Below are 40877 nucleotides of genomic sequence, written 5' to 3' on the forward strand. Positions count from 1 at the left end.
ACCATGTTCAGCTGCAGGCGCGCGCAAGATAGTTCCTGCGTTATTCACTAAAATATCTATTTTAGGGAAATCAGCTTTGACTTCTTTAATAAAAGCGTACAACGCATCACGATCTGAAAAGTCACATTGATAACCTTTGAAGTTACGACCCAGTGCCTTCACTTCGTTTTCAACGTCTGAACCTTGAAGCGCCAAGCTAGCTGAAACCCCAATGATATCCGCGCCTGCTTCGGCAAGCCCTAGCGCGATCCCTTTACCTATGCCGCGCTTACAACCCGTTACTAAAGCAACTTTACCTTCTAAACTGAATTTTTCTAACATATTGATTTTCCTTTCTACCCTATTTTTATTGCTCAGCGTTACATTCAACAAGGGCTTTCATGCCCTGCGGGTTGCCGTCCATATTGGCGAATGCACTGCCAATATCTGCCAACGGGCTCACAGAACTGATGAAAGGTTTTAAGTCTATTTGACCACTGGCGATTAATTCAATTGCCCAATCAAAATCGGCGGCTTCATAAACGCGGGCACCTAATAGTTCAAGCTCTTTCCAGAAGAACTGAAATAAATCGATTGGTGGCGCAGTGGAATGAATAGCCACCATCACTATGCGGCCACGACGTCCAGCAATTTGGGTCATCGATTGAATGGCGGGTAACACGCCGGATACTTCAAATACCACATCAGCACCTTTGGTGCCTGTCCATTCGTCTACGTAGGCTGCTAAGTCGGTATCCATAGGATTAACAGATTTCACCCCAAGCTCATCGGCAAATGCGCGGCGACTGTCGTTCGGCTCGGACACTAAAACCTCAGCCCCAACACTTTTAGCTACCGCTGCAACCAATTGACCGATAGGGCCGCCACCGAGAATAACCGCTTTTTCACCGGCTTTTAAGCGAGAGCGGCGCACGTCATGACATGCCACAGAAAGAGGCTCAACTAATGCACCTTGTTTTAAATCCACACCTGCTGGTAATTTATGCAAGGTACGGGCTTTTACTGTCCAACTTGATTGAAAAGCGCCAGGGGTATCTATACCCATAAATTTAAGATTTTGACAAATGTGCGTTAAACCTGCTTCACAGGTAGGACATTCACCGCACCAGTCTAATGGGCGAACCACGACTTTTTCACCTACGGTAAAGCCTTCAACGCCTTCACCTATCTGCGCCACGACACCTGAAATTTCGTGGCCTATGGTTTGTGGAATGGACACACGCTGGTCCATCACGCCATGGTAAATATGCATGTCGGTGCCGCAAATGCCCACATAGCCAACATCTAGACGAACTTCACCCGCTTGCGGTGCAATAGCGTGACCTTTAACTACGTTAAATGATTTATTACCAATATATTGAGCAGCGAACATACGCGCCTCCTAGGAATGTTTAACTAAATAGGGAAGAAGTAACTCTGTCTTGAACTCGACGCCTACACCGGGTGTATTGGGTGCAACGGCTTTGCCATTTTCAAGTTTCAGAGGGTGAGTGGTATATCGGTCAATGGGAAACGAATGTACTTCCAAGTAACCTGCATTTGGCTGAGACGCCATAAGAGATACATGTAATTCGTGCATACCATGACTGCAAATAGGTAAATTGTTTGCGTAGCCCATCTGGGCAACAGTTAGCCAACCAGTGATACCGCCAATATTCGACGCATCAGGTTGTAAGAACCCAAGTTTGGCTTGGCTTATCGCTTGGTTGAATTCGTAAACAGTGTGCAGGTTTTCGCCCATGGCCAGCGGAATATTGATTTTGCTGGCGATGTGAGCAAAGCCGGCAAAATCATCAGGAATGGTCGGCTCTTCAAACCAGGTGATATCATATTGCTCTATCGCTTGGGCAAATTTAATCGCCTTATTAACGGTAAGTGAATAATTTGCATCCACCATAAAAATGGCGTCAGGACCAATCAGGTTGCGCACTGCCGCTACGCGGGCGACGTCTTCGCGATAATCTTCTTTACCCACTTTTATTTTCACTGCTTCAAAGCCGCTGTCAAGATAGCCTTGGATATTGACAAGTAGTTTTTCAGCCGAAAAATTAAGGTCAATGCCTCCTGCATAACAGTTTACGCGGTCACTGCAGCCCCCAGCTACTTTCCACAAGGGTTGATTAAGAACCTTGCAATGAATGTCCCATAGGGCGATATCGACTGCGGATATGGCGAAACTGACTAAACCGCCGCGACCAACATAGTGCAAGTGATATTGCATTTCTTCCCATAAATGGTTGATGCAGCTAGCATCTTTACCCATTAAGAAAGGCTTTAGTTCGTCATTAAGCAATGAGTATATAGCGCGTCCACCTTTACCACCTGTGTAGGTATAACCAACGCCTTGAGTACCATCGGTACAAGTAATGGTGCATAGGATCAGCTCAAAGTGGGTATGATCACCGTGCTTAGCATCGTTCAACACTTCGTCAAGGGGCACGTTAAATAACTCAACATTGACTGACTGAATCTGTGAACTGTTCATGGCAGGTGTGTCTAGTTTGGTAATGACACTCATGGAAATCCTGACTATGTAAATTGACCGTGAATTAATTGTACATTGTTAACAATTAATTGCAAACCTAAATGTCTCTGTTATACATTCGTCCATTGTTAACTAAAAATATTTATCATAAGACGACATTTTCGTTTACTATATAACTCATGTTAAACAGCGCTTTTTGGAAAGCTTAACTTATGAAATCTAATAAAATTCTTTCCGTCAGAGAGCAGATTGCTGATGTACTTCGTTCGGATATCATCTCTGGCGAGTTGGAGCCAAATGCCAAATTAAATGAGCAGAAGCTGGCTGAACGATTTGGCACTTCACGTGGTCCGATCAGAGATGTATTGATCAAATTAACTAAGGAAGGCTTACTTGTTAGCAAGGATAATGTAGGCTCATCAGTGAGCAGTCCACTGACTCCTGAGTTGCAAAAACTGAGTATTGAAATTCGTCGTAAGATTGAAGAGCATGCAGTGAAGCAATTGGAAAACAACATATCTGAAGCGGACTTGGCGCAAATGGACGCCATTATTGATAAGATGCAAGAGCATTTCGATAAAGAGGAATTCACTGAGTTAACCAAAACAGATATTGAGTTTCACAAGTATTTCGTTGGTTTAGCGGGCGGTGAAGACTTAACCAATTTATGGTACCCGGTGGTGCTCAGAATGCGCATGAATTATCAACGTATTCGTAACTCGCAAACCTTGGTTGACGAGCATCGCCATATTGTTGATGCACTACGTAAAAATGATTTGAAACTCGCTATTTCCAGTATTCGCAAGAATATAAAATAGTGAGGCTAGCCGCGTTACGTAAGTAAGATACGTGCTAAATTCTAAGCCGCTTTTTGAAGCGGCTTTTTAGATTCCTTACTTTTTGATTCGACGCTTTTAATCTCTCTCTTCCTCCGCCTTCTGCTATAACACGTGACAACTAAACATAGAACGTTCGCTTAGTATTAACTTTCTTCTGTTAACAATTGCGCTGTTAATCACTCGTATCACATTAAAAACGACTAAGTTGTTGTAAGGCTGATTCGGTTATTGCAATTTTATATCTACTAATTTCAGAAGGTTAGTAATAATAAGCAATTCTAAACGTATTTTTAAGTGTGTAATAAATGACTCTCGTTGGCATGTGCTCTTTTACGCAATGCTTAAAATCCCTCGATTTATTTGTAAAAATAATGTTGATTTAGATTGACTTATCAGCACAAACTTTATTATTGTTTGTGAATTGTTAACAATGCTGTTGATGACAATATTGGTTTGGTTATGTGGCAAAAACGACTAAAACTGATTCATTCTGAATTTACAATGTTTTTTGAGGTGCACGAAATGAGTAACACAAAATTTAAACTGAATGCCATATGCATGGCGATGTTAGTGTCATCCGCTAACGTTTATGCACAGCAGGAGTCCGCAGCAACTGATGACGCTGATCTCGAAGTCATCAATGTGACTGGTATTAGAAGTGCGCTAAGCAAATCAGCGTCGATCAAGCAAGAATCGTCAGGTGTAGTTGATGCCATTTCAGCAGAAGACATTGGTAAATTACCGGACACCAACTTAGCCGAGTCACTGCAGCGTATTAGTGGTGTTTCCATAGATCGCGCTAATAACGAAGGTAACAAGGTGACCGTTCGTGGTTTCGGGCCAGATTTTAACTTAGTGACTTTAAATGGTCGCCAAATGCCTAATTCTTCCGCGTTACAAGAGGCTGGAGTTTCACGAAGCTTTAACTTTCGAGAAATCGCCTCAGAAAGCGTGTCAGGGGTCTCAGTATTTAAAACCGGTAAAGCAAATGTGGCCTCGGGTGGTATAGGTGCAACAATCGATATTAGTACTGCCAAACCGTTTGATTATGACGGTTTTAAGGCGTTCGTCAGTGCTAAAGGAGTACATGACTCCAGTGTAGACACAGGTAGCAGCATCACCCCAGAAATCTCTGGCATGATTAGTCAAACCTTTGCTGATGGTAAGTTTGGTGTTTTGTTGTCGGCATCTCATTCAGAGCGTGACAGCGGCCGCGACCGTGTAGGTACTTCATCAGGGTGGGTTCGTAACCGCGCAAACCCAGATGGTGTAGACACCAGTGCTATCAACACAACCAATAACCCAACAGGGGCATATTGGGTACCGTGGACGCCCGAAATAGAACGCTTTGATACTGAGCGTGAGCGGCAAAACGCTCAATTAGTATTGCAGTTCGCGCCAAATGAAGATATTGAGGCGACCTTGGATTACACCATGTCACGCTTCGAAGAAACCAGTTTCACAAACAAGCAGGCATTTTGGTTTGATAACCCTGCAGGTGTTGCGGATGAAAATGGAACGTTAGTGAATATCACCAATGTGAACGACGAACTTAATTTTTGGGCGTGGGAGCGTTACGAGAAAAAAGAAAATGACTCGGTTGGTTTTAATCTGAAGTGGCAAGCAACGGAATCGCTTAATTTAACATTTGATGCCCATGACTCTACATCACATTCTAACCCTGATGGCCAAACAGCGGAAACATTGGCTAACTTAAAAAACCCATCTGGCTCTGTCGCCTCCATTGGGGCTAATTTCAGTGGGGATATTCCTTCCATTACAGTGGATGATTCAGGTTTACCAGGTGGCGCGTATAACCCTGACAACATAGTGTCAGATTTGTACCAGTTACGTGGTTACGAGATGGAAAATAATATAAAGCAGTATCAGGTAAACGGTAAGTGGGAAAACATCGAAGATGGCGCACTAGCAGCGATTAATTTCGGCGTTATGTACACTGATTATCAAGTAGATACTTATCTTTCTGAACGTTTCTCATTTGTTGATATTCCTCTTGATGATCTTGGCCTTACGTTTGAACCTTTAGGTGGTTTTGCCGACCAATTCTCTGGTGCAAATGAATTGTTTCCATACATTCCGAAGTTCAGTGCAAATACATTTGTCGATATTGTTAGGGACCAAGGTTTATTTCTTGCGCCTGACGTGACGACGAACGGGGTTAATGAAGAAACCACCGCATTGTACGTATCGTTCGATTTCAGAACCGAGTTCAACGATTTCCCCATCGATTTAAATGTAGGGGTACGCTACGAAGACACTGACGTAAGTGCTTATTCAGTTCAGCCAGGCATTATTGCCCTGAATTATCGCCACGCTGAGGAATTGCGCCCAGTGTTTGATACCACAGCAACGGCTCAAGAGCTGGATGGTAACTATACACGTATACTACCTAATCTTGATTTCAGTATGGAGCTGACGGGGGAATTAAAAACCCGCTTCTCTTACAGTCGCACCTTGGCCCGTGCTGGAATAAGTGCAATGTTCCCAGCTACCAATATTAACGCTAGACCAGAAGGACCTTTTAACGCATCACAAGGTAACCCTAATTTGCTGCCAATCACCTCAGATAACTTCGACTTCTCTATTGAATGGTATGACGATGATGGCAGTTATGCCTCTGTAGGCTACTTCAAAAAATTCGTGGAAAACTTCATCGGCGCCGGTGTTGAACAGCGCGCAATTAATGATGTGAATGGCAATCCATTGCGTGACCCAAGTATCAATCCACGTCCTGGTTGCCCTGACTCATCTGATACGCCAAACCCTGCTTGCTTAAGTCAAGCGTCTGACCCTATCGTGATATTCGATGTGGCGACACCAGATAACTTACAAAACCGTGAAGTCGATGGCTGGGAATTAAATGCGCAATATATGTTCTCCGACACCGGGTTTGGTGCCGTTGCCAACTATACCTTGGTGGACAGCGATGAGTCATTTGACCCATATGACTTTGATCAAACGATTGCATTAACGGGCTTAAGTGATTCAGGTAACTTAGTGGGCTTCTACGAAAATGAGAAGCTTCAAGTGCGGGTGGCTTATAACTGGCGCGATGACTTCTTATTGTCTCTTGGTACTGAGCCAACGTTTACCGAGGCCTATGGGCAATGGGATTTAAGTATAAACTACGAGATAAACGAAACGTTTACCGTTTATGTTGATGGCTTAAATCTGACAGATGAAACGGTTCGTCGTCACGGCCGCTTCCAAGAGCAACTGATTTCTGCTGAGCAATATGGCCCACGTTTCAGCTTTGGTATCAGTGGTAAATGGTAGGAGTGGCACCACAGAGCGTTCCGGTGAACATGCACGTGAATATTGAGCCGACGCTATAAGCATTGAATAGGGCCGCCTTTATGGGCGGCTTTTTTATCGATGAAAAGCATGGCTTTTATCATCTGCAAAGTGTTTTACTACCTTTTAGGTTAGGGCGTGTTGATCTTTTCTGCTTATTTTTGCAGCGGCCTGTGTGCTGTTTAGGCAAGGCGAGTGGTTGAAGGTCTAGTGGGCTAAATCAACACCATTCAACGCGATATAAACAGCACACAGGCGCTGCCCGAAAGGGTCGTCATGGAAGTATTTTACTCTTTGTCACAGACCTTTGACTTAGCCCTCTAAGCCCGCAGGACTGTTTCGCGATTAAAACGCTCCATTTAGACCGAAATTCATACAGCAAAGATCAACACGCCCTAGTAAGAGAATAAGCCCTCTGGAGAATCATATGGCACAAGCAATAAAATCGATTGTTATCGTAGGCGGGGGCACCGCAGGGTGGATAACCGCTGGCACAATAGCCGCCAAACTTCAAAGCGAACATGCTGATGGTTTTAATATTACCTTAGTGGAATCACCTGATGTGAAACCCATAGGTGTGGGCGAGGGAACTTGGCCTACTATGCGTCGCACGCTAAAGGCGATGGGAGTTAGAGAGACCGATTTTATTCGCCAGTGTAATGTATCGTTCAAGCAAGGGGCTAAATTTGCTAAGTGGGTCACAGGTGCTGAAGATGATTTTTATTATCACCCACTGGTGTTACCGCAAGACTTTGACAGCACTAATCTTGCCCGTCACTGGATGGAGCGCCCGTTCGAACAGTCTTTTTCGCAAGCGGTCAGCCCGCAAGAGGCGGTATGTGAAGTCGGGCTAGCACCAAAATCTATCGCGACCGCCGAATACACGTCCATTATCAATTATGCTTATCATTTAGATGCGGGGCGTTTTTCAGTCTTCTTGCAACAACACTGCACTGAAAAACTGAACGTGCGCCATGTTCTGGATAACGTAACAGCGATCAACGCCGCTGAAAATGGTGATATTGCCAGTGTGTCTACTACCACCAACGGCGATATCAGCGGCGATCTGTTTATTGATTGCACAGGCTTTAAGTCATTGCTGCTTGGAGAGCATTTCAAGGTCGGTTTTAAGTCCTGCAAAGATGTATTGTTTGTTGATCAAGCTTTGGCCATCCACGTGCCTTACGAGAGCGAAGATGCGCCTATTGCTTCGCATACCATATCAACCGGGCAGAGTGCTGGGTGGGTGTGGGATATTGGCTTACAAAATAGGCGCGGGGTGGGGCATGTTTATTCCAGCGCCCATACTACTGAGGAACAAGCGAGTGAAGAGCTGCTCAACTATATCGCCCAAACGGGTGGCCACGTCAATGAAGCTGATATTCGCAGAATTCCCTTAAATCCAGGCCACAGAGTAAAATTTTGGCACCAGAACTGCGTTGCCATTGGCTTATCCGCTGGGTTCCTTGAGCCCTTAGAAGCATCGTCTTTGTTACTAGTGGAGATATCAGCGTCAATGATCGCTGATCAATTCCCGGCGACGCGGGATGCGATGGAAATTGTTGCCCAGCGCTTCAACAGCACGTTCTTGTATCGATGGGACCGTATTATCGATTTCTTGAAGCTGCATTATATGCTGAGTAAGCGCAATGACTCAGCTTTTTGGATAGACAATCGTGACTCAGCAAGCATCCCTCAAAGCCTGCAAGACCAATTAACGCTATGGCAATATCAACCGCCTTGGCATAATGATTTTGAACATGCGATAGAGGTGTTCCCTGCTGCCAGCTATCAGTACGTCCTTTACGGCATGGGGTTTGATACGCAAGCCAGTGCGCTAGGCATGTCAGAAGTGTACAAACAAAAAGCCAGTAGTTTGCGCCAAAAAAACACGCAACAGATTCAGCAAATGCTGAAAACATTACCCAGTAACCGGGCGTTAATAAATAAAATTCATCAGTACGGGTTACAAAAAGTGTAAACTTTTTCAATCCGACATGACTCCCAGATAGTCAGCAAACAAGCATAACTAGGAGGCGGCAGTGGCCCAGCCAGTACTAATCGATTATAAACAGCATAGTAAAACCCTAATCAAAACGCAGAGGGGCGCAGAGTACGGCGAGAATGTGCACTTTATTCCAGTGATAGCCGATGAGGTGAGGGCGCTTGCCCTTGCGTATCCTATTTGTTTTTTGAAAGACAATAATACAGGGCAATTTGGTCTAAATGTGTTGACGGGATTCGAAGCGGGGGAAAACTTATTTTTGCAAAATAATGAATGGCGCACTCATTATGTGCCTATTCATTTAAGACGCCAGCCGTTCTTGGTGGGGGTGACAGAAAACGGCGCCAAGCCCACAAGCGATAATACCGTACTGACACTGGATATGGACAGCGCTAGGGTCAATACTGAGCAAGGTGAGCGTTTATTTGACGAGCAAGGTAACGCCAGTGCTTATCTGACCCAAATGGTTGATTTGCTAGGCCAACTCATGTCAGGAAACAACCGTACGGAGGTCTTCATCAATGCGTTGCTCGAGCAGGACTTAATCGAAGAGTTGCAACTGAGTATTACCCTTAAAGACGGTCAGCAAAAGCGCTTCGACGGTCTATACAATATTAATGAAGCGAAACTCGCTGAATTAAAGGGGCAAGCACTAGAAGATTTTAAAATGAAGGGCTATTTGCAAGCGAGTTATTTAATTGCTGCATCTACTGGGCATATTCAAACCTTGTTGAACTGGAAAAAACAAGCCTAGTAACCAATACAAAATGATGCGCTGAGTGGCGCGTGTAGCGCTTTTCAGCTATCGGTAGCTAAGTAGGTTTTTCGCTTTATTCCGCTACTAACCTCGACAGATAATTTTGTATTACTGCTCAAGATTAGCGTGTTGGTATTTGTACAAAATCGATTTCAGTGCGTCAAAATCGACAGGTTTAGTCAAATACTCGTTCATTCCTGATTCGAAACATTTTAAGCGTTCGCTATCTAGCACGTTCGCCGTGAGCGCGGCGATGGGAATGCTTTTAAATAACTCACCCGCTTCGCCAGCGCGAATGCGTTTAGTGGTTTCATAGCCATCAAGGTTTGGCATTTGGCAATCCATAAGAATGAGGTCGAAACGTGTTTTCTGGCAACGCTTCAAGGTAGAAATTGCCTCAAGGCCATCATTAGCAATGTACACTTGTACGGCTAGCCCATGTAATATAGCCAGCATAACCTCTTGATTGATAAAGTTATCTTCAACCAATAAGACTTGAGCGTTTGGAAATGTTAAAGCCGCGTTAGGTTCCTCTTGTTCAGTATTTGAAAATTGTGGGGAGGCGAGTTTGACACAGAATTCGAAGGTTGAACCTTTATCTAATTGACTATGTACTCTTATGTCTCCACCCATCAAGGCACAGAGCTGTTTTGAAATCGATAAACCCAGCCCTGTTCCACCAAACTTTCTGGTCGTTGATGTGTCAGCTTGAGTGAATGAATCAAAGAGATAAGGCAACGCCTCATCACTCACGCCTATGCCTGTGTCAGTCACAGCGCAGTGCAACTGCAAGTCGTCACCTGAGCAAGTCAAGCTAAAACGCACATGTATATGGCCAGCCTGGGTAAATTTTATAGCATTTGACAATAGATTATTCATAATTTGCCGTATGCGATAGGGATCACCAACCACTTTGGTGTGTTGTAATTCTTCTTTTATAAGCGACAGTTTCAGTCCTTTTTTGCTCGCTTGAAATTGTTGGTCGTGGACCAATTCTGAAAAAAATTGCTCAATATCAAATTCCACCAACTCAATGGTTAGCTCACCCACCTCAATTTTAGAAAAATCGAGAATGTCGTTAATGATCACCATTAGTGAGTCAGCACTGCGCTTTGCTGTTGCGATGTAATCTTGCTGCACTTTTTCAAGCTTTGTTTGCGAGACCAATTCAATCATGCCAATGACACCGTTCATCGGCGTACGAATTTCATGACTCATATTAGCCAAAAAAGCACTTTTAGCCTCCGTGGCGGCTTTCGCTTCTTTCTCGTGTTCAAGGGCGATATCTCGTTCGCGTTCAAGCTCTGTTTGTTTTCCCACCAAGTTCTTCCGAGCTAAATGAGCAAACCAACTGAGTAAGGTACTCATGGCCATCGCAAAGAAAAAATGTTGAATGAGAGCCATTTGTAGAACATTACTGATAACTATCCATCCAACCCAATTAAACATTACAGCACTACACCACAGAGCACGATGTGACAAAACGATACCAGACGCAATGATGGTGACGAATGTGTTGGTAGTTTGCTCAGGCGCTTGAGATAACCATAGATGCAAAAAGCTATTTGCACTGGCTAAAAATATAAGTAATAAAAGGGTAACTTCTTTGCGAGTCGGATCGATATAGTTTGCGCGAAAACCAACGGCTGTATTAATCGCGGCAGTTACTAGCGCTACTGGAATCAAAATCCACTTGAAAGATTCTTGCAATAAGAAGACATGCGCCACAGTCAAAACAACATAAAGAAATGCAAGGAAATAGGCAACTGGCCTTAGTAGACTAGCGTTGGAGTCAAATTGTTTGGCTTCAAGCCTTTCTTGGTTCAAATCGGTCGGTCACTTCATGCGAATAATAACGCTAATATTAGAGGAATCTTTACTTAATGTTGTCATATACTTAAGTAGAATAAAGGCATTTGGATAAGCAAATCCGGATTCCTCATTTTGCTGGTAACATAACAAGATTCCATCTCACGTTACTCACAAGGTTGCTCTATGAAAAAATATCTGAGGTCTGTACTCATGGCCGTTTTTTGTTTTTACGGCGTGTCTTTAACGGCTGCTGCGAATGACGATTACACCATCGACAGCGATAAAATTCTTGTCACTGTGGTGCTAAAACATCAGCAAGACAAAAGCTTGACCGAGCTACAACAGAAAATGGATGAAAATCGGTTCTGGCAGTCTTTCCCGCCTAAGGGTATTGAGATTGAGTCTTGGTACGTGATGATGGGGTTAGGACAGGTAATTACAGTTAACATTCACCCTAAAGATTTGCGCACCCTCAATCTTGCTATTGAGAAGTCAGCGTGGGGAATTTTCGATACGGATATCTACCCAACCTATGAATTCAAGGAGATAGCAGAATCGATAAAAGCGAAAAAAGCGCAGAACGATAGTAAGTAAGCTTTGCTTTAGAGGTGATTTATCTTTTCCGGCTTTCTCGTTGCTCTAAGTTTACTTATTTTACGAGCAGGTTAATCGATGATCAGCTTTACGCCTAAGAGACCTAATAATCCGCCTGCCAATCTGTCTATGTGTCGTTTGAATCGTAAGTAAGCATGTTGGGCTCTCTTCGTCGAGAGTAAAAGTACGACCAAAGAGTACCAAACAATATCGCCAGTGAACGCGAGTAAGCACAGGAGTACCTCGGAATATGCTGGGGTTTCTTTTGGCAAAAGAGCGGCAAAAATGCTACCAATAATGATGGCTGTTTTCGGGTTACTTAACTGGGTCGTTAACCCCAATAGCACCGCTTTTAAAAAGTTTGTTGTGTTTGCCTCCTCAGGTGCTATCAGCTTCATCGGTTCAGCAGCGCGTTTCCACATTTTATAAGCCAGATAAAGCAAGTACGCTCCTCCAAGCGCTCTTAAAGCTACATACATCGATGGCACTGCCTGTAAAATAGCGTACAAGCCGTATATCGCTAAAAGCGCGAAAATAGCGGCACCTATGGCGAGGCCTAACGTGACACCAAATCCTTGCATTTTCGATTTGCTGACCGCAGTTGTAGCCACCAATATAAAACTAGGACCAGGACTCATAGTACCGAGCATAAATACCATTCCTATGCCGATCAAAAAACTGTATTCACTCATAAATCGCTTCCCTTTTATCTCCCTAATAATATTCGACCTACTCTATAAGACCTTTTGCTTATGCGCTAGCCATCGGTATTTGATTTATTCTTCACTTCTGTACAATTTTGCTTTAAACGAAAGCGATTTTTATTTTCAGCAATTCACTCGCTTTTAGGAGATACATGAATACCAGAACACACGACGATGCGGGATCTGAACCTCATGAAACAACAGAGCAAATTCCTCCCATCGGTAGTTACGAAAATCTGCATAAACCCAGCTCCGAGTTCAACACTAGAGATGAATACCTCGAACATGAGTTGCAAATTATGCAGCCTAAGCGCTGGCGACCTAACTTACCTTTTAGGGATTATCGTTTCGAGATTGAAGACACTATTCCGGCGCTGGCCGGAACAATCGGCAAGGTGGTTATGGTCAGCGCTATTGCTGCTACCTTTGCAGGTACGTTAGGCTTAAGTGATGCTTTTGTGCTTGAGAATGTGCGCTACGAGCTGCTCATCGTCTCGGTTTTTATTGTGTTGTTCTCTGGGTTTATTTTACCGACCGCCAATCTTGCAGGTACCCACGGGCCGCTTATTCCTTTGATCCCCATTGTGGTGGCCGCAGGGGGTCATCCTATGGCGTTTGGTTTGTTAATCGGGGCGTTTGGTTTGATATTGGCATTTAGCAAGGGCGGTAGTTTACTCGCAAGGCTTACCAGCAAAGGTGTTTGCGGCGGGCTATTACTGTATTTAGGCTTCATAGGTACTATTTCCCAAGTGAAGAAACTGTTTGCTTGGGCAGAAAGCATTCAAATGACGCACATTGCCTTTATCGTTATTCTTGCAACCATTTTGTTGTATGCCTTATTAGAACACTTTAAAAAGCGCTGGCTGGCGGTGCCACTAAGTTGCCTTATCGGTGGAGTCGTTGCTTTCTCGCTTGGCGCACCGTTTGAATTCCACACTGCACCTGGTTTACCCAATATGAACCCCATGTACTGGTGGGGTGAAAATACAGGCTGGATGCTTGGCATGCCAACATTAGAGAGCTTTATGGTAGTACTGCCGTTCGCTATTCTGGCGGTAGCCATGTGGTCGCCAGACTTTTTGGGGCATCAGGTCTTTCAAAAGATTAGTTACCCGCAACGAACCGAAAAGGTCCAAATGAATATTGATGACACCATGTTAAGTGCATCAGTTAGACAGACATTTGGCTCTATTTTTGGTGGCGCTAATTTCACCTCGTCTTGGGGCACCTACATAGTGCCAGCTGCTATTGCTAAACGCCCTATACCTGCGGGCGCCATTTTAACCGCGCTGTTTTGTGTTATCGCTGGCGTGTGGGGATATCCAATGGATCTAGCTATATGGCAGCCTGTGCTTTGCGTGGCACTGATCGTGGGCGTTTTTATACCACTGCTTGAAGCCGGAATGGAAATGACCAGAGAAGGCAAAACCACGCAATCCGCTGCTATAGTGGTGTTTGCGTCATCATTGGTGAATCCCGCATTCGGTTGGTCACTCACTATGTTACTGGATAATTTAGGCCTAATTGGTTGCAAAGAGCGAAGCGCAGAGCTGACGCACATGAGCCGCTGGATCATTCCATTGGTGATGTTCGTTATATTGACCAGCGTCATGGCTATGGTGGGCATGCTCCCAGGAATACCTGCATTGTTATCCAGCTTTAGGCATTAAATCTTTGGTCTTTAAGCTAAGCATAACGAAAGGGAAAAAGGTGTTAATCACGCATGAATACGTTTTATTCATGCAGGTCTTGAGTAAAAGTGTGCGTAAAACGATGTTGAATTGTAATTATGTAATATTGGGCTGTTGGTTTAACGCTTGGGGTAGGGGATAATCAACTCTGATTTTTACGCTGTCTGGTTGAATTATGAGATTTGTTGTCCTGGTTCTTATTGCCCTGTTGGGCTTCGTATCTACTTTGTGTCATGGTAAGGACGTTCTAAGAAGCTCTGTATCCAAAGAGTTTATGAATGGTTTGCAAGTCAAATATCTTAAAAATATTGCTAAGCATATGAATATGGAAGTTGAGATTGTTCCAATGCCGTTTGCTAGAAGAATAAGGGAACTGCGAGAAGGTAACTTAGACGTGTTAGTCGGGCTTCAGCGGGTGGATGGTACGCAAGATGAAGTTGTTTATATCAATCCAAGTTATGAAACGTTGAGACATACATTTTTTGTTCGTAAAGACGATATAGGTCAGTTACTGAGTTTTACCGATTTAAAAAAATTAAACATTGGCGTGACTCGTAATGCAAAATATTTTGACAGATTTAACCAAGAAACAGACTTGATAATGGTTCCCGTATCGACGCTTTCGCAAAAGATAGAGCTGTTAAAGAAAGGTAGAATTGACACTTTCATTCATTTTCAAGAAAGTGCGTTACCATTTTTAAGCGATATGGGGCTGCAAGATGTCATCGTTCTAGCCCAGTATCAACCCATAGAGGTCAATAGTTATCACGTAACAATCAGTCAAAATTCACCATTTTTTAATAAAAAACACCTGTTTGAAACAGCTGTTAGAGATGCTCTTGCGAATAATGAATTTGCCACTATTCGCCGAGAACACTACTTATCTCGAGCTCGCCAAAATTAATTATTGGTACTGTTCCTCCCTGAGTTTCCTTCGCGTGCTTGGAGCATCACTCACCAATAAACGTGTACCTACCGCCACCTTGTTTGAGCTCAAAGGTAGTGCAATCAACGTTTTCCCCTTTAATGGCAAATAGCATTTTTATTCCTGCTGGCTCAAAACGAAAATCAGTGGTGGAATAAGGCGTTAGATTTAGCACCCCTGACCGGTGGCCTTTGCTATCAGAACTGCCCCATCGTTTTTGAGGGTAATGTTAAGCGGTATTTGGTTTGACGAAAACAGACCTTGGTATTGGTTTCATTCTCTTTCGGTTAAGGTAATCGCTGTTTAAACAAAGTCAGGAAAATCAAATGGCACATCCTAGTAGGTGCTTAAAATAGCAATGCTGAACCTTTATTGACATGTTCATACCGTTAGACGTCAAGGTAAAAGCAATCTCATCTTCACTTATGTAGCTTGTGTGTCCGTAAGCGTCTTTTTCACGACAGGGATATTGGAACAGTCCGCGACCATAACCCTGATTCAACTCTTTCATTTTCGCCAGCGAATTTGCTGAGGTAAGCTTGCCTATTATTAGACTCATTTGTTTGCCGCATATTTATACGAGTTAGCTTGATTCGCTGACATCTTAATTGGTCCACCGAAGCACCTTCTGTTCAGGCCCAATTTAGCGGTGATACGCTTATGCAATCGACTTTTTTAGGTATCATGCGCGGTCTTTTCAATGATAAATCCCAGTAATATATGCTGCTGTTTTAATAACTGACAGCGCTGTGCGGTGCAAAGTCGCTGTCTAAAGCTTCAATTAAACTCAGCATTTCAGTTTTGCTTTTAGGTTGGGCCATGTACTGCTCATACTCAGCGGTATCGGTGAAGTTATGAATATTATCATCACAGCTTCTTCACTTATCATCACAGCCACCTATGTTAGCAACAATGGGTGGCTGTAAAGTGGGTTAAATGCTCAATTCAACAGGCATGTTTTCCTGACGGCGCTGCACGTGGCGCAACCTAAGGCCCAGCAATATTGCCGCTGAGGTTAACCCGCATATGAAGCCAGTCCAGAAACCTGCTGCGGCCATGTGCGGGACTATCCAATCAGTGAGGGCTAATATGCAGCCTATCGTCATGCCGATTACCCAATAGGATATGAAACTAAGATAGAACATGGCTGCGGTGTCTTTGTAACCGCGTAAAGCAGTAGCTGATACCACTTGTATGGCATCTGAAAACTGAAATAGAGCTGCTAGTAACATAAGGCCTGCCGCCATGTTTATGACTTCAGCATTGTTACTATAAAGTTCCCCAATGTGAACCCGGGCTAAATAGGTCATAGTTGCTGTCAATGTGGCAGAAGTTAACCCCATTAAAAGCGCCGCGCGGGTAGCCATTTTGGCTTGTGACGGATTGTTTTCACCCAATAGATGACTCACTCGTATACTGGTCGCCATGCCTAAACTCAATGGGATCATAAACATCAGTGATGAGAAGTTAAGCGCCACCTGATGCGCTGCGACAATCGTTGAGCCAAAAGGTGCCAGTAATATTGCGACGACAGTAAAAAGCGTGACCTCAAATAAAATGGTCAAGGCAATGGGTAAACCTAATTTTAGGCTAGCCCACATGTCTTTAAAATTAGGGGCAAAAATTCGGGTGTAAAGCGCATATTGTTGTAACTTTTTAGAATTGAGGGTGTACACCCAAGTCGCAAACATCATGGCCAAAAACACCAAGCCAGTAGCAATGCCACAGCCTGCACCGCCAAAAGCGGGTAGGCCGAGTTTGCCGTATATAAATACGTAGTTGGCGGGGATGTTCACCAACAATCCGATAATCATAATGATCATACTCGGTTTGGTGATAGACAAGCCCTCACACACATTGCGTAACACTTGGTATAACGCAAATGCCGGCATGGAGTAGAGTACATATCGCACATAATCGATAGTAATCACTCGTAGGTCTGCTTCCATCTCAATTAACGAAAAGAAAAAATCCAGACAGGTGCTGAGTAGCAGTGCCAATAACGCAAAAAATAATGCTAACCACATCACTTGATAACTGGCATTAGCAACTTTATCTATTTGCCTTGCCCCATTGAAGCGGGAAATAATCGGCGGCAGTGCCAACGTTAGGCCCTGAATAAACACGAGCATAGGCATAGTAAAGCTAAAACCTATGGCCACAGCGGCCATGTCGGTAGCGGAAAAACGCCCCGCCATTATAGTGTCAGATACGCCCATTAACGTTTGGGTTACTTGGGCGATTAATAAGGGCCAAGCCAAATGGGCAAGGGCTTTGAATTCGATTTTTAGGGTCACTAGTAAGCCAATGAAGTAAAAGGTTGAATATGCACTGTGCTGCCTTGTTCTACGCTGCCGGCATCTTGTGCCAGCACGATGTAACAATTAGCGTGGGCGATGCTGCTCATTACGCCTGAGCCTTGTTTGCCGTTGGGGCTGACGAACAGTTGGCCGTCTTGATCTGTACGGTATATGCCTCGCTGATAATCAGCACGTCCAGGGACTTTGCGTATGTCGCAGTCTGCGGTGGCATTTAGTAGCATAGCCGCACTGGGAGTTTGTCCACTTAGGGTTTCAAGTACTGGCTTCACTAATTGCTCGAAGGTGACGTAAGATGAAACAGGATTGCCAGGAAGGCCGCAGAACCACGCTTTGCTTAACTTGCCAAACGCAAAGGGTTTGCCGGGTTTAATAGCCACTTTCCAAAAATTAACACTGCCTATACTTTGCAAAACGTCTTTAGCATAATCAGCATCACCGACGGACACGCCGCCACAAGAAAGAACGATGTCACAATGCGTGTCAGCCTCTTTAAACGTGCGCTGTAAGCTCTCACGTTTGTCTTCTACTATGCCAAAATCAATCACATGGGCGCCAAACTCCTCTAGCATCCCGCGCAGGGCATAGCGATTGCTCTCGTAAATTTGCCCACTTTTAAGCGTGTTGCCAGGGGATACCAACTCATCACCTGTAGCAATTAAGCCCACCTTAAGTTTACGGACCACCGGCGCAGCAGAGATCCCCACAGAGGCCAACAAAGATAAATGCGCGGGTGTTAAGCGCGTCCCAGCCTTCAGTACTGCCGCTCCGTGGCTAATATCTTCTCCTGCTCTTCGCACACTGTTACCTGCTTTAGGCGATTGCATAAATTGAATGTGTTGGGGGTCGACATCTGACACAGCGGTATTTTCTTGCATCACCACGGCATCAGTCCCGTTTGGAATAATAGCGCCGGTCATAATGCGCACGCATTGGCCTGTATTCACAGTGCCTTCATAAGGGATACCTGCGAAGGCTGTGCCGACTAATTCCAAGGTATCTTTTAGCTGCAAGTCCGCAGCTATCATGGCATAACCGTCCATGGCGGAGTTGTCGCTAGGGGGAACATTTACTTGAGAAATAACGTCTTCGGCTAAAATACGCCCTCGAGCCTGCATTAAGTCGCATTGTTCATGCTCAGTCACGGGTGAAATAACGCCGCGCATTGCATCTAGCGCCTGTGATAAAGGTAATAAACCTGGGGTGTCGCAACTGGTTATTATCATAAAAGACTACTTATTCGAGGAATTTCTTAGCCGACTAATATTACTGACAAGGGCAACGTAACGAAAGGCTAAACATGAAATAAAACTGCAAGTAGTTATGTTTATGAATTTACCGTTTTGTTGTTTGTATCTAGCTGAACTAGCCCGTTTTGGAGCAAACGCTACAGTGGGGGTTCTTAAGGATAGAAAACCGCTGGAATTGCGAGGATTTAGCATCGAACAGCTGCAATATACCACTTAGCAGTTCGCCAGCACCCGTGAGATATTTAATTGCTTCCAACGCTTGCATGCTGCCTACAACGCCAACTAACGGAGGTATTACGCCAGCTTCCATGCAGCTTAGTTGCTGCTCTGGAAAAATCTGGCTCAAGCATTGGTAGCAAGGGCTGTGGTTATCCATAAGGTACGTGCTGACTTGGCCTTCAAAGCGGATCGCTGCGCCGCTTATTAAAGGCACCTTATGAGCGAAACAAAGTCTATTAATTTGCTGGCGAGTGGCTAAATTGTCAGTACAATCCAGTACCACATTATGCTGGCTTATTTGCTGACTCAGCGTCTTATCATCAAGCCGTTCGTCAATGGTGTTGATAACGCACTGGCTGTTATTAGCCAATAAGCTTGCCTTCGCTGAATCGACTTTTTTAATGCCTACGTCTCGTTCATGATGCAATATCTGGCGATGTAAATTTGATAGCTCAACCTTGTCATCATCCACCAAGGTGATTTCGCCTATGCCTGAACTGACAACATATTGTGCGGCAGCGCAGCCCAAACCGCCTGCACCAATCATCAAAACCTTTGAACCCATGAGTGCTTCTTGGCCATCAAGGTCAATGCCTGGTAATAAAATTTGCCTCGCGTAACGCAAGGCGAGTCCTTTGGTTAATGTCGGGGGCGTAATAGAGGGCATACTTTCCTGATAAATAGGGTCCTAATAGATAGCGCCATGGTAAATATTGGCTGTTTTGTGCTTAGCTATAATTTTTCAACGCTGTAGCCCTGCGCTTTTAACTGCTTTAATACGCTGTCATCGCCCGCAAGGTGCATTGCACCGACCATAATAAATTCTACGTTCGACGTTTTTAGCATATCTTCTATATGTGGCATCCAGTTGGCGTTTCTGGTGACAATCAAATCCTGGTATATTTGTGCGTAGTCTTGTTTAAAAGGCACAATACTGATGTCTGCCATTTTCTGCATATCGCCTTCGCGCCAGCTGGTGCGCATGTCACCTATTAAGGCGGGCATTTTCTTAATGTCTCGCAAGGTGTATTCAATCAAGGCGTCGTTGTCGTCACCTCCCAAATTGGCGAGAAAACTCAATTGCTCATCTGGGGTTTCAAGCCATTGAATGGTTTTGCCAGCCTGAGTGCCTTTGTCAGAGTAAAATTGGTCAACGCCTTCACTTGTAAAGCCAAGGCTTTGTAGTTCGATAATACTCAGGGTAATACTGATAAGGCTCGGCTTCATTGCCGCCATTTGCGCGATCGGCATACCTCGCTGGGCTAAATGCGTTTCGAGCTTCTGGTAACTTTGTTGTGATAAGTCGTCTTTGAGTGAGCGACCATCCGTGTAAGTCATCATTCCTAACATTTTTTGCTGGAACTCAACGCTTTTCACTGCAGCCATATCTGTTTCAAACACTAGGGTTGAAGCGTGTTTATAGGCAGTTTCATATTCACTGGGTAAGGGGTAATCCTCTGGGGCCAAAATATGAATAGTACCGCCAATGTATAAGCTGTTGTCACCAGAGGTGACCTTCCATACTGAAGCGGCGTCCACCGTGGTGGTGAACAACGAGATGGCAGCAATTAGAGGCACAGAAACTGAGTAAAAAGCCGAGCGAAATAGTGACATGATCAATAGTCTTCCTTTACGAGATAAATAATCGGCTTCTTAGGACTCGTTAGGCTTAATGAGTTAAAAAAGCGTTTAGTGAGCACAGATAACCTAATCGTTAATCACTCAGTGTGCCGCTTTTAAGCCGACAAAGGAACAAAAAATCCCCTGTATAGAGTTGTTTGGGCAAACAATGTGCAATCAATCGATAGTTGACAGCGATTGGGGTTGCATAGCTAACTTAAAGCGTTGCGTGTTCTGCACACAATTTCTGCACACATTTTCTGTACACAATTAATAGGAGAGCCCTCCCATGGACTTTGCTCCATTTTAGATGTTTTGCACCAAGTTAGAGCGTCATAAAATGCAGTTTGCATATCGTGATTTATAACCATATGAATTATAAGGAATTAATATTTGGCAATGATCCTGCATTAATTCAACTGAACTCGTTCTAGAAAGCGAATACCATTCGCGATAAACACATTTATGTACCGTGCCGGCAATTAACGCCAAGCATCGAACAGGCAAAGAAGCCCACTAAGACTGTCAGCATTCAGTCGTGTGGGCTTTTTTTATGGGCAAAATTAGTTGAGTAAACACTTCGTTCAGGGGACCAACATGTCAGCAAATACAGTCAATATAGTCGTGGTAGGAAACGGAATGGTGGGCCACCATTTTGTTGAGCAAATCACTAATCACGGCAAAACCGACCCTTCTATTATCTATAAAGTCACTGTTTTATCAGCTGAGCCAAGACTCGCTTACGACCGGGTGCATTTGTCGGAATACTTCTCTGGTAAGACAGCGGACGATCTTGCCTTAACCACGCCAGCGCAATATGAAGCACTAGGTGTTGATTTTCACCTTGATGCCGCAGTGGTCGACATCGATAAGCTAGGTAAGTTTGTTAAAACCAAATCCGGTCAGGTTTTCGCTTACGACAAACTCATTATGGCCACTGGCTCATATCCGTTTGTGCCTCCAATAGAAGGTAACGATCAACCTCATTGTTTGGTGTACCGCACCATTGAAGACCTAGAAGACATTAGCGCTTCTGCCAAAGTGAGTAAAACCGGTGTGGTTGTGGGGGGCGGCTTACTGGGTTTAGAAGCGGCAAATGCACTGCGTGAAGCAGGTCTTGAAACTCACGTTGTAGAATTTGCACCGCAGTTAATGGCGGTGCAAGTCGACACGGGCGGCGGTCGTTTATTAAAAGACAAGATAGAAGCCCTAGGCGTACAAGTTCACACCCAAAAAGCCACACAGCGTATTGAAGCGGGTCAAACCAGTCGTTATCGCATGTGCTTTGCCGATGGAGATTTTTTAGAGACCGACATGATCTTGTTCTCAGCGGGTATTCGCCCCCAGGATACGCTAGCACGCCAATATGAGATAAAAATCGGCGAACGCGGTGGTATCGTGGTTGATAATCACTGTTTAACATCTGAGCCAGATATCTATGCCATCGGTGAATGTGCCCTGTGGAATAACTTCATTTTTGGTTTAGTTGCCCCAGGCTACACCATGGCACGCGCTGCAGCGAGCCACATTACGGGTGGCGATGTAGAGTTTTTAGGCGCAGATATGAGCACCAAGCTGAAACTTATGGGCGTTGAAGTGGGCTCTATTGGCGATGCTCATGCTCGTATACCTGGAGCGCAAACCTATATTTATGAAAACCAGCCTGATGGCGTGTATAAAAAAATGGTAGTTAACCATGAGCAAAGCGTTCTACTTGGCGCAGTGTTGGTCGGCGACACCGGTGATTACGACACGCTTCTGCAATATGCGTTAAATGGTATTGACCTACCTGAGCATCCTGAAAGCTTGATATTGCCCGCCTCTGGCGATGCGCCAGCAGTTGGCTTAGGCGCTGATGCGCTGCCTGAAACCGCGACTATCTGCTCATGTCACAACGTATCAAAAGGCGACATTATCGCTGCTTTTGATGGCGGAGCATGCGATTTAGCCAGTGTTAAATCATGCACCAAAGCCAGCACTGGTTGTGGTGGGTGTTCGGCGTTACTCAAAACTGTGGTCGACAGTGAATTGGGCAAACGCGGCGTAGAAGTGAAAAAAGACATTTGTGAGCATTTTGCTTATTCCCGCCAAGAGCTTTACCACATGGTTAAAGTGGGCAAAATTCAAAGCTTTGACGAGTTGATTGAAAAACACGGTCACGGTTTAGGATGCGAAATTTGTAAGCCCGCTGTGGGCTCTATCATGGCGTCAGTGTGGAATGACTTTGTGTTAGAAAAGCCCCACGTAGCCTTGCAAGATACCAACGATACATACTTAGGCAATATGCAGAAAAACGGTACCTACTCGGTAGTGCCACGTATTGCTGGTGGTGAAATCACCCCAGACAAACTGATTGTATTGGGTCAAGTCGCGAAAAAGTACAACTTGTATACCAAAGTCACAGGTGGTCAACGTATCGATTTGTTTGGCGCGCGAGTAGAGCAGCTGCCCCCCATCTGGGAAGCCTTAATCGCTGCCGGCTTTGAAACCGGTCATGCCTATGCTAAATCGTTACGTACCGTTAAGTCTTGTGTGGGCAATACATGGTGTCGTTACGGTGTACAAGATTCCGTAGGGCAAGCTATCGATTTAGAGAACCGCTATAAAGGTCTACGTGCGCCGCACAAAATAAAATTTGGGGTGTCAGGTTGTACCCGTGAGTGCGCAGAAGCCCAAAGTAAAGACATTGGGGTTATCGCCACTGAAAACGGTTGGAACTTATACGTCTGTGGTAATGGCGGTATGAAACCTCGTCATGCGGATTTATTTGCCACTGATTTGGATGATGCCACTTTGGTTAAATATATTGATCGTGTGTTGATGTTTTATGTGGCCACCGCGGATCGTTTACAGCGCACCTCAGTATGGTTAGAGAACCTCGAAGGCGGGTTAGGGTATTTGCAAGATGTGGTTATCAACGACTCCCTGGGCTTAGGTGAAGAGCTCGAGCAACAGATGCAACACATCAAAGATACCTACCAATGTGAGTGGAAAACAGCCATCGAAGATGAGTCCTCACGTAAACGTTTCCGTCAATTCGTCAACAGTGAAGAAAGCGATAAGAATGTCGTGTTTGTACAAGAGCGCGCGCAAATTCGACCCGCGACAGAAGCGGAATTAGAAACCCTTGCTAAATCAGGCAAAGGTACAGAGCAAATTATCGATGTCGTCGAGTTGGCGTAAGGAGTCAGTTATGAGCACAGAACAAAATTGGACAGATATTTGTCACTTTAATGACTTGGTCGATAACTCAGGCGTATGTGCGCTAGTGAAAGAGCAACAAGTGGCCATTTTTAAAGTTCTCGAGAAAGGGCAGGCGCATTTTTACGCCATCAGTAACTGGGACCCCATCGGTAAAGCGAATGTTTTGTATCGCGGTTTGATTGGTTCAGTGGCGGACAAAACCGTGATTATTTCGCCCTTGTACAAACAGCGTTACTGTTTAACAAGCGGTGAATGCCTAGACGATGAAGCGCGCAAAGTCAGTGTTTATGACGTGCGTGTTGAGGGCGATAAGGTTCAACTAGCGGTGGCGTAATGCCACCTTAGTGCCGCCTACTAGTTAATTTTTCAAAAGGCCCTACTACATGATAAACCCAACCAGCGCTTCCCAGCCCTCAGTTCAAGGAGCGTGTTCAAAGCTAAGCACCACAACTTGCCCTTATTGCGGAGTAGGGTGTGGTGTAGACGTTACTAGTAACGTCGAGGGTGACAGCGAACAACTTGTGAGCGTTCAGGGCACGGCTAGCCATCCGGCTAACTTTGGGCGCTTATGCGTTAAAGGCAGTAAGCTAGCTGAAACCAATGTTAAGCAAGGTCGACTCATGACTCCTATGGTTGATGGCCAGCGGGCTCAATGGGACGCTGCTATTAGCACCGTGGCCAACAAATTTGCCAGCCTTATAGAGGAGCACGGGCCAGACTCAGTCGCATTTTATGTGTCAGGGCAGTTATTGACCGAAGATTATTACGTCGCCAACAAATTAATGAAAGGCTATATCGGTAGCGGCAACATAGATACCAACTCACGTTTATGTATGTCTTCTGCGGTGGCTGCCTACAAACGTGCGTTTGGTGCTGATACCGTACCTTGTAGCTACGAAGATTTAGAGTTAACTGAATTATTGGTGTTGGTGGGCTCAAATGCCGCATGGACACATCCAGTATTGTTTCAACGCATTGAGCGCGCCAAAAAGCTCAACCCTAATATGCGTCTGGTGTTCATTGACCCTCGGCGCACGGCAAGTTGTGAGGCTGGGGACTTACACCTACCCATTAAACCAGGCACCGATGTGGCGTTATTCAATGGCCTAGTTCACTATCTTGAGCAAAATAAGCACCTTAATACAGATTACATTGCTGCTTTCACCGAAGGTTTTGATGACACCATTACCGCCTGTGAAAGCTGGACTCTAAGTGCGGTTGCCGAATATTGTGATGTTAACCAGAGCTTAATTGAGCAGTTCTATCAGCTGTTTGCAGGCAGCGAGTCAGCAATCAGTTTTTATTCAATGGGGGTGAACCAATCTAGCAGCGGTGTTGATAAAGCCAATGCTATTATCAATTGCCATCTAGCCACGGGCAAAATAGGTCGTGAAGGCTGTGGACCGTTTTCTATCACGGGGCAGCCAAACGCAATGGGTGGTCGTGAAGTCGGTGGGCTTGCCAATATGTTGGCGTGTCACATGGATATTGGTAATGCACAGCACCGAGCATTAGTAAAAAGCTACTGGCAGTCACCTACCATCGTGCCTGATATTGGTTTGAAAGCGGTGGATATGTTTGACGCCATCGAGCAAGGCAAGATTAAAGCCATTTGGGTAATGGCAACGAACCCTATGGTGAGCATGCCCAATAGACATAAAATCAAAGCCGCTTTAAACAAATGTGAAATGGTGGTGGTTTCAGATTGCGTGGCAAACAATGACACCATCGCAATGGCTGACGTGGTACTGCCTGCCACTGGTTGGTCAGAGAAAAACGGTACGGTTACTAACTCAGAACGCAGGATTTCACGCCAGCGGGGCTTTTTGCCACCCACAGGGGAAGCACGTCATGATTGGCAGATAATCTGCGACGTGGCGAAAAAAATGGGTTTCAGTAACGGTTTTAACTATGCCAACCCAAGTGAAATTTTCGACGAATATTGTGGCTTAACCGCAGAGCAGAATAACGGTAGCCGAGATCTTGATTTATCTGGCCTATGCGGGCTAACGCAAAAACAGTACGACAACCTTGCACCAATTCAATGGCCGGTAAACAAAGCCAACCCTGACGGGGTAAAGCGCATGTTTACCGACGGTCGCTTTTTCACCGCAAGCCAAAAAGCCCAGTTCATTGCTATTGAGGCTAAAGGCCCTGAACAAGCAACCACGACTGAATTTCCGTTTGTGCTTAATAGCGGGCGCGTTCGCGATCAGTGGCACACCATGACGCGCACAGGCACCAGTGCCGATTTAACCAGCCATGTGGCCCATGCTAGCGTGGCACTAAACAATGTTGATGCGTCCAAATTACAGGTGAAAGAAGGCGACTTATTGGCGCTATCGTCACAAGTCAGCACCAGCTTAAGTCAAGTCATATTGCCGGTGAAAATAGATGATGGGCAGCGTAACGGCGAGTTTTTCGCACCCATTCACTGGAGCGAGCAAAATCATGCGGCTGCCAATATCAGCCATTTATACACAGATGCTAACGATCCCATTTCTGGCCAACCTGAATTAAAACACGCTGCCATTAACGCGCTAAAAGTCGAGTTTTTCCATCATGGTCACATCTTTATTACACAGCATCTTGAGGGCGGCCACGAGCAACGCCAAGCTGTGATAAACAAGCTGTGTTCGATATTTGATTACTGGCGCCTGACCAAGATAGCGGGCGGCGAGATGCTAACATTTGCTCATGGTCGTGTTCCTTCACCGCGGATTGAAAGCGACAGCCTAGCGTTTGATTTAAAAGAGTTTATTCAATCAAGTATCAGCGCCAAGTATATTTGGGCTGCGCGCAAAGGCTATACCCAGCAAAGCGCTTATGCGTTAACGGGTGATAGATTACAGTTTGCTGCATTTAGTGACATAAATATCCTACAGGATAACGCGCTTTGGTTAAGTGCTTTACTCGCAGCAGACAGCTTGAACGTTGAGCAAACAACCGCCTTGTTGCGCGGCGAGCCAGACGAGCAATTTAACCAAGGTCGCTTGATTTGTAGCTGCTTTAAAGTGGGCATCAACCCGATCAATGAAGAAATAGCCAAAGGCTGTAACAGCGTTGATGGATTAGGCGAAAAACTAAAATGCGGAACAAACTGCGGGTCATGTAAAAGCGAGTTACAACAGTTGATCAATGCTCGCGAGCACGACAATGCAAATAGCGCCGGTCATACGCCTGTTTTAGACACAGTTAACGACGCTTCGCTTTCTAAGAAACCCCAACAAAATCAGATAACATTTAGCGGTGAGCGTATCGCTGTGGAGACCCAATTATGAACACCCCAACTAGCGTTTTCTCACATGTGAATAGTTTTCTGCCACAGACATTGAGTCAATTTTTGGCGCAATTTTTTAAATTCAATCTGAATTCGCCACAAGCGCGCTCATTTGATGCAACAAAAGGACTAAATTCTGGGTTACGCACTGGGCTGAAAAACCTAGATTACAGCGCAAATAGGGCGAGCGCCAAAGGTGGTGTAGGGCATGTTCACCTTATTGGCTCTGGCCCTGGTGATGCAGAATTACTCACGGTTAAGGCTTATCGGTTACTGCAAAGTGTCGATGTGGTTATGTACGACTGGCTGGTCAATCCGGATATTCTAGACATGATCCCAGCGCATGTAGAACGTCGTTTTGTTGGTAAAAAGTGCGGCGAGCACAGCATGAGCCAAGTACAGATAAGCGAACTGTTAGTCAGTGTGGCCAAAGAAGGCAAAACCATTGCGCGCTTAAAAGGCGGTGATCCAGCCATATTTGCCAGAGCAGCTGAAGAATGCGATTTACTGACCAAGCATCAGATCCCATTTAGCATAGTACCTGGCATTACTGCGGCATCTGGCGCATCTGCTTACGCCGGAATACCTTTAACCCACAGGGATTGCGCCCAATCAGTGCGCTTTATCACTGCGCATTTAAAAGATGCTGCATTACAACCAGATTGGCAAAGCTTGGTTAATGGCGCTATGCCAGATGCCAAAGGCAAAAACGCTGAAACGCTGGTATTTTATATGGGACTACGACGGGTTGAATCGATTATGCAACAGCTGCAGTCTCATGGTTTACCTGTTGACATGCCAGTGGCGATCATCGATAAAGCCACCAGTACTCAACAGCAGGTCTGCATAGGGCAGGTGAAAAACATCGCACAGCGCTTAGCATGTCGCCATTTTACTGGGCCTGCGATTATTATAGTGGGTGAAGTGGTCAGTAAGCGTCAAAGAGTCGTTTCTTATCACCAACAAGACGGTTTACAATGCCAAACACACAATGAAATTGACAATGCGCTTGCGCAGTCTTTTTAACGTTATTGGTGTTTTGAGTGCAAAATGTACGGCAGTGAGGTTTTGATATGCGCTATACGCTTATCTATTACAGCAGAGCAATGAAAGCTCAAGGCGTAGTGCTGTTGGCACAAGACACTTGAAACACCGTTAGAAGACATCGACGCGTCGCATTTATAAAGGCACCACAAGCCTGTAGGCACTTTTACATCCATGAGAACAAACAGCAACACGCTACATCCCACACAATTTAAAGAGTTTATTCGTATTATTGGCCGCGGCCAACGCGCTGGTGGCACCCTGAGTCAGGGGCAAGCGTACCAAGCCATGAAAATGCTTATCAATGATGAGATCACGCCTGAGCAAAAAGGCGCTTTTCTGATGCTACTTCGCGTACGCGAAGAAACGGCAGAAGAATTGGCCGGCTTCATTCAAGCCTTTCGCGAGGTGAATAACCCACAGATAACGGCGCTGCCGATTGATATTGATTTAGGTTGTTATGCAGGGAAACGCCGCCACTTACCTTGGTTTTTGTTAGCCGTTATTGCTCTAGGTCAGCAGGGGAAAAAAGTGTTTCTGCACGGTACCCACGAGCCAGATTCAAACCGATTATATTTAAAAGACGTATTACCCCAGCTAGGGATTGAGCCAGCCAGAAACGCCGCTCATGCGGGTGAGCAATTAGACGCATTGGGTTTTAGTTATATGGACTTAGCCGACATTAACCCCAAGCTTGATGACATGATCCAACTACGCGGCCAATTTGGGCTGCGCTCATGTGCTAACACACTTGCTCGTATGTTAAATGCCAGCCGAGCTCCCAATAGCTTACAGGGTGTTTTTCACCGAGACGTAGATATCAAGCATAGCCGCTGTGCCAAGCTAGTTTATGAGCAAACACCGACCAGTCTAGTTAGCATAATGTGTTTTCGCGGTGAAGGAGGGGAAGTGGAGTACAACCCTGAGCGCGATGTCACCTTACATCTTTGTCAAGCAGGCCGCGAAACCACAATAGACGTGCCGGCACTTTTGTCTCATTGGGTGACGAAGCCGAAAACACTAGAGGTGAAACAGTTAGTCGATGTGTGGCAGGGCAGTGATGACAACGCGTATGGCACTCATGCTATTTTGGGCAGCTTGAGCTTGATGTTGATACTAACAGACAACCTCAGCCTTGAAGACGCTAAATATCGCGCCGAGCAATGCTGGCAAGGGCGCAATAAAAACTGGCCATTTACCTTGCCCGTTAAAAAAGACGCTGCAAGCTATCAAACCACGGGCACCCACAAAGCGCATTAAGACTTGGAGTTGTTGTCAATCAAGGTGTGCGGGGTAAGAGCTTGTTCGATGGCCTCGCATCCTTCATCATCCTATTGATTTACATACTCTATTCACCCAGCAGGATGCCTTTAGCAACGGGCTCAGGAATGCTCCGGGCAACAATGTTCGTAAAGCTTTCGTAAGCGCTTTGTCCCTAAGGTTCTACAAAGTGTGTATATCATATTAAATCTCATATTCTAACTCGCCTTGCATGGCTACAGATATCGAGTAATTTATTATGCGTTTATTTTTTGTGCAACCCATTGCACTTTCATGGTGCGCCTGCCCATTTTCGAACGTGCAATCTTAATTCAAATCAAAATATTTGAATTAAGTTATTGATATAATTTAATTTATTTTTTGGCGTAGGCTTTGCACACGGTTGTTACTTAGATCAGCATGTTACTCACTCAGGAATTTCCGTTGATATCCACAGCAAAAAGCCAAACGCGAATATCGCCCAATGAGCAGCTAAACATCTTGCTGATAGATGAGAATGTTCAGCGCGCCGAGTCCATCGTTACGGCGCTTGGAAACTCCCGTTACAAAGTGAGTCATTTAGCCTGTTCTCAGGCTGGGCTTTTGAAGCAGGTAGACAAAATTCAACCTGACATCATAGTGATTGATATCGAATCACCTAATCGAGATATGTTAGAAAGTTTGCACACCATTTCTCACTATAACCCTAAACCTGTGGTGATGTTCTCGTCGCAGCAAGATACAGAAACGATTAATCTATCAGTGCAATCTGGCGTGAGTGCTTACGTGGTTGGGGATATAGATCCCGAGCGCGTTAAACCGATTTTGGATGCCGCGGTGGCTCGGTTTAAAGCATTTCACAAACTCAAAGATGAATTGGACGATACCAAGCATCAGCTTGAATCGCGCAAAAGCATCGATTTAGCCAAACGTTTATTGATGAAGACAAATAAAGTGAGTGAAGAGCAGGCATTTCATAGCATGCGTAAGACCGCTATGGATACAGGCCAGAAGCTCGAAGATGTAGCCAAGACAATCGTTTCCATGCTGCGCTCGTTCGAAAAAGGTAATGAAAATGATTAAACCAGAACAACCAAATATTACGCTTGGGTTTATCCCTCTCACCGATTCAGCCCCCCTTATTGTGGCCAAAGAGCTAGGCTTTTTCGAGCAATGGGGCCTTGACGTATCGCTGCAAAAACAAAATTCTTGGGCAACCCTCAGAGACAAGCTCCATGCAGGTGTGTTAGACGCGGCGCAAATGCTTGCGCCTATGCCAATTGCCAGTGCTTTAGGGCTTGGCGCGCCACCAGCAAATGTGATCACGCCTTTGGTACTCAGTTTAAATGGCAATGCCATCACTCTTTCAGAAAGTTTGTTGCAAGAAATACTCAAAGAAAATGATCTAACTAATGTCACGCTACCTATGGCAGGCTACTTGTTGCAGAACGTGGTAGAGAAACGTAAGCATCAGGGGTTATCTAAACTGAAATTCGCTACGGTTTTTCCTTATAGCTGTCATTACTACCAGCTAAGGGATTGGCTCAAAGCGGCAAAAGTGAGTTTAGACGACGTTGAAATGTTAGTCGTGCCGCCTGTCAGCATGGTTGAATGTTTGAAAAACGGTGATATTGACGGCTTTTGCGTCGGCGGCCCATGGAATGCCAAAGCGGTACGCGCAGGCATTGGCATTACGGCGCTAACGTCGTTCGATATCTGGCAAGATTCGCCAGAAAAGGTGTTAGGCTTACTAGATAGTTTCAACAAAAAACATCCTAATACGGTATTGGCGTTATGTGCAGCTCTGAAGCAAGCGTGTGCTTGGCTCGAATCTGTGCCCAATCGTTTTGAAGCCGCTAGATTACTTTGCCGACAAGAATACTTAAATGCTGAACTTGATGTAATTGCGCCGTCATTACTCGGCAGTTGTTTAACGCACAAGTCGCTGCCTCCGCGCAGTATTCCTTCTTACAATCAATTTTCTGTGAGCAATAATGGTTGCATTAATCAGCCTGAGTTGGTGCGTGGAGAATGGTTAATCAAGCATATGGTCAGCGCTGGGCAAATACCGCCACATGTGACGATTCCACTTGATTTGGTCGCTAAAGTCTTCAGGCCTGATATTTACCAAAAAATGCGCCTGCTGATTGAAGATCAAGGCGTGCAGTTCTATCGCCGCTCCGGTTAGTACGTTCTAATAAACAGAACTAAAATTGCTAAATAATGCAATTTTCATTCGCTTAAATAACCATATACTGCATTCAAATCAGTCAGCAATGGGAGTTTCAGGTGAAAAACGTATTAGTGCTAAATGCCAGTTTACAAGGCGACAACGGTAACTCAAGTCAATTGACCAGTGAGTTTGTGACACAACTGCGGCAAACTGAGAGTATCAAGGTGGAAAAGGTGGATTTAAATGCCTTAAATCTGCCGCATTTAAGCGCTCAAGAGATGCAAACGTGGAGCATGCTCAGCGATAATATGACTCCAGAACAAGCCACTCTCACAGCCTATTCTAATGATTTATTGGCACAATTAGAGCGCAGTGATGTGATAGTGGTGGGCATGCCTATGTATAACTTTACCATTCCATCTACGTTTAAAGCGTGGATTGACCGAGTCGCAAGAGCAGGGCGCACATTTAGCTATACCTCAGAGGGCCCTAAAGGACATTTACAGGGCAAAGCCGTGCATATATTCGCTGCGCGGGGCGGTATTTACCAAGGCACAGATAACGATACCCAGACACCTTACTTACGCCTCGTTTTTGGCCTTATGGGGATAACAAATGTGAACTTTGTTTATCTTGAAGGACTGAACATGGGACAAGAGCATGCGTTAACCTCATGGCAAAATGCCCGTGAAAGTATGGCCGCATTAGTGCCTGTCATCGCCTGATAAAGACGTAATGTTTAAATAATCACAAGTCTCACCTTTACGTTCGAACAACGTAGAACTAGTCCTTTTAAAATTCGCCCAAAGGGAATATCCGAGCGGGTTTTGTCCTGAGTTATCGGTTTTTGAAAATGAACAGCTATTACTGTGCACCGATAGTTTGTTCAAAATCCGCTGGGTGAATTATGAGAGGGCGATTATTTATAGGAGTATGTCTGAATATCAAGATGACTTCTTAAAGAATCTGCACAAGTCGGCGTCTACTGCTTCTGCCGGAACTTCTGTGACAGGAAGCAGAGCCGATTATGATTCAAGCTTATTGGCGCTATAGCTTTAGGGTATTTTCCACGGTTTCAATAAATTGCGGATCTGTCGGTTTGGTTGATGAGGCATAGGCGTTGACCAAATTTCCGTTTTTATCCATCAAATATTTATAGAAGTTCCACTTAACGGTCGTGCCGGACTTCTTCGCCAGCATACGATAGAGTTGGTCAGCATCACGACCGCGCACAGGCATGGCTTCGAACATCGGGAATTCAACGCCATATGTGAGCTCACATAGCTCAGCCGTTTTACCTTCATCTTTGTCTTCTTGATTGAAATCATGTGAGGGAAAGCCCAAAACCACCAAACCTTGCTCTTTGTATTTACTGTATAACGCCTCTAAGCCTTTAAATTGCGGGGTAAAACCACAGTAACTCGCGGTGTTGACGAACAGTACCGTTTTGCCTGCATAGGCTTCACACAGATTGACTGTGTCTTGGGAGTTGAGTTTGCGCTTAACAAACTTTAATAAATCAGGACATTCTGCGCTGTAAGCCATGTTACAAAAGAACATAAGGCAGGTAATAGCAAGTAACTTCTTCATGGAAACCTCGTGTGTTTTCTACATAGTCAGCATATCTACTACGTTTGCTTTAATTATTATAGCGTCGATTATAACGCTGACTATTTTGTAAGTGTGTCTGTATAGCAGTTTAATTTGATTGATTTTGCGTTTAAAGTAAATTGTTATTCAAAAAAATTAAAAAAATCCGCAGGAAAAACAATAATGTATAATTTTTCTAAAACACTGCTGGCAGTACTCATTGCTACCAGTGTGTTCGCTTGCAGTACCACCTACACGACAGATACACAACCACAGCCAATCATCAATAAAAGTGATGCTGAACCCCCCGTCGCTAATAAAGCGTTAATCGAGCCGTCGCCAAGTACGATTGCAAGTAAACACGCTACACCGGGTGACAATACTCTTACCCTTGAACAGATTATGGCCGATCCAGATTGGATAGGTAGGCAACCGTTAATCAGTTATTGGGGAGATGACAGTCAATCGGTTTTTTATACCCGTAAAGCGCAGGGCTCACCGGTAACACAGTTGTGGCAGCTTCACAGCGGCACTCTTTCGCAAGGCAAGAGTGCCGATGAGGCGAAAAAAGTTGAATTAGCCCAATTGCACAACGTTAGTGATGGTAACCGTGTCACTAATCTACAAGGCACCTATTCTGCTTGGGTATTTGAGGGCAATATTTTTATTAAATCCCTCAGCGGCAGCGGGCAACACCACGTGCGCCAATTGACCCAAGACGGAGATGGCCCGCGCCAAATCCAATTTTTAACCGATGGGCGCCTTGCTTACCAGCGAGGAAACAACTTGATCAGCTTAGATCCCAGCAATGGGTTCTCGCAAAAGTTAGCCACTTGGGAGTTCAGTGAAGCACCGGTCGCCAATGAAAAACCAGCTGATTACATCGCCGAGCAGCAAATTGCATTAATCGATTATGTGGCTAAAAAGCGCAGCGAGCGACAAGCTAAGTTTGCTCAGCAAGCCGCACTTGCAAAGCAAAACAGCACCTTGGCACCAGAAGCTTTTTATTTCAGCAACGGGGATGAACTCGTGTCGGCTAGCGTTTCCCCTAATGGGAAATGGGCATTGTTAGCGACGACTGTCACGCAAAAAACACGCAGCGACGATGACTTGATGCCTGCTTACATTGGTGAAGACGGGCGCATTGAACGTAAAGAGGTGCGCCAACGTGTCGCAGATGCCAAGCCCGTTAATCATCAACTGTGGTTGTTAGACTTAACCACTCACAAAAAACATGCCCTGAGCTACCAAAGCTTGCCGGGCTACAACGAAGACGTGCTAGCTGAGGTCAAAAGAGAGAATGCTGAAGCTGCAGGCAAAAGCTATCAGACCAACCGCTTACCACGTGATATTGTGCTAATGAGTGATTGGTCGTGGACCCAAGGCGCTATTCAATGGCATGAAAGTGGCGAACAGGTCGCCATTATGGTTGAAGCGTGGGACAACAAAGACCGCTGGCTTGCGACTGTTGATTTGAAGAAGCATAGCTTGGTTAACCAAGAGCGTTTACATGATGATGCATGGATTAACTATCGCTTTAATAGCTTCGGGTGGCTGCACAATTCTGAACAATTGTATTATCTGTCTGAAAAGTCTGGATATGCGCATTTGTATGTCAAGCCACTAAACGCAAACGCAACAGCATTGACCTCAGGACGCTTCGAAGTCAATGACCTGACCCTTACAAAAAGCGACGAGTATCTTTATTACAAAGCTAATCAGAAGCATCCAGGCATTTACGAAATCTACCGTGTTAATATAAATAGCGGGAAAATTGAAGCCTTGACTGATTTAAATGGCATGACCGATTACGCATTAAGTCCAGATGAAAGCAAACTGTTACTAACCCATTCAACGCTGACAATGCCACCTGAACTGTACGTTCAAAATGCCACACCCGGGGCACCTGTAACACGTTTGACCCATACCATAAGCGAAGCATTTTTAGCCATGGGTTTTGCGGCACCGGATATTGTGCCAGTCAAATCGAGCCACACCACACAACCCATCTTCTCGCGGGTTTATCAACCGGCAGGTAATGCCAGCAACGAGAGCGCAGGCAATGAAAAGCGCCGCGCTGTGATCTTCAACCATGGGGCAGGGTATTTACAAAATTCGCATTTAGGTTGGTCAGGTTATTTCCGTGAATTCATGTTCCATAACATGTTGGCCCAACAAGGTTATGTAGTGATGGACATGGATTATCGTGCCTCAGCAGGCTACGGGCGAGACTGGCGTACTGCGATTTATCGTCATATGGGCAAACCTGAGATTGATGACCTACGTGATGGCATAAATTGGTTGGTGGAAAACGCTAATGTGGATCGTGAACGCATCGGCACCTATGGCGGCTCTTACGGTGGTTTTATGACCTTTATGGCGCTCTTTACACAGCCTGACTTGTTCCAATCTGGCGCAGCCCTTCGCCCAGTGACTGACTGGGCTCATTATAATCATGGTTACACCTCTAACATATTAAACATGCCCGGTGTAGACCCCATCGCCTATGAACGCAGCTCACCGCTTTACTTCGCAGAAGGCTTGGAAAAGCCATTGCTGATCAATGCGCCCATGGTGGACTCAAATGTGTTTTTTCAAGACACAGTGCGTTTGGTACAACGTTTAATCGAACTTGAAAAACAAAATTTCGAAACAGCGATTTACCCAGTGGAATCACATGGTTTCGTACAACCTAGTTCATGGCTTGATGAATACCGCCGTATCTACAAGTTGTTTGAAACGACTTTGTAACACTGTGGCTGAAGCCTTTACCTGCAGCGTTTAACAGTAAGCCCAGCTATACTCGCTGGGCTTTTTACTTTTTAAGCAGATTGATAATCTGCTTGCCTTACACGGGCTTTCTGGTAATTTCGATGCCAAATTTATTTGATGGCTCAGTAAAGACTCGTAAGAGTCAATTATCAAAACCGATTACCAGAGCCCATAAGCAGAACTAAACGTCAGAGATAAAAAATGCCAAAAGCCAGTGAAGTAAAAAAGAACGCCGCCATTGAACATAACGACAAAGTCTATGTGGTTAAAGATATCAATAAATTAACCCCAAGCGGTCGCGCCGGCGCCAGTCTTTACCGTATGCGTTTGTACGAAGTGACCACTGGCGCAAAAGCAGACGAAAGTTTTAAAGCCGACGAAATGATCAAAACCGCTGATTTTGTGCGCCAACCTGTGACCTTTTCTTATATTGATGGTGACGAATACGTGTTCATGAATTCAGAAGATTACACGCCTTACAACATCAATAAAGAAACCATCGAAGAAGAGTTGCTGTTTATCGCCGAAGACACCACGGGTTTGCAAGTGATGATAGTCAACGGCTCCGCTGTGGGCATTGAGCTACCACCCAATGTAGAGTTGGTGATCACCGAGACTGACCCTTCTATCAAAGGTGCCTCAGCCAGCGCTCGGACTAAGCCTGCTACATTAAGCACGGGCTTAACGGTGCAAGTGCCTGAGTATATCTCAAGTGGTGAGCGCATTAAGGTCAGCACCAGTGAGCACAAATTTGTAAGCCGCGCTGACAAATAAACTGTTAAATACAGTCACGAAAAAGCCCGCTGAGCGTATGCTCCGCGGGCTTTTTTATATGTAAAAAAGTGAAAATAGATATTGCTCCATCTACAGAATGCCACATTTTTTAAGTTAACAGTGGCTATTCTTGTGGTGCAAATGCGGCAAACACTTCATCACCCGTCATCATTTTAGTTTGATTCGCAAACTCATAATAGTTGGGCTTTTGATCGCTGAAAATTTGGCAATTAAACTCAACTTTGACTTCCTCTGGTATGTCGAATAACCCCACAGGCATGATGTATTGCTGGTTTTCTTTTAAGCGGTAAAAAAGGTGGCTACCGCAGTGGCGGCAAAACCCGCGCTGTGGCCAATCGGATGAGTCAAATACGCTAACGTCATCCACAGAGGTCAAAGTGACGTGTGTACCGCAATCAATGCCCAGCAGAGGGCCACCACCCCAATTACGGCACGATGAACAGTGACAGGCTTCCATATGGGGTTTGACATCGCTCACCTCGATTTTTATCGCCTTGCAAAGGCAATGTCCCGTTAGGTTTATCGCTTGGCTCATGTTATTTCCTTAGGCAGTTTCATGGTGCAGTACTCTAGTGTGCAGTGGGAATGAAACCACAAGCTTAGCCGTTTTTTTGCTGTTTGATAAGTGAACAGATAATGACTAGGAGTCCGCAAAAAGCCCCAAATAAGTGTGCATCAATGGCCACGCTTGCATCAATTAGCTCGGCGATACTCCCACTTGGCCCCGCGATTTGTTCGTTCGCTATTTTGGCCCATACACCTACCATTAAGATCCAGCCGCTAGTTACGTCGTACTTGATATCCTGGTAGGCGCCCCACACAAAAACACCGTGTAAAATGCCTGATAGCCCCACATACCATTGCATTTCTGGTTCAAAATAATAAATCCCTGCACTGACTCCGAACGAGAATAACCCCAACATTAGCAAGTAATGAGCGGTGCGATAATACTGACCGTGCAGTGACCAGAGCAAAACCACCGCAGCGAGGTTAAGCAGGAGGTGATTGAAGTTGGTGTGTAAAAAATTACCTGTCAGTACCCGCCACCATTGACCTTGGCTTATGGACTCACGGTCAAACGCTAACCACATGCTGCTAGAGGGCTCAGCGATAAAAAGCATACTCGCGATGACACAAATTATGATCGGCCCAAGGGAGTGGGGCAAAGCGTAGGGTAGTCGTAACATCAAGGGCTCTCAACTAGGGTTTAAGTAAATAGGTATTTTAGGTACAGCGCAACATCTTACCCACAAGCGCTAAGCAAGTCATGGTAGGTCGACGTCTTTGACTAATTAGTCTGCTGTATAGAAAACAGACCTTTCGCAGCACTTCAATACAAGCAGAACGGCTCTAGGTCTAACTTGTTGCACATGATTAGCAAATTAGGCGTGCTACAGCGCAAATATTGCCAAGCCCGTTTTAATTGGCGTATCCTAAATAGTGTTAATCATCTAGGCAAATAACGAATATTTCTTGCACATGCAATGACTTACATCGACTGCCTATGGCTTTCGATGCCGATCAGGCATTATAAATATCGCCAACGCTCACAAATAAGGAACTCGGAGCATGCAAGTAGATAAATTAATGTCAGCAGAAGTGGTGAGCATCAATATGGACGATACGTTAGCTCACGTCAGGGTACTTTTTGAACATCATCGATTTCACCATTTGTTGGTGGTAAACCAGGGCGAGTTAGTTGGCATTATTTCGGATCGCGATTTACTTAAAGCTATCAGCCCTGCTGTCGGTACGGCATCAGAGACAAGTAAGGACTTAGCGTATTTGAAAAAGCCTGCTCATCAGATCATGACTCGCAACCCTGTTTGTTTATCTCCCAAAAGTGGCTTGCTCGATGCGATTAAAGCCTTCAATCGATACTCAATTTCTTGCTTGCCTATCGTCAATGTAAATAACAAGCCCATAGGGATCTTAAGTTGGCGTGATATTTTTAAATTTATTGAGCATAACCAGTTAGAGAAATCTCATCGCAAGCAATAGTGTCATTATCAATGGAGCAGCGTAATTAACGAGGTGCCTGAGCACGCGCGATTGCTCTTGCGTGACTTTCCCGTAATGGAAGTGACTTAAAAGGGCTGATATCGCTACCCCCTGTGTGCCTTGGGGAACGGCGCCCATAGCTGTTTTACTTACGGCGCCTGCGATGCGCAATACCTGCCCAATATATTCTTTTTTATCGGCTTGGCGTCTTGCCCAAGCAAACATCAAACAATGTATTTTAGTATGCCAATACGTTGAGTTTTGACCCAGTACATGGGCATGCTCCAGGTGGATAAATTCCTGTGAATAATCGCCTTTATGACGAGCTTTTAATGCTTTTGCCAATTCCTTTAGCACCACAAATCGGATGTTTTTTCTAAAGTTAGTTTTCATTTTATTCCTGTTATATGCTGGGCTGTCAATGCACATTAGGCTAAATGGGTCGTCTTGTGCAAGATATAGGTTTGGCACTGATTGAATGGCATGAACGCTTCTAAGCTTTTAGTCAGCGCTTGTTGAAACGCATCGACCTTACGTAAACTTGCTTCAAGCACTAAATGATGAATGTGCAAGACCTTTCCTTTTCGGTCCACTTTACAATCCATTCTGGCAACAAGCTTGGTATCCCATAAAATAGGCAGAGAAAAATAACCGAACTGCCTCTTGTGGGCAGGCACATAGCATTCTAATAAATAGTCGAATGCAAATAGGGTTTGCATTCGCTTACGTTGAATAAGCAAATTATCAAATGGTGACAAAATATGCAGATGGCTGCGCTTTATGGGGGTATTAAGCGCGTCCAATTGGCTGGGTAACGCATAGTAATGCTCGCCTGCTACATCAAGCTCAGTGAGTTCCCCCGCCTCTAACATGGTATTTATGGTCTGTTTTATCCCGGTCTTGGTATTCTTGCGCAAATAGGCTATTTCGTTCGCTTGTCCTAGCCCGTTTGCGCGTAAAAATCGGGTTATCAAAAAACGCCAATAATCTTGTTCGCTGGGTGTTTGTGTATCTACATCGCTGGGTAAAACCCGTTCGGTTAACTCATATACTTTATGAAAATTAACCCGCTCTTTTATCATCAAATCCCCTTGCATAAACAAGTACTCTAACGCTTGTTTGGCAGGTTTGCTCGTCCAGTCTTTCGGTTTTGATTTGAACGCAGTACTTGGGCTCTCGAAATCTTTAGCCATCAAAGGCCCTTCATCGTGAATACGCCTAAGTACTTGAGCCATTAATTTAGGGTTTCTGGGGTACCAATGATCAAGCGTACCGTCTGCCAGTGCGTTTTTGCGCAACAAGCTATAGCGATAATCTTTCATTGGGAGGTATGCAGCCGCGTGGGACCAATACTCGAATGCCTGCTTGTTGGCGATAAGTTGTGTTAGATGGTCACAATGATAATGGGGATTTCTATTCCATAACGTATGGTGGTGGGCGCGCACCACAGCGCTAATGGTATCAATTTGTACATACCCCAAGGCTTTCAAGGCGTGTAAAGAATGGGTTAGTGGATCTCCAGAGCGGCTTTTAGCCGGAAGACCTTGGGCATGCAGCACTAGCTTACGCCCTTGCTGCAACGAAATAGACTCAAGCATAATTTATGTATCTGAGCATATGACCGATGATAGAAGTGTTTTACCCATTAAAGGGCTAAGCAGTAAACAAAGCAAAAGAATCGGTATAAGCATATCTACGTCACTCGACGCTAACTTCGTCTACCTTCCATGCTTTATTGATGCGAACAAGTTTTACCGTGCGTAAATCTTTAACGATCTCACCATTAAGTGTGCCTTCAAAGAATAAGGCTACGCTGGCTTCTTTCGCAAATTCGTTGCGCCCCGCATTGGCTGCGCTAGGCTTAATCTCAACTTTGTCATATGCCATATTAAGTACGTGGCGCTGAACGTTGCGATTGATACGATAAGATTTCATTAAACGAGCTAGTTTAGGACTGGCAAAATCAAGTGCGCTGTCGATATTCTCATCCTCATAGATATGGGTGAAAAACTGCACTGCAGCATATTCAGGAATATTAGTATCCATCATGCCGTATTTACCCGCACCCGTTTTGGTGGTGTCGTCACAGGCGCTAAGTGCAAAAAAGCTGAGTAGCAGGGTAATGAAAGAGAGTGAACGTGATAAATGCATAAATATTCTACATGTTGAAAATAACAATGTTGAGTGTACCTGCGATATATAGAAAGTAAAAGGGAGGCAAAAA

Annotated in this window: 34 protein-coding genes (1 of these 34 only partly in view); 18 read left to right on the forward strand and 16 right to left on the reverse strand. The window is 44.9% G+C overall.

The window, feature by feature from the left end; all coding sequences use genetic code 11:
* The 3 genes in view from GMES_RS00260 to GMES_RS00270 are tightly spaced (at most 25 nt apart) and all read right to left on the reverse strand, a layout consistent with a single transcriptional unit that may run on beyond the window.
* Positions 1 to 321, reverse strand: partial view of a 2,5-didehydro-3-deoxy-L-galactonate 5-reductase gene (locus GMES_RS00260; RefSeq protein ID WP_006990518.1) — the 5' portion only. Its footprint begins 444 nt before the window's first position; the window shows 321 of its 765 coding nt (coding positions 1–321); it begins with the start codon at positions 319 to 321; its stop codon lies beyond the left edge, outside the window.
* A gap of 25 nt (positions 322 to 346) precedes the next feature.
* On the reverse strand, positions 347 to 1372 hold the full coding sequence (locus GMES_RS00265) for a zinc-dependent alcohol dehydrogenase (RefSeq protein ID WP_006990519.1): 1026 nt from the start codon (positions 1370 to 1372) through the stop codon (positions 347 to 349).
* Positions 1373 to 1381: 9 nt separating this feature from the next.
* Positions 1382 to 2518, reverse strand: coding sequence for a mandelate racemase/muconate lactonizing enzyme family protein (locus GMES_RS00270; protein WP_006990520.1), 1137 nt, complete (start codon positions 2516 to 2518; stop codon positions 1382 to 1384).
* A 179-nt stretch (positions 2519 to 2697) separates the two neighbouring features.
* Between GMES_RS00270 and GMES_RS00275 the strand changes: the two genes are divergently transcribed.
* The 4 genes from GMES_RS00275 (at position 2698) to GMES_RS00290 (ending at position 9398) form a co-directional block, all read left to right on the forward strand.
* Complete coding sequence (locus tag GMES_RS00275) at positions 2698 to 3303, forward strand: GntR family transcriptional regulator (RefSeq protein ID WP_006990521.1); 606 nt, start codon at positions 2698 to 2700, stop codon at positions 3301 to 3303.
* 543 nt (positions 3304 to 3846) lie between these two features.
* Complete coding sequence (locus GMES_RS00280; RefSeq protein ID WP_006990522.1) at positions 3847 to 6621, forward strand: TonB-dependent receptor; 2775 nt, start codon at positions 3847 to 3849, stop codon at positions 6619 to 6621.
* 445 nt (positions 6622 to 7066) lie between these two features.
* Positions 7067 to 8620: a tryptophan halogenase family protein gene (locus GMES_RS00285; protein WP_006990524.1), complete on the forward strand. Its 1554-nt coding sequence runs from the start codon at positions 7067 to 7069 to the stop codon at positions 8618 to 8620.
* Between the two features lie 61 nt (positions 8621 to 8681).
* Positions 8682 to 9398 carry a SapC family protein gene (locus tag GMES_RS00290; protein ID WP_006990525.1) on the forward strand — a complete coding sequence of 239 codons (717 nt, stop codon included), beginning with the start codon at positions 8682 to 8684 and terminating at the stop codon, positions 9396 to 9398.
* Between the two features lie 111 nt (positions 9399 to 9509).
* Here GMES_RS00290 and GMES_RS00295 read toward each other — a convergent pair whose 3' ends face one another.
* The gene (locus tag GMES_RS00295) at positions 9510 to 11228 is read right to left on the reverse strand and encodes an ATP-binding protein (protein WP_006990526.1); all 1719 of its coding nucleotides are present in this window, start codon (positions 11226 to 11228) and stop codon (positions 9510 to 9512) included.
* 168 nt (positions 11229 to 11396) lie between these two features.
* Between GMES_RS00295 and GMES_RS00300 the strand changes: the two genes are divergently transcribed.
* Positions 11397 to 11807 carry a hypothetical protein gene (locus GMES_RS00300; protein ID WP_033187723.1) on the forward strand — a complete coding sequence of 137 codons (411 nt, stop codon included), beginning with the start codon at positions 11397 to 11399 and terminating at the stop codon, positions 11805 to 11807.
* A 71-nt stretch (positions 11808 to 11878) separates the two neighbouring features.
* Here GMES_RS00300 and GMES_RS00305 read toward each other — a convergent pair whose 3' ends face one another.
* Positions 11879 to 12499 (reverse strand): LysE family translocator, encoded by a 621-nt coding sequence (locus GMES_RS00305; protein WP_006990529.1) that lies wholly within the window; start codon positions 12497 to 12499, stop codon positions 11879 to 11881.
* A gap of 164 nt (positions 12500 to 12663) precedes the next feature.
* On the opposite strand from GMES_RS00305, the gene GMES_RS00310 reads away from it, so the two are divergent.
* Both GMES_RS00310 and GMES_RS00315 read left to right on the forward strand, forming a co-directional pair.
* The gene (locus tag GMES_RS00310) at positions 12664 to 14181 is read left to right on the forward strand and encodes a DUF3360 family protein (RefSeq protein WP_006990530.1); all 1518 of its coding nucleotides are present in this window, start codon (positions 12664 to 12666) and stop codon (positions 14179 to 14181) included.
* Between the two features lie 295 nt (positions 14182 to 14476).
* Positions 14477 to 15106 carry a substrate-binding periplasmic protein gene (locus GMES_RS00315; protein ID WP_006990531.1) on the forward strand — a complete coding sequence of 210 codons (630 nt, stop codon included), beginning with the start codon at positions 14477 to 14479 and terminating at the stop codon, positions 15104 to 15106.
* 343 nt (positions 15107 to 15449) lie between these two features.
* On the opposite strand, the gene GMES_RS00320 is transcribed toward GMES_RS00315, so the two are convergent.
* The 5 genes from GMES_RS00320 to GMES_RS00340 form a co-directional block, all read right to left on the reverse strand.
* Positions 15450 to 15686, reverse strand: coding sequence for a hypothetical protein (locus tag GMES_RS00320; protein WP_033187727.1), 237 nt, complete (start codon positions 15684 to 15686; stop codon positions 15450 to 15452).
* Between the two features lie 373 nt (positions 15687 to 16059).
* Positions 16060 to 17424, reverse strand: a complete 1365-nt coding sequence (locus GMES_RS00325) for an MATE family efflux transporter (RefSeq protein WP_006990534.1) — start codon at positions 17422 to 17424, stop codon at positions 16060 to 16062.
* On the reverse strand, positions 17424 to 18668 hold the full coding sequence (gene moeA, locus GMES_RS00330; RefSeq protein WP_039986155.1) for a molybdopterin molybdotransferase MoeA: 1245 nt from the start codon (positions 18666 to 18668) through the stop codon (positions 17424 to 17426). Before moeA ends, GMES_RS00325 begins: the two co-directional genes overlap by 1 nt.
* A 142-nt stretch (positions 18669 to 18810) precedes the next feature.
* Complete coding sequence (gene moeB / locus GMES_RS00335; protein ID WP_006990536.1) at positions 18811 to 19581, reverse strand: molybdopterin-synthase adenylyltransferase MoeB; 771 nt, start codon at positions 19579 to 19581, stop codon at positions 18811 to 18813.
* Between the two features lie 65 nt (positions 19582 to 19646).
* Positions 19647 to 20528, reverse strand: coding sequence for a TraB/GumN family protein (locus tag GMES_RS00340; protein WP_006990537.1), 882 nt, complete (start codon positions 20526 to 20528; stop codon positions 19647 to 19649).
* Positions 20529 to 21131: 603 nt separating this feature from the next.
* Here GMES_RS00340 and nirB point away from each other — a divergent pair.
* The 8 genes from nirB to GMES_RS00380 all read left to right on the forward strand — a co-directional run bounded on the left by nirB (position 21132) and on the right by GMES_RS00380 (position 32220).
* On the forward strand, positions 21132 to 23717 hold the full coding sequence (gene nirB, locus GMES_RS00345) for a nitrite reductase large subunit NirB (protein WP_039986142.1): 2586 nt from the start codon (positions 21132 to 21134) through the stop codon (positions 23715 to 23717).
* Positions 23718 to 23727: 10 nt separating this feature from the next.
* Positions 23728 to 24072, forward strand: a complete 345-nt coding sequence (nirD, locus tag GMES_RS00350) for a nitrite reductase small subunit NirD (RefSeq protein WP_006990539.1) — start codon at positions 23728 to 23730, stop codon at positions 24070 to 24072.
* A 49-nt stretch (positions 24073 to 24121) separates the two neighbouring features.
* Positions 24122 to 27019, forward strand: a complete 2898-nt coding sequence (locus tag GMES_RS00355) for a nitrate reductase (protein ID WP_006990540.1) — start codon at positions 24122 to 24124, stop codon at positions 27017 to 27019.
* The gene (gene cobA, locus GMES_RS00360; protein ID WP_006990541.1) at positions 27016 to 28044 is read left to right on the forward strand and encodes a uroporphyrinogen-III C-methyltransferase; all 1029 of its coding nucleotides are present in this window, start codon (positions 27016 to 27018) and stop codon (positions 28042 to 28044) included. The genes GMES_RS00355 and cobA overlap by 4 nt, the downstream gene beginning before the upstream one ends.
* Before the next feature lie 192 nt (positions 28045 to 28236).
* The gene (locus tag GMES_RS00365; RefSeq protein ID WP_006990542.1) at positions 28237 to 29322 is read left to right on the forward strand and encodes a glycosyl transferase family protein; all 1086 of its coding nucleotides are present in this window, start codon (positions 28237 to 28239) and stop codon (positions 29320 to 29322) included.
* 444 nt (positions 29323 to 29766) lie between these two features.
* Positions 29767 to 30405 carry an ANTAR domain-containing response regulator gene (locus GMES_RS00370; protein WP_033187736.1) on the forward strand — a complete coding sequence of 213 codons (639 nt, stop codon included), beginning with the start codon at positions 29767 to 29769 and terminating at the stop codon, positions 30403 to 30405.
* A complete protein-coding gene (locus GMES_RS00375) occupies positions 30398 to 31510 on the forward strand; it encodes a CmpA/NrtA family ABC transporter substrate-binding protein (RefSeq protein WP_006990544.1) in 1113 nt (370 codons plus the stop codon). Before GMES_RS00370 ends, GMES_RS00375 begins: the two co-directional genes overlap by 8 nt.
* A gap of 101 nt (positions 31511 to 31611) precedes the next feature.
* A complete protein-coding gene (locus tag GMES_RS00380; protein WP_006990545.1) occupies positions 31612 to 32220 on the forward strand; it encodes an FMN-dependent NADH-azoreductase in 609 nt (202 codons plus the stop codon).
* A 322-nt stretch (positions 32221 to 32542) separates the two neighbouring features.
* On the opposite strand, the gene GMES_RS00385 is transcribed toward GMES_RS00380, so the two are convergent.
* The gene (locus GMES_RS00385; RefSeq protein ID WP_006990547.1) at positions 32543 to 33085 is read right to left on the reverse strand and encodes a glutathione peroxidase; all 543 of its coding nucleotides are present in this window, start codon (positions 33083 to 33085) and stop codon (positions 32543 to 32545) included.
* A gap of 183 nt (positions 33086 to 33268) precedes the next feature.
* On the opposite strand from GMES_RS00385, the gene GMES_RS00390 reads away from it, so the two are divergent.
* On the forward strand, positions 33269 to 35836 hold the full coding sequence (locus GMES_RS00390; RefSeq protein ID WP_006990548.1) for a S9 family peptidase: 2568 nt from the start codon (positions 33269 to 33271) through the stop codon (positions 35834 to 35836).
* Positions 35837 to 36058: 222 nt separating this feature from the next.
* Positions 36059 to 36631 (forward strand): elongation factor P-like protein EfpL, encoded by a 573-nt coding sequence (efpL, locus tag GMES_RS00395; protein ID WP_006990549.1) that lies wholly within the window; start codon positions 36059 to 36061, stop codon positions 36629 to 36631.
* Positions 36632 to 36755: 124 nt separating this feature from the next.
* On the opposite strand, the gene GMES_RS00400 is transcribed toward efpL, so the two are convergent.
* Together GMES_RS00400 and rrtA are read right to left on the reverse strand one after the other, a co-directional pair.
* Positions 36756 to 37187 (reverse strand): GFA family protein, encoded by a 432-nt coding sequence (locus GMES_RS00400; RefSeq protein WP_006990550.1) that lies wholly within the window; start codon positions 37185 to 37187, stop codon positions 36756 to 36758.
* A 64-nt stretch (positions 37188 to 37251) separates the two neighbouring features.
* On the reverse strand, positions 37252 to 37839 hold the full coding sequence (gene rrtA / locus GMES_RS00405; protein WP_039986143.1) for a rhombosortase: 588 nt from the start codon (positions 37837 to 37839) through the stop codon (positions 37252 to 37254).
* A gap of 382 nt (positions 37840 to 38221) precedes the next feature.
* Here rrtA and GMES_RS22915 point away from each other — a divergent pair, with 382 nt between their 5' ends.
* Entirely contained in the window at positions 38222 to 38653 is a 432-nt protein-coding gene (locus GMES_RS22915; protein ID WP_006990552.1) for a CBS domain-containing protein, read from the forward strand.
* Here GMES_RS22915 and GMES_RS00415 read toward each other — a convergent pair.
* The 3 genes from GMES_RS00415 to GMES_RS00425 all read right to left on the reverse strand — a co-directional run bounded on the left by GMES_RS00415 (position 38627) and on the right by GMES_RS00425 (position 40804).
* Positions 38627 to 39046, reverse strand: a complete 420-nt coding sequence (locus GMES_RS00415; protein ID WP_006990553.1) for a DUF3703 domain-containing protein — start codon at positions 39044 to 39046, stop codon at positions 38627 to 38629. The two genes, GMES_RS22915 and GMES_RS00415, sit on opposite strands and share 27 nt — an antisense overlap.
* A 35-nt stretch (positions 39047 to 39081) precedes the next feature.
* Entirely contained in the window at positions 39082 to 40251 is a 1170-nt protein-coding gene (locus tag GMES_RS00420) for a winged helix-turn-helix domain-containing protein (RefSeq protein WP_006990554.1), read from the reverse strand.
* Between the two features lie 100 nt (positions 40252 to 40351).
* The gene (locus GMES_RS00425; protein ID WP_006990555.1) at positions 40352 to 40804 is read right to left on the reverse strand and encodes a hypothetical protein; all 453 of its coding nucleotides are present in this window, start codon (positions 40802 to 40804) and stop codon (positions 40352 to 40354) included.
* Positions 40805 to 40877: the final 73 nt, after the last annotated feature.

The sequence above is a fragment of the Paraglaciecola mesophila KMM 241 genome (assembly GCF_000315015.1).
Classification (GTDB): Bacteria; Pseudomonadota; Gammaproteobacteria; order Enterobacterales; family Alteromonadaceae; genus Paraglaciecola; species Paraglaciecola mesophila.

What these genes read in the sequence shown, in the direction of transcription:
- GMES_RS00265 (WP_006990519.1), bottom strand. Translation starts at nt 1,372, where the DNA reads ATGTTCGCTGCTCAATATATTGGTAATAAATCATTTAACGTAGTTAAA.
- GMES_RS00270 (WP_006990520.1), bottom strand. Translation starts at nt 2,518, where the DNA reads ATGAGTGTCATTACCAAACTAGACACACCTGCCATGAACAGTTCACAG.
- GMES_RS00275 (WP_006990521.1), top strand. Translation starts at nt 2,698, where the DNA reads ATGAAATCTAATAAAATTCTTTCCGTCAGAGAGCAGATTGCTGATGTA.
- GMES_RS00280 (WP_006990522.1), top strand. Translation starts at nt 3,847, where the DNA reads ATGAGTAACACAAAATTTAAACTGAATGCCATATGCATGGCGATGTTA.
- GMES_RS00285 (WP_006990524.1), top strand. Translation starts at nt 7,067, where the DNA reads ATGGCACAAGCAATAAAATCGATTGTTATCGTAGGCGGGGGCACCGCA.
- GMES_RS00300 (WP_033187723.1), top strand. Translation starts at nt 11,397, where the DNA reads ATGAAAAAATATCTGAGGTCTGTACTCATGGCCGTTTTTTGTTTTTAC.
- GMES_RS00305 (WP_006990529.1), bottom strand. Translation starts at nt 12,499, where the DNA reads ATGAGTGAATACAGTTTTTTGATCGGCATAGGAATGGTATTTATGCTC.
- GMES_RS00310 (WP_006990530.1), top strand. Translation starts at nt 12,664, where the DNA reads ATGAATACCAGAACACACGACGATGCGGGATCTGAACCTCATGAAACA.
- GMES_RS00315 (WP_006990531.1), top strand. Translation starts at nt 14,477, where the DNA reads ATGAATGGTTTGCAAGTCAAATATCTTAAAAATATTGCTAAGCATATG.
- GMES_RS00320 (WP_033187727.1), bottom strand. Translation starts at nt 15,686, where the DNA reads ATGAGTCTAATAATAGGCAAGCTTACCTCAGCAAATTCGCTGGCGAAA.
- moeB (WP_006990536.1), bottom strand. Translation starts at nt 19,581, where the DNA reads ATGCCCTCTATTACGCCCCCGACATTAACCAAAGGACTCGCCTTGCGT.
- GMES_RS00340 (WP_006990537.1), bottom strand. Translation starts at nt 20,528, where the DNA reads ATGTCACTATTTCGCTCGGCTTTTTACTCAGTTTCTGTGCCTCTAATT.
- nirB (WP_039986142.1), top strand. Translation starts at nt 21,132, where the DNA reads ATGTCAGCAAATACAGTCAATATAGTCGTGGTAGGAAACGGAATGGTG.
- nirD (WP_006990539.1), top strand. Translation starts at nt 23,728, where the DNA reads ATGAGCACAGAACAAAATTGGACAGATATTTGTCACTTTAATGACTTG.
- GMES_RS00355 (WP_006990540.1), top strand. Translation starts at nt 24,122, where the DNA reads ATGATAAACCCAACCAGCGCTTCCCAGCCCTCAGTTCAAGGAGCGTGT.
- cobA (WP_006990541.1), top strand. Translation starts at nt 27,016, where the DNA reads ATGAACACCCCAACTAGCGTTTTCTCACATGTGAATAGTTTTCTGCCA.
- GMES_RS00365 (WP_006990542.1), top strand. Translation starts at nt 28,237, where the DNA reads ATGAGAACAAACAGCAACACGCTACATCCCACACAATTTAAAGAGTTT.
- GMES_RS00375 (WP_006990544.1), top strand. Translation starts at nt 30,398, where the DNA reads ATGATTAAACCAGAACAACCAAATATTACGCTTGGGTTTATCCCTCTC.
- GMES_RS00385 (WP_006990547.1), bottom strand. Translation starts at nt 33,085, where the DNA reads ATGAAGAAGTTACTTGCTATTACCTGCCTTATGTTCTTTTGTAACATG.
- GMES_RS00390 (WP_006990548.1), top strand. Translation starts at nt 33,269, where the DNA reads ATGTATAATTTTTCTAAAACACTGCTGGCAGTACTCATTGCTACCAGT.
- efpL (WP_006990549.1), top strand. Translation starts at nt 36,059, where the DNA reads ATGCCAAAAGCCAGTGAAGTAAAAAAGAACGCCGCCATTGAACATAAC.
- GMES_RS00400 (WP_006990550.1), bottom strand. Translation starts at nt 37,187, where the DNA reads ATGAGCCAAGCGATAAACCTAACGGGACATTGCCTTTGCAAGGCGATA.
- rrtA (WP_039986143.1), bottom strand. Translation starts at nt 37,839, where the DNA reads ATGTTACGACTACCCTACGCTTTGCCCCACTCCCTTGGGCCGATCATA.
- GMES_RS22915 (WP_006990552.1), top strand. Translation starts at nt 38,222, where the DNA reads ATGCAAGTAGATAAATTAATGTCAGCAGAAGTGGTGAGCATCAATATG.
- GMES_RS00415 (WP_006990553.1), bottom strand. Translation starts at nt 39,046, where the DNA reads ATGAAAACTAACTTTAGAAAAAACATCCGATTTGTGGTGCTAAAGGAA.
- GMES_RS00420 (WP_006990554.1), bottom strand. Translation starts at nt 40,251, where the DNA reads ATGCTTGAGTCTATTTCGTTGCAGCAAGGGCGTAAGCTAGTGCTGCAT.
- GMES_RS00425 (WP_006990555.1), bottom strand. Translation starts at nt 40,804, where the DNA reads ATGCATTTATCACGTTCACTCTCTTTCATTACCCTGCTACTCAGCTTT.